The following is a 57671-nucleotide window of genomic DNA, read 5'->3' on the forward strand; positions in this document are numbered from 1 at the left end:
GTCAAACTGCAGGTGGAGTTCAATCCGGCGGTGGTCTCCGAGTATCGGCTCATCGGCTATAACAACCGCCAACTGGCGCACGCGGATTTTAATAACGACGCCAAAGATGCGGGCGATATTGGCGCCGGGCATACCGTCACGGCCTTGTATGAAATCACTCTCGCAGACAGCGAATATCGTTTTATTGATGAGCGGCGCTACGGCGATGCTCGCACGGTAGATAAAAACCAAAATGAACTGGCGCTGATCAAACTGCGCTACAAGTCACCTGAGGGGGGAGCCAGTGTGCGCAAGGATCACGTCGTCTATCGTCGGGATTTGCAGCATAGCGACGGTGTCAGTGCTGCGGTATTGGCGGCAGGTTTTGCGGAAAAGCTGCGACAGTCACCCTATCTGGCAGATTTCGACTGGGCACAACTACTGGCCATGACCAGTACGTTGAATTTACAGCAGGATGATCACACGGATCTGAAACGGATGGTGGAGTCGGCGGCGTTGTTGCAGCCGGTAAAGCTCGGAGGAATGTGAGAAATAGGGGGCGTTAAAGAAAGAACCCCTCTCCTGAAGGGAGAGGGGTTTGTTGAATCAGCCTTCCAGCTGAGCCGTCACTTTCTCATAGGCGTCGGCGTATTCAGACAACAGGCGCATCATCACACCGCGAGTAGATTCCACCGAGTTGATCTGACCAACCACCTGACCTACCGGGTTAAAGGCCACTTTCTGAGTGTCAGCTACACCGGCGTACTTGGCAGTACGGCGAATGCCGTCACTGGACACCAGACCCTGCAGCGGCATACCGAGCGGTTTCGGGTTTTCCGGTGCTTCCCAAGCCTCGGTCCAGTCGTTTTTCAGCATACGGCAGGGCTTGCCGGTCCAGGAGCGTGAACGCACGGTGTCTTCACTGCTGGCTTTCAGCAGGCTTTCTTTCTGGGCGGGCTCAGCGTGAGCTTCTTCAACGGTCAGCCACAGAGAACCAGTCCATACCCCGGCGCAGCCCAGAGCCATCGCAGCCAGCATCTGCTGACCGGTACCGATACCACCCGCCGCCAGTACCGGCGTGCCTTCGGCAGCGGCAACTGCCTGCGGCCAGAAGACGATGGAGCCGACGTCACCAGTGTGGCCGCCGCCTTCACCACCTTGGGCGACGATAAAGTCGAGGCCGGCTTCGACGTGAGATTTCACTTGTTTCACTTTGCCACACAGGGCGCCAACCAGACGGCCGCTGTCCTGAATCATTTTGACCTTGTCTGCGGGCGGCGTGCCCAGTGCGTTGGCGATCATCACGCACTTGTCGCGGGTCAGGGCTTCTTCCAGCAGGGGGGTTGCGGTGGCTTCGGTCCAGCCCAGCAGACCCATTGTCTTGGTGCCATCTTCCCACTCGGGTACACCGTGATCGGCCAGCAGCTTCTGGGCGAAGTCGATGTGTTCCTGGGGCACCATCGCGGTCAGCTGCTTCTCCAGCTCTTCCGGTGACATGTCACCCATGCCCTCGTACTTCTGGGGAATAACAATATCTACGCCGTAGGGCTTGTCGCCAATATGGGCGTCAATCCAGTCCAGTTCTTCCTTGAGCTGCTCGGGGGTAAAACCTACCGCGCCCAGCACGCCAATGCCGCCGGCCTTGCTCACCGCAACCACCACGTCGCGGCAGTGGGTGAAGGCAAAGATCGGGTGTTCAATACCCAGTTTGTCGCAGAGTTCGGAACGCATGATGGTGTCTCCCTGTTTTGTTTCCGCTAATACGGTTTCTGGTCATTCGGATCAGGGCACAGTATTGGTCAGGGCGTCGAGTCGGACAATGGCGCCATTTGCCATAATTTGGTGATTATTTAGATCAGTGCCGCTGCCAGCCCTTTTGTCGGCATCGCATTCGATTTACTATGGGCCGTTCAATCTTTAACCGCGCAAATAACCCGAGGCTTTTGAGTCTAGCCGATGATAGAAGAACTGGACCACAAGGAGATCCGTGCCCGATTGGCGGAATTGCGTGTTATGCACCGGGAGCTGGATCTGAAGATTGAAAGCCTGTCTGAACACCCGATCCACAACCAGCTGGAAATGCGGCGCCTGAAAAAAGAAAAGCTCTATATAAAAGACTGCATTGAACGCCTGCGCGCGCGCATCATTCCCGACCTCAACGCTTGATCGAAACGCGGCTTACTCATGCTGATTGACCTGCAAGACCTGTCACCCAACCGCATTTATTTCACGATGATTCAGACGCTGATCCCGCGGCCGGTGGCCTGGGTATTGTCTGACAATGGTGACGACAGCCTGAATCTGGCGCCATTTTCCTACTTCAGCGGAGTGTGTTCCAAGCCCCCGCTGGTCATGCTCTCTATCGGCAAAAAGCCGGATGGCGATATCAAGGATACGCGCTTGAATATCCTTGAGCGCAAGCACTTTGTGGTACACATCGCCCACCGCGAGATGATGGAGCAGGTCACCCAGAGCAGTATGGTCTTGCCCCACGGTGAATCCGAGCTGGCAGCCAGTGGCTTGCAGACGACTCCTTTTGGCGACTTTGCCCTGCCTCGAATCAGTGACTGCCGGGTGGCCTATGCCTGTGAGCTCTACGAACATCATGAGATTGGTGCCCAAGCCATCATCTATGGTCTGGTGAAACAGATTTATCTGAGTGACGACATTGCTCGCGAAACCGATGGGCGGCTGCAGGTGGATGCCAAGGCGCTGGACCCGATCGCTCGACTGGGTGGTGACGACTACAGCCTGATTGGCGATATCCGCACGATTCCCCGCCCCAAGCCTCCAGCAAAATAATGGCGGGCTGGCAACACGCTCCGTGTAAGAAATATCGTACAAATCGGCGGGAATATTTCCTATATTTCCCAAAATAGCGCCAAGTGATAATCATTCTCGGGCTAAGGAAGGCCCTCAGACTCGCAAGCCGGATAGGGCGACTCCTCAGGGATGGGGGCGCGTTGAAGGATTCGACGCGCTAAGGGTCGGTTCGGCACGGGTCAAAGTCGACAGCTCAAAACCGGGGAGCCCCCGGTTTTTTTTCGCCTGGGCTTTTTGCTTTTCGGGTATCCTGCGCCTTGTTTTACGGGAGGTCAGGGCAGAGCAGTTTATGACGGGTGATCACGTCTTCAGCGGACGGGCAGAACGCTTTCGGGAGCGGATTTACGGCTCGGCCAAGGGCGAGTTGCGACTGGAACTGGTCTGGCGAGATATGCTGGAGCAGTTGCCGCTGCAACAGGGAGCGTTAGATTGCTGGGATGCCGGGGGTGGCCTCGGTCAGATCAGCCAGCGACTGGCGAAGCTCGGTCATCGCATCGTTCTTTCTGAGCCTGCCGAAGACATGTTGGCACTGGCCCGCGCTGCGCTACCCGAGGCCGTGGATTGTCGCCAGGAAACCCTGCAGCAACATCTTTCACAAGCCCGCCAATACGACCTGATTGTCTGCCACGCCGTGTTGGAATGGCTTGCCGAGCCCCTGGAGGCCGTAGCCGCGATGGCATCGGCCCTGCAGCCGGGAGGCTATCTCTCGCTGCTGGTTTACAACGTACACGCCATCGCCATCAATAATATGATCAAGGGCAACCTGCGCAAGGTGGCTGCGGAAAAGTTTGCCGGGGAGTCAGGCAGTTTTACCCCGCCCTCGCCGCAGGAGCCAGCTCGATTGGTAACCGTCCTTGAACAGCTGGGATTGGAGGTCTGCAGTCGCCGCAGCATGCGTTTTGCACTGGATTTCATGCCCCGTGCAGTGCGCGCCGAGCGGTCGCTGGAGGATGTGATGGCGGTGGAATGGCAGTTCGGGAATCGTGAGCCCTACTGGCAACTCGGGCGCTACGTGCATCTGGTCTGCCGCTGCCCCGACTGAAATTTAAAGCCTTAACCCGCCGTGAAGACACGACTCCGAATGCGCCAGCCCGAAGCAGTTCTGACCACTTCATCGCGGTAGCGACCGAAACCCAGCAGGGTCTTTTCTTCCGCGTCCACAATACTGAGATAGGCATGGCATAGCGCCTCGCTGGCACCGCCCTCAATGTAGAGGTTGTCGATCAGGTGTCGGGCATGGGGCACCGCCGCCACCGTGTCTTTGAAAAAGTCGATAAGGGCATCCACGCCACTGATATTGACCTCGGGCTCGTCGGCCTGAAAACGGCAGTCGTCGGTCCAGATATCCCTCATGGCGGGGAGATTGTGGTAGTCGAGGGCGTGGGCATAGCGCGCCAGCAGTTCGCGAATTTCCAGTCTGTCTTCCAGCGTCAGCGCCATGTGTTTTTATCCCTCCTGTGGCATCGCCGTCCAAGTTTGCCCCGCGTTTCAGGGGAATTCAACGGCCCGCTGTCGCTTGAGCTAAACGCTTGTTCGTGCTGGGCGACAAACTTAACTAATTGAAATTAATGGTTTTTCTATGGAGTGTGAGTATTGCTGTCGGAGTTTGGTGACAGAAATGCGGGAATACATGACGGGTTGTTTCATAACTGATTGAAAAATAAGAATAAATAATTCTGGCACAGTCTTTGTAATAAGACGCTTGGAGAGGCAGCTCGGCAGTGCGCCGGGCTATCTCGCAAGACTATGAGTGAACAGGAGACTGTTATGAAAACCAAAACGGTAATTGCAACGATAGCCCCCTTTCTGCTGGTTGGAGCCATGGGCGCCACTGCCGGACTGTTCGACAAGGGCGAGGATGCGAAGAAAGACGAGTCGCAACAGCCTGCCGGTCAAAATGCGGGCATGTTTAACGCGCTGGATGCAAACCGAGACCAGCTGATCAGCCCTCAGGAAGCGGAGTCTAGTGCAGATGTGGCGATGTCTTTCGGTGAGCTCGACAAGAACACCGACGGTCACTTGAGCGCGGATGAATTCAACGAGTTTGAAACCATCCAGCGCTAGGGCACCTGTGATTAATTCGGCGATAACTCAGGCTATGCGTTGATTCGACTGGCAAGGCGCGGTCGCGCAGGAAGGCTGGCTGCCTTTCAAGTGATCGCAACGCGGCCAGGCGGATCAACGCAAAGCCCCGAAGGGCGGGCCTCTGGCGCAGCCTGGACGGCGTCGCAACACTCGTCAAGGAGAGCCACCCTTGACCTTCGCGCTGCTCATTGCCAGTGCGCGCCAGAGGCTCCGCTGAGCCATTGCCGAATTAATCAGAGGCGCCCTTGTGTTTCCAAGCGGTGGCGGCAAACCTCCGAGGCTATCCCCACACCTGCGCCGTCACCGCTTTTTTGCCTCGGAGGAGTAAACCTCAGGCTGGTTCCCTCGCCGGGGCCAGCCTTCCAAAATCAATCCCTCCTGCTCTCTGTTTAGAAAGATTGATTGAAAATACTGGCTGAGGTCTTCTGCCTGCAGGGCATTCACCGCACGTTGTACTTTGTCATTCCAGCCAGAGCCCGAGTACTCTACGGCGATGCGCTGGCGGGTGATCTCTGACCAATAGTGTTCTGCGAGTTTCTCTCCGCGCAATGCTGCGCTATCCAACTCAGTAAGAAGCTGGGACTTTACCTGGACAAGTTGCGCCTCAGGCAAAGTGTTTAGCCACTGGGGAAAATCCTTCAGAAACTGCTCCGTGGCCTGGTGCAGCGTATCGGGCGAGCTTGTGGCGGATTGGGCGATCAGCGCCAGGCCCTGATGCTGGTCGAGTTCAACCGGCACAACGGTGACGCCGTAGGCCAACTGTTGTTGTTCGCGCAGGCGGGCAAAGTATTGTCGTTTCAACAGTGGCAGCAGCAATTGGTAGCGAGCCTCATCACTGGCCGACTGACGCACAGCAGGGTGATAACGTAACAAGGCATTGGCGTCGCTGAATAGCTCCGTGCGTTGCAGGCCTTGGCTAGGAATAAGGCTTTCTGACGGGCTGCCGGGGCGTTCCTGTTCTATTGCCGTCGCCGCCAGCGGCAGTTCGAGACTCTGGCTTAACCGATGCGCGCTGTCGCGATCTGCGCCATAAACAAACAGTGTTGCTCGCAAGCCCGCGAGCGATTGCTGCTGCAATGTCAGCCAATCCGAGTGCACGCTGGTGTCGAGTGCTGCAATGCGATCAGTGCGACTATCGTGTTCTGGCTGCAAAGCAACGCGTAGTTGATCCACTAGCGCTTCAAACGCAAAGCGATAATCAGGTGTTTGCCGCCAGTCATCGATGAGTCGTGTTTTCAAGGATTCAAATTCCGCTTCGGTGAGCGCGGTCTGAAGGTCTTCGCTGATGCTGGCGAGCTGCTGTTGCAGGGTTGCGATGGAGCCGCGCAATTCGACTCGCATGCCGTTTGGGTGTCGCGTCCAGCGACGACCGGGAAAGTCCCGGGTGGTTATTTTCAGCGCGCTCAGCCAGAGTTCGGCCAGCGCTCTATCATTCTGACTTAGATTAAACTCCGGGATATCCAGTGACAGGTGCAGCATGATTTGCTCGTTAGGATGAGTAGAGGCCGCGTGCCAGATCTCCAGAGAGCCTTCGCTGAAAATTTTCTCCGGTCTGCTGACTGAAGATGAAAGTTGGGGCAGGGTGCGAGTTTCCTTCAGTTTTACCGGAGGCGTGAACGCGCTCAGCGGGAGTGGATTGGTCGTCGAAAGATCGGGCAGAGGCAGCAATTGCCACGGCACCGAAAACAAGGGGGAGCGATGAGAGCTGTCGAGTGTGGGCAGCAGTTCAATCAGTAGCCAGCGGCGTTTCTCGAGCAAGCTGAAAAATCTATCATCGGGTAGCGCCACGCTTGCTGTGCCATCGGCTTGGCTGATTTTTTGCAGCCACTGATACACGTGATCGCTTTCAATATAGTTTGGGCTTTGAGCCCCTTGTTCTTGCCGCCTAACCTTGAAGTGATCCGCAATGGCCGGGTTGCGCGCCTGCTTGGCTAGAGTGTACAGGGCTTGTAGCAGTGTATCGCGGGTAAGCTCAGGGCTGTTTAAGCCCTGAGCGCTGGGTACCCAGTGCAAACTCAGGGTGGCCTGATCGCCGGTTGCAATACCGCGGCTCAATGCCACCTGCCGGAACAGTCCGGTGTCCGCCAATTGCTGTTGCCAACTGCCGGCGCCGGTAGCCTGTGTCCAATAGCGCAGATAATCGATCAGGTTTTCCCCAGTTTTACGTGAAGCGCCCTGGAGTGGTAGCAGCAGTGTAAATTGCGGTGATGACACGGGTGCTTGAACCCGCAATCTGCGAGGTAGCGTATCGGGCGAGAAGATTTCAGGTTCCGCTGTGTTGCTGGCGGGTAGCGAGGGTAGCGAACCGAAACTCAGCGCAATGTGCTTGTTCTGGGTGGTGCGATTTTCCGGACTGACGTAGATCAGACTTAGATTGGCTGCTCGATAGTATCGGCTGAAAAATGCTTGCAGGGCGCTTTGTAGGTAGTCGAGTGAATAGGGTGAAAAACTTTCGCGATTGCCGGCGCCGTTGTGTCGAAAAGGGTGGCCGTCGACCGTTGCGGCTTTTAGCGCATCCTGCAATAGCCAGTGCGCCTTGGTTTTGAGAAAGCCAAACTCATCGTCGACGGCGCTGATTTCGGACGCGATGATCGCGGTACTGAATTGAGGTTGGCGTATCAATCGCGCCAAGGCACGTAATAAATGCGGTGCGGCACGGTGTTGGATCTCAAAAATAAAGTAGGTGGTGTTGTGGCCTGTCTTTGCGGTGACGCGCCCTCCGTTCAAGGCCAGATAATCTCGCAACTCCAAAATTTCGCGGCCTTCGTCGCGGATGGTTTGTCGAAGAAAGACATGCTCCGCAAGATGCGCCAGACCGGGGATGGTATTGCGAGAAGGAAGTGCGTCTTGAAAACTGCCGGCGTTGATCTGAATCCCGATCAGGGCATTGGCGCGATCCGGCCGCGACAGATTGAGACTGCGCAGACCGTTGTCGTGCTCGCGAATGTGACGATCGATATCAGCAGCGAAAGAAAAAGGCGCCAGCCCGAGTGAACAGGCCAGCGCCACTGTGCGTAGTCGATCCGCTGAGATCATCCCGACAAGAAAGCACCGAGGTTTTGACAAGCACTCGGTGTCTGGCTTCTTGCTATACGGCTCATTGAACGGCGGTAATTGCACTCGCCTGCTCGTCACCCTCCGGTGATTTTCTGGTCGACTCTCCGTTAAAGAATTCGCCGACCGCAGCGACGGCTTTCTCGATATCCTCGGCAAGAGACCAGCGCGGTACCCGGCCATAGATAGGCGTGCCCGAGTTCAGCGCATCGGGGAATTCACCGCCGTCAGCCGGCACCGCTTCGGCAACCAGAGATGCATTATCCGGCGCGTTCAACTCGCTGTAAGATTGAGCCGAGCGACTCTCCATGCGCGGATAAATTTTTTCTATCCGCAGTGGATAATCGACGCCGGCGGAGGTGTGCGCAGGCACCACCTGGCCGACTTTCAACTTGCCCTGCGCTGAGGGCGGGAAGAATAGAAAGGCGCGGGAATCATCCTGCTCCAGCATAATGACCGCAGGTTCACCGGCCTTGAGCACATCGCCGCGTGAAACGCGAACGTTAGCGACTACGCCATCTGAAGGCGCGCGCAGTTCCAGACTGTTAAGTTGATTCTGGATGCTCTCGCGCAATTTGGTCAGGGAGGCCAGTCGGTTTTCAGGCATGGCCTGCTGGGCAGGGTCGGATTGGGATTCGGCCAGTGCCGAGCTTTGCCGGTAGGCCGCCTCCAGCTCTGCTTTCACGCGCTGGTAATCAGACCAAGTTTCCGAGTGCTGCATTTCCAGTTCCTGCAGGCTGCCCCGGGATACGGCCCCTGCCGCTACCAGTCGACGCATGGCATTGATGCGTTCGATCTCGGTGCGCGACTTACTTTCCAGCGATTCCTGCTGGGCGCGCAGCGAGGTGATACGGGCGCGGAGTTCTTCGCGGTTCGACGAAATACGCGAGGTACTTTCCACCATATCGGCCTGCATGCGGGCAATTTCTGCTTCGTTGCGCGCCAGTGCCTGCACGAGTTCCGGTGAATTCAGTTTAACCAGCGGTTGACCGGCCTTCACTTCTTCGGACGGCGATATCAGTACTTCGTCTATCGTCACCGTTTGTGACGGGGAGACATTGTACTGGCGACCACTGATGGCACCCTGCGCGTTAAACCAGAACAGTCCGGTGTAAATTTCGCGCAGTACCAGACCGACGATGCAGCCGATAATCGCGAGGTAAATATAGCGACCCCACTGCGGTTTCTTGGGTTGCGCGACTTCCAGTGGCAGTGAGTCCGGCCCTTGAGCGCTGGAATACCATTGACGCCAGGGGTGGCTCGGCGCTCCTCCACCGGACGCGGGCTTCGGTGCAGGTTGCGAAGTGTGGTCGTGTTTTTGCAAAGCATTGTGTCGGTTTACCATGAGTCATACTTCCTTGATTGTTCCTGTACGTACTCGGGGACGTAGGTTTCCCAATACGAGCGTTTGAATACATACTCATCGGCGTAAGCGATCAGGCGCACGGTGCGCAAATAAACCCCGGTGAAGAATCCGTAGAGCGGCAGGTAGGGGAGCATCGGTATATCCAGGTGCGGCCGTTCGCTGACGGCTAGTGCGATCAGGTAGTGAAAGATATTCACAAAGACATAAAGCACGGTGACCAGAAAGGTTACCTGCCAGAGCATGTCGGCGTGGTTCATCAACATCCAGGCCACATAGATCGGCAGCGAGATGGCGAAGATGACTTCAAAAATCACTTCGTCCAACGCGCCGAGCAGGTTGCGAGTGTTGAAGGTGCGGCTAAACGGATTGAAGATGCCGCGGTATTTTCGAATCCGGAAGCGAACCACACTGCGGTTCCAGCGCAGCTGCTGACGGAAATACGCCCACCACATATCCGGCGCATCGGTCATGCACATGGCCTTGGGTGCAAAGCCAATTTTGCCACCGGCGAGACAGATCTTTGTGGTCAGGTCGCCGTCTTCGCCGGGGCCTGCTTCCCAGCCGCCAATCTGTCTGACGACTGAGCTGCGCAGCGCGCCAAAGGCGCCCGATACAATCGACAGTGTCCCTGCGGCTGCTGAGGCGCGGCGGCCGACACCGATGCCAAACAGATACTGGATCGCCTGGCAGCGCGTCAGCAGATTAGTGTTGGCGTTGCGCACGCGCAGATTACCGGCGACGGCCTGAACTTCCGGGTCATAGAATTCCACCAGCAGGTGCCACACGGAATCCCGGTCAAAGGTGGAGTCCGCATCGCAGATCACCATATATTCACCGCGGGCGGCATTGGCGGCAAAGTTTTCTGCTGACGACTTGCCACCGCGCTGGCGGTGTTCGAAGTAGCGTACCCAGCCGCGTCTCGCCAGCCGTCTGCCGATCTCGTCCATCCCGTCTGACGAACCGTCGTTTACGACGATGATTTCCAGATTGGGGTAGGATTGTTCACGCAGTGAAAGCACGGTGGTTTCCAGCGTTTCCGCCTCGTTGTAGCCGGGCAGAAGAATCGAAACCAGCGGTTGCTTGTGGGCCAGATACTGTCGGAAACGGACTTTCTCCGGCGGCTCGGGCCTGAAGATCATCGCCAGCACGATCAGCTCTGACAGCATGTAGCGTGGCACCGACAGGAATACAAAGGGCCACATAATCAGGGCCAGCTCCCACAAGGTGAGCGATTCCACCAGTGCCCAGCAACTTTGCCAGAACTGATTGAAGGTGATGGAGAGTTCGTTAAGCATGCTCTTCACCTTCAGGCGTAGCGATCGGCTTGATCAGCGACGATGGGGGCATCGTTATCCTCCACTTCACTGATCGACAGATCGATACCGGCTTCGCGCAAAACTGCTTTTTCCAGCTGCCGGCAGGTAGGCGTCCGGCGCTCCGGTGAATCGTGCAGCACGATCATTAATTCATCGTTGCGGCGCTCAACGCAGAGCAGGGATTCGCTGGCCACTTGCTGGATGACCATGCGCGCGGTTTGCAGTTCTTCGTCGGCATCCTCTCCCGGCGATGACAGGCACGCGCTGTAGATGGTGGTCGGGTTGTCATTGTCGTCAGCAACCTTGAGTACCACGCGCGCAATCGCATCCATGGCTTTGGAGCGCTTGCGGCCAGCAGGTCTTGGCTTCTTTGGTTTAGCCGGTGCGCTATCTTGCAAGGCCGCCTGCTGGGGATTCCAGGTGCCGGTTCGGGCGACCGTCATGGCATTCTGCGTCAGCGAGTAGCTGCTGATATTCACAGGTCGCAGGTCCGCCGGCGAGTGGTAGGTATTGCAGGCAGCACACCAGGCCTGCAGTACCGGTTCGGTCGCCCAGAAGTTGCAGTCGCCGCAGACGACAAATTGACCGGGCCGGTTGTACTCAACGCCGATATGCTGAACATCGCCATGACATTTCGGGCAGCGAGGGCGGCCGGTCACCATGAACTCCGCTTCCGGGGCGACATAGCCACAGCGAAAGTGGTGAATGGATTCCTGGGCTTCCAGGTTGGTGGAGTTGCATTCCGGGCACAGCTCCTTTGCGCATACCCGGTAACTACTGCAGTCAGGGCAGGTGAAAATGCGGTCTACATGTTTGACGCTGACCACCGTATGGCGTGCCATATCATCCATCAGTTCCCGCACATCACCGGCGCCACCGCCGAGGATGATTTCCGCGAGTGGGAAACTGTAGGCCTGATGCTCGTCGGGTGAGACCAGCGGCTCCAGTTTGCTACCCCGGGTGTAGAGATACTGCAGCAGCGTCAGCGGCCGGTCGTCCGCCGCCGGCTTAACCGCGCGCAACTGTCGATAGAGCATCGACAGAGTAAGGGACATTTCCTTCAGCTGCTCGCTATCGGGGCGCGGCGGTAGTATCCCGTCGGTGAGCTGCTCGAGTAAGGGATCTGACGCGTGATCCGCCAGGCCGATCACAGCAATAGGCCGCAAACAATTTTCCGGGTGGGCGCGGGTATCGCGCACCAGCTGGAGGATCTTGTGCTTGTCATAGCCGGTAATCACCAGCGGCAGTGTCCGTCGATCAATTGCTTTATCGAGCACCGGGGCACCGAAGATCGAGCGAACAGCGGAGGCTTCGTCGGTAACCCGGTCAAATTCCTTGAGCTCAATCAACTCGTAATTGAGGGTGTGGCTTTCGGCTAACGATGTGGTGTTGTTCCGCAGTACTGAAACCATGGTTTTCTCCTTAACATTCATACAGCGGAGCGCAAATTGCGTTCTCGCTTGCCAGATTGCTTTCGCGGAAATTGCCGGCCAGATAATCGGGCTCATTAACAGCCCAAGTCAGAACATTGGCCAGCCACTCGCCGCGTTCGCGCCAGGTATCGGCGACGCGCAGCCAGAAGCGGGCGGTTTCGACATCAATCTGCCAGGGGTGAGGTGCCCGGCCGGAGCCCGGTTGCGACGCGCGGGTTCGCATTTGCTCGAGAATTCGGCTTTGCTGACGCATCCGCTCAGTTGCGCGGCTCAGGGCGGCGACGGACTGACTCCACTGGTTGCGAAGGTCAATCAGTTCGCGTTGGCGTTCCAACAAAGCATCGGCCGCCTCGCGACGACGTGCTTCGGCTTGGTAACGCAGGGCTTTGCCTTCGTAGTAATCGCTGGCGCCCAGTGGAATGGTCAGCACGGCCCCCATCTGCGGGCCATCTTCCCGGTCACTGCCGTTGACGCCCCGGCTTTGAAATACCTGACCGGCGTAGAGATCGAGATTGATGCCATTGCCGCGATAGGATTCGGCATCTTCCTGCAGGGCTTCGGCTTCCAGCTCGAGAATTTTTGCCTGCGGCGCGTTATTCGCCAGGCGTACGATGTCATCACTACCGGGTGCGCGTTGGGGCAGTACGGTGTAGTCCATGGGAGGACGGGGCGCCGAGGGCTCAAAAGGTGAAAGACTGTCGAACGCGCTGGTAATTTCGTTGTGCAGGATAAGAGCCTCCGCCTCGTTCGCAAGTGTCGCCTCGGTAATTTCCGGCATCGACGCCTCGGCGGAGAGCTTCAGCTTTTTTTTGGCGGCCTGAATCGCATCCAGCGCCTGTGAAAGTGCGTGGTACTGATGTTTCTCGGCCCAGGCTATTGCGGATCCGCGCGCGAGCTCCGTTGCTGCTTGGCCATTCTGCTCCGACACGCGATATTCGGCCTGGCGCAGGCGAGCTTTCGCCGCATCGACGCGCGAACCCTTGCGCAGCAACTGGTCGAGTAGTCGATAGTTCAGTCGTACATCGGAGTACTGCTCAAGACTATCGTCGGTGCCTGTGCCGTTATTGATGTTGCCGCCGAGACCATCGGGGTATTCGGCGTAGCTGGCGGTCAGGTTTAGGCCGAGATCCCCGCGCTCGGATGCCAGCGCGGCTTCGCGAGCGCGCAGCTCAAGTTCTTCCGCATTGGTGCGGTAGGACTGCTGTGATAGATGGCGTAGTTGACTGATAAAGTTCAACCACTGCTGGGCGGGTTCTGACAGAGTCTGATTTTGAATGGCAGCGTCTGCGCTCGCGTCTGACACAGCTTCTTGAGCGAAAGCCGTCATCGGCGTCAGCGTGACGCTAAGTGCGGTGATCGCTGCGACTAGGCGCCGCTTGCGCGGTTGCGCTTTTGCCATTCCGGGTTGGGTCTTTTTCGGTTGTTTGCTGTTCACGTGTCTATCCCCACTCATTTGTTTCGCCTCCGAGGCGAAGGGTTGTACAAATGGCTAACCGCTTCTGCGGCTTTCCAATCCTTTTGCTTGGCTCTATGGCAAGAGCTGTGCCATCTGTAAAAAACCTCGTAAAAACAGGCCTCTTAGCAGGCCTGTCGAAGTTTGCTGAGTGACTGCGGTGACAAAGCGGGGGCAGGTTGTCGCAGGGTAGCAACAGCTCCTCAGGGGGCATTCGCTAAGTGCTTGCTGTGCAAGAAAAATAAAATGTTGCCTGACTGCGACAGGCCCCTGTGTCGTCGCCACAATCGACCTTCGGGGGGGCACTTTTCGGTGTTAAAAAATCTACAAACCAAGGACTGCGCCGCTGCGAAAAGGGCCCGGAATTTGCACTGGTAATTTCAATAGACTTAAAAAGTTCGCGTCGGCGGATAAATTCAATAGAGACTCAGGAGTGGGGAAAGAATGAAGGGTGGTTCGGGTGTTAAGGGTGCTTGCGGGAAAGAACATCATGCGCAAGTCTCTGTAGCACAATTGCGCACAGCACTGCACAGCGAAGCAGAGGCCATGAAGGAATTGCTGGCTGTCGTCGACGATCAGTCTGCAGCGCTAAAGCCCGTGCAACGTAATCCGCACAAGGATACCCGACGTCGAAAACTGGTGACGGCGTTAAGCCACGTTGGCGGTGAAGACCTGCAGCGAGCTCGCATGGAGGTGAGTCAATCTGCCGACCGACTCTACCAAGTTGCTGCGGAAGTCGATCGCCACAACGCAGAGATACAGGCCTTGCCTTTGTTGCGGGGCCTGTTCCGGCGTCGCGCGATGTTGCGCAGAGCTGAGGAGCTGGAAGCCAAGCGCCGCGCAGCGATGGCTGACTACGAGCAGGCCAGGCAGCGTGCTGATGCGTTGTTTCGTTCTCTGGCAACTCCGGAAAATATTTCCGAGGTCATTCGTGTGTCGCGCGAGATGCGCAGCCGTGTGCGTGTGGCAACGAATACCCGAAAACACTTGAGTATTAAAAAACGCCTCTTGCTCGACAACCTCAATTTGTGTGAGGAGATCGACAGCCTGTTGTGTCTTCTAAAGCCAGACGAAAAAATTGCTGTGCACGAAACCGATGTGCAGGAATTGATACACGATGACGAATTCAAGTCGTCATTAAGAGACAGAGTAAGTAGCGAACAGCGTCTCCAGAAATAAAGCCTTTTATCTGCGTCACAATTTTATTTCCGCTCAATGCCTAAACAGCTCCCTAAACCGCGTTAATAACGGTCGGGCTGTGAAATAGTAACAGCCCTCCGACATAAGCCGTGGGCTGGCACAGCCCTTGCAAAATCGCACTCCAGGAATCAACGCAAATCGCGATCGCCGTTCTTCATCAAAAGGGCGCGTCGCAATCACAACTGATATTGGAGAGAGTGTATGTGTGGATTAGTTGCAGCAATTGCCAAGCACGATGTAGTGCCTTCACTGTTGGAGGGGCTACGCCGTCTTGAATACCGAGGTTATGACTCCGCTGGCGTTGCGGCGCTCAATGGCGTCGGTCTAAAAAGCGCGCGTGCGCTGGGTAATGTGGAAGCTCTGACCCAGCGGCTCAGTGAGCAGCGGTTGTCAGGTAACCTGGGTATCGGGCATACCCGCTGGGCGACACACGGTGAGCCTTCGGAGCGCAATGCCCACCCGCATCTTTCGCGCGGTGAGATTGCTGTTGTACATAACGGCATCATTGAGAATCATGATGCCCTGCGCGATGAACTGATCGCTGCCGGTTATGAATTTGAATCTCAAACCGACACAGAAGTTGTCGCTCACCTGATTCATAGCTATCACCAGACTGAGCCGTCCTTGCAGCAGGCGGTATTGAAGGCAACGCGTCGTCTGGAAGGGACTTTTGCGCTGGCGGTGATAAGCGCGCACAACGATCACGAGCTGATTGCTGCACGTCGCGGCAGCCCGCTGTTGATTGGTGTCGCGGATGGTGAGGCTTATATTGCTTCCGACGTGACGGCACTGCTGCCGATAACCCGACACTATATTTCACTGGAAGACGGTGATGTGGCTGAAGTCAGTGCCGAGTCGGTGAATATTGTTGATGAGAACGGTGCGGTGGTTGTCCGAGAGCTCAGCCAGTCTCATCAGAGTCAGGTTGATGCCACCAAGGGCATCTATGACCACTTTATGCAAAAAGAAATTTTTGAACAGGACACCGTACTGGAGCGGACACTATTACCTGCGCTTAAAAACGGACTGGTCAATGAGGCTGCACTGGGTGATAACGCGGCTGAACTGTTAAAGGATATTGAACACGTTCACATCGTGGCCTGTGGGACGAGTTATCACGCCGGGATGGTAGCCAGCTATACGCTCGAATCGCTGTGCGGCGTCACCTGTAAGGTCGAGTTGGCCAGTGAATATCGCTACCGCAGAGTCGTGGTAAAACCGAAAACCCTCTTTGTTACGCTCTCGCAATCGGGAGAAACCGCCGATACGCTGGCTGCCCTGCGTTTTGCCAAACGTCAGCCCTATCAAGCGACGCTGGCTATCTGTAACGTGCCGGAGAGCTCGCTGGTGCGTGAATCCCAATTGGTATTCCTGACCCAGGCCGGGCCCGAAATTGGCGTGGCTTCCACCAAGGCCTTCACCACCCAGCTGATGAATATGTCGCTGCTGGCCGTATTGCTGGCGCGCTATCAAGGGCTCAGCCAGCACCGTGAATTGGCGTTGATTGATATGTTGCGCCGAGCGCCTGAGCAGGTGCGTCGTGTCTACAGCCTCGACAATCAGATCGCCGAATTGGCGGAGGGTATCGCTGAGCGGAACTATGCCTTGTTCCTGGGCCGCGGACAGATGTACCCGATTGCCATGGAGGGAGCGCTTAAGTTGAAAGAAATCACCTACATGAGTGCGGAGGCTTATGCGGCGGGTGAATTGAAGCACGGCCCGTTGGCGCTGGTCGATTCCCAGGTGCCGGTCGTGGCGCTGGCGCCCTACAACCCGTTGCTGGCAAAAATGAAATCTAATCTGGCAGAAGTGCGCGCGCGTGGCGGGCAACTGATTGTGATCGCTGATGAAGGCGCGGGCTATCGCGACGGCACCAGCGAACGGGTGCTGACCGTGCCAAAATCCGGTGGCCTGATTTCTCCTATCGTTTACACGCTGCCTCTCCAATTGCTGGCCTATCACGCCGCGCTGTATCGCGGTACCAACGTGGATCAACCGCGTAACCTGGCTAAATCCGTAACGGTGGAGTGAACGATGCGGCAGATTTCCTTCAATCTCCTGGCGGGTCGAATGGCCCGCTGTTTTACCGTGTTGTTCGCTGCCCAGCTTTGTGCGCCTGCGGCGGCAGGTGACCCTGTTGCAAATGAGCGTGCGGAAGCGCGCGCAGAGGAAAGTATTGTTCCGGAAGCGCACGCGGCTTGGGTCTACGACGTGACCAACCGTCCCGGTGAGCCCAGGCGCTATGATCCCGGCTACTTTGCGACGGGGCTGAACAACTACAACCGCAACGCGAAAGGCGGTCACAAGATTCGCCTGATTTATACCTATGCGGGCAGTCTGGAAATGTATTGCCCTGACCGGGACGCTACCCAGTGCCGGCTGGAGGACCTCATTGCGATTTATCCGCTGAATGCCGACAAGCGACTGCATGGCGCAGACGGTGAGGCAACCGTGCGCGCCTATGCTTCAAAAATCGAGGCTTCGCTGGCGGGTGGTCCGGTCATGGTGGTGCCGGTGATTGACGGCGCGATCACTGGTGAATACGAAGGCAGTATGAAGGGCTTCAATGAACTGCCAAGGGAGCTCGCCCGCGCCTTCGCCGACAAGGTGTCGCGAAAGGTCTGTGCCGATCCGAATGTGGCCGGCGTGCAATTTGATATTGAGCCTTTCAATGTCAGCCAGAAGAATGGCCAGTTCTATTTCTATCAGCGCATTGCCGAGAACTTTGCAGGCACCGTACCGGCGACCTTGAGGGAGGGGGCAGTAAACTGTAAAACCGACCAATTTCCCAGGGGGCGTTTTTTCTCGGTGTTTGCTTCATCAAATCAGCTAAACCCGGAAGGGCCTGCAGCAAGAAATATTCGTGAAATACTCACACAATTTAACAACGGCTATTTTATTGCACCGCTTTATGACTTGGGGTCAGGTCCCCCCGGCCATGCGCTCTCTGTGACGGAATACCAAAAACGGGCCGAGCGTCACGCGAAACAAATGGCAAAATGGTCTGCCAAATCAAACGTAATGTTTCAGCTCGGTGTACCCGCGTCAGCGACGGTTCACGAGCATGCCTACTGCCGTGGTGGGGCTTGTAGCAGAGCACCGGGTGGCGCTTCCGACGTCCCCACCCAAGACGCCTATTTGCGTGCAGCACTCGACGCCATCGATAAGAGTGGTGCTCGACAGAGCCCGTATTTCAGAGGGGTTTCTGTCTGGGGCTGGACCCGGGGTGTCGCTGTTCACGGCTTGGAATTCGAACCGCAGGTTCCGCCGTGGAATGCGCTTAGTTTACTAGGGGAACGACTTTAGACGTCCCGGTGTTGTTGCTAAGCCCATCGGTAGTGGGCACCAGTAAGGTGAATATTCACGACAACTGACAGCACACAACTGAACGAACAAGGGAAGGGTGAAGTGACGCACCCGCTTTTGAAATGGATAGCACACTGCCACAACACCACAATGGCGCAGAGCGGGCGCGGCCCCGGTTCAGCGCCGCCCGACGGCGTGGCCTTGCCCGGTTCTATCCGCGCAAGGTTATCCATTGGGTGGCCTTGGGGATCGCGTTGGTTTTATTGCCGCTTCTGCTCGCTGTTGGCAGCGCCGCGCACTATGTTCAGCAGCTGGCGGTTGATAGTCAGGATGCGGTGCTCGACGGTACACAGTCTGTCAAGCTGAGCCGGATGCTGGGCGATTATCTGCTGGGTATGGAGCGCAATGCCCGGGTCTACCAGGTAGTGGGTGATACCAAACTGCTGACGACCTACCAGCAGTTGCATACAGAATTCAGGCATTCCGCGAGCGAACTTATTGCAGTTGAAAGTGACGAGGCGGTGCTCGATAAAATCGAGCAGTTACTCGCGATCGAATCTGAACTGCACGACGTTCTTACGCAGGAGCCGCCCAACAGCAGTCTGGCGATCAATTCACTGCAGCGCTTTGCGGAAATGCGAGAAATCATTCGCTGGCTGGTTGACCGCAATGGCGAGGTAATTCGCGAGCGCATACAGCAGCTTCATAACTACGCGACTGAGGCGCAGCAGGTCTTATTATGGCAGTCCTTTATGGTGCTGCCCGTTGCCATAGGCTTGGGCTTGCTCATCATCTACCGGGTCAGCCGCCCGATGAAAGAACTCGATCGGAGTATTCGTCGCCTGGGCAGCAATGACGTTGACGAAGAGATTCGAGTTCATGGCCCTGACGATATTAGAGCACTCGGCTCAAGGCTGGAGTGGTTGCGTCAGCGGCTTCGTGAGTTGGCGGATCAAAAACGCCTCTTTTTGCAGCATATATCACACGAACTGAAAACACCGCTCGCGAGTATTCGCGAAGGTGCCAGCCTGCTTAACGGTGATGTGGTAGGGCAATTGAATGAGCAGCAAAAAGAGGTAGTCGATATTTTGGAAAGCAGCAGCCTGCAGTTGCAGCGGCGCATAGAAGATTTGCTGGCGTTCAGTGTCAATGACGAACCGCGTGCAGAGCTGGAACTCAAACGGTTGTCCGCAGAACGCCTAGTGCGATCCATTATTGACTGCCATCAACTGGTAATTCGCAGCAAAGGGCTGACAGTTGATCTGCGTTTTGATGACCGGAAAGTTTTTGCAGACAAGGAAAAACTCCACGCCATTGTCGACAACCTGATTTCCAATGCAGTGAAATTCTCGCCGGAAGGCGGCTGCATTCAGATTATTCAAACTGAGCAGAACGGCCGTTGGCAGCTCGATATTCATGATCAGGGGCCCGGTGTTCACCCGACAGAAGTTGAACAGATATTTCAACCTTTTTATCAAGGCAGTGCGCCCTCTAGCGGTCACCTAAAGGGGACGGGTTTGGGTTTAGCCATTGCCAGATTGTACGCACGACTACATCAGGGAGATCTTATTGTTTTGCCAAGCAGTCATGGGGCCCACTTGCAGTTAAGCCTGCCTGTAGCCAATAAATTCACGGCGAATACCAACGCAAATGGAGCTGAAACATGTACATAGGAACGTACGTTCGCATCCTCCTTATCACCTTGCTTGTCGCAGGATGCTCGACACAGGGTGGTGCTCGTCAGGGCGCTTTCGATAAGCCGCCGGACACGCTGATGGGCTTGATGGATTACAACACGCAAGTCTCGAAACTGGACGACGAGGCTTACCGGCGAGAGATGAATGCGGCGCGCTCATATTATGGTAGCGGTGGCAGTGCCAGCGCGCGCATGCGCCTCGCCATTCTGCTTATGAATGGCAGCGATGATCAGGCCATGAATCGCTTTCGAGAATCCGAATCCTTGTTGCGGGATTATCTCGATGATCGGGGTTTTGCTTTTTTTGAGCGTGACTATGTCGCATTTGCCCGCATGCTGCTGAGTATTAACCTGGAATGGCAGCGTCTGCAGAACCAATTGACCAATGCGAGGGTCCAAACCGCCGACGCCCGGAAGAAGCTCGAAGAACTGAAGTCTATCGAGCTTCATATGAACCACCCGGGGAACGGATACGAGTGACCGGCTGACGGCCGGTTACGGACACGGATTTGAATCAGATAGAGTAAAACAGGGTTACTATGAGTAAACGAGTACTGTTGATTGATGACGATAAAGACCTGCTGAAACTGGTCTCGATGCGCCTCAAGTCTGATGGCTTTGATGTGGCCAGTGCCGATGGTGGCCGGAAGGGGCTGGCCATGCTGGACAGCTTTCAGCCGCAGGTGGTGGTCACAGACCTGCGCATGGACGATATCGATGGCATGGCGGTATTCGAATACGTCAAAGCCAATCGTCCCAGTCTGCCGGTGATTATGTTGACTGCACACGGTTCTATTCCCCATGCGCTGGAGGCAACCCGTCGAGGGGCTTTTGCTTACCTGACCAAGCCCTTTGACAGTGCCGAGCTGATCAGCGAAATCAATAGCGCACTGCAGGCTCACGGCGATACCGACGAGGAAAGCTCTGATGGTTTCTGTGCGCGTATCGTAACTCGCAGCCCGCTGATGAAAGAAGTCCTCGCCCAGGCGCGCATGGTCGCGCGCAGCGATACCAGTGTGCTGATACAAAGCGAAAGCGGTACAGGTAAGGAATTGCTGGCGCGTTCGATTCACGATGCCAGTGAGCGCGCTGACAAACCCTTCCTTGCCATTAACTGCAGTGCTGTGCCGGAATCCTTGCTTGAATCCGAGCTGTTTGGTCACAGTAAGGGCGCCTTTACCGGGGCAACCAAAAACCACGACGGTCTGTTTCAGGCGGCTTACGGCGGTACACTCTTCCTTGATGAGGTGGGCGACATGCCGCTAGGCTTCCAGGCCAAATTGCTGCGTGTCTTGCAGGAGCGGGAAGTTCGCCCCGTGGGTTCAACGACCTCGGTGCCGATTGACGTACGTATTATCTCGGCTACTCACTTTGATCTGGAAAAGGAAGTCGAAGAGCAGAACTTCCGCAAGGATTTGTATTACCGGCTGAACGTGGTTCAGCTAACGCTACCGCCATTGCGCGAGCGTCGTGACGATATTCCTCTACTGGCGAATCATTTTCTGCGCGAACAGGCGCAGAGCAAAGGTCAGAATCCAAAACGTTTTTCAGCCGAAGCCCTTGAGATTCTTGTATCGGCTGCCTGGCCCGGTAACGTCCGCCAACTCCAGAATATTGTTGAGCAGACGACGGTGCTATCCAGCACGCAGGTGATACCCGCACAGTTGGTTCAAAATGCACTGAAAATGGATTCGGGTGAGATCCCGTCCTTTGCCGAAGCGCGTGACAATTTCGAGCGTGAGTATCTGGCGGAGCTGCTGAACATTACCCAAGGTAATGTTTCCAAAGCATCCAACCTCGCGAAGCGAAACCGCACGGAATTTTACCGCTTGTTGCATCGTCACCACTTGGATCCGAGTGAGTATCGCGGTCGTCGCCAAGCCTGATTAGGCATTCTTCGCGTGTTGCGACCGATCGTTATCGCCATCTCTGCCCATGGCTTCGGCCACCTCGGGCAGTGTGTACCTGTGGTGCGCGCTATTCAGCGTCGCTTTCCAGGCCGCCGTGTCGTTGTAATCAGCGAAATCATGCCCGATGTACTCCGGGATTTTCTCGGTGAAGAGGTCGAGCTATGCGACGCGCCGGCGCAGGTTAGTATCCTGATGAAGGATGCCCTGCGAGTGGACCTGGCGGCAACAAGGAAGGCTTTTCTTGATTGGCATTCGGACTACGATGAGCACCGCAAACGCTACGCCAGTATTCTGCGCGAAATTAATCCCGAGTTGCTGTTGAGTAATGTTGATCACACGCCGATAAGCGCAGCGCGATCACTGGGTATTCCCGCCTTCGCCATGTGCTCCCTGAATTGGGCAGACATTCTTGATGCGCTGTACTCTGATGAAACAGAAGATAGCGCCATGTCTGCCGTGTGCGAAGAAATTCGTGAGGTTTATAACAATGCCGAGGCATTTCTTCGCGTAACGCCCGGCATGGGAATGAAAAAACTCGACAACCTCCATCAGGTCGATGTGCTGGCGCGAGAAGGTGAACGCTTTGACTTGCACCGTAGATTAGGTGTGCCAGACGATCATCGTTTTGTGCTGCTGTCATTGGGCGGTATCACGCAAACGCTCGATCTCAACCGCTGGGTATTGCCCGAAAAAACGCATTGGGTTGTGCCGGATAGTGCAAAGATTACCGAGGGTGAAGCTAATATCACGCCCTTCGGACAGCTCAATATGAAGTTTATTGATGTGCTTGCCTCGGTTGATATATTGCTCACCAAACCCGGTTATGGCAGCTTTTGTGAGGCTTGGCGCAATCAGACGTCCGTGCTTTATGTTCGCCGTCCGCGTTGGGCGGAAGAAGCCGCGTTGATTGATTGGATTCAGCGACATACGCCGTCACAGGAAGTGTCGCTGGAAGATTTTGAGAATGGCAATATTAACGCTGCTATGTCGGCATTATTGCAGCGTCCTGCCACATTTTCCTCGCTTCCCTGCGGTGAAACCGAAGTTGTAAACCACCTTTCTACCTGCCTTGTTTAAAATCCAAGTTGTTTTGTTCTTAAATTTCTTCAGATTGTTTGCATTAATATTCTGACGTCGCTAATGAGTTACAGCGCCAGATTCCCAACTTTCAATAACTTATAAAAATCCGCCCAAGTCCTGTCGCAAAACGGCAACGAATTCGAAGGCTGGCTTTCGCTCTACATTCCTCAAAGCGCCTGAAACCCCATGTTTTTAAGTATCAGAATGTTTGGCACGCATGTTGCTCATCCACCATTACTCGATTTTTTTGAGTCGTCAATTTCGACGTACATCATCACGCAGCAGCCTAGGTTGGCATTGCAGATACACCTGAGCTGTTAACAATCAAACAGAGCTGGGAGGCATCTATGTCGCAGCCAAAAAAATCGCCCATCCTCGTGTTGGGAGCAGATGGTTATTTGGGATGGCCGTTAAGCCTGCGTTTAGCGAGGCAGAACCCTGATCGTCAGATCGTTATGGTAGACAACTTTTTGCGTCGACGACTGGTTCGAGATGTGGGTGGGGACAGCATTCTCCCCATCCTCGAAATGAAGCAGCGGCTGTGGGCCGCCAAGCGCGTTCACGGTATTCGGAACATGGATTTCATCCATATGGATGTGAATTCCGAAGCTCTGGAATTTCTGATTGAAGAACGACGCCCCGATGCTATTTACCATCTTGCCCAACAGTGCTCCGCGCCCTATTCGATGCGCGGTGTTGATGAGGCGCTGTTGACCTTACGTAACAATGAAGAGGGCAATATGCGTCTGCTATGGGCGGTGCGCGAATATGTGCCAGATTGCCATGTGATCAAACTTGGTACCTTTGGTGAGTACGCCAAGGGTGGGATCGATATCGCTGAAGGCTATTTCAAACCGGTATACCGAGGTCGCGCCGCGTCGACGGCGATTCCCTATCCCCGTAGGGCCGATGATTTTTATCACGCCTCAAAAATTAACGACACCAACTACATCGCGATTGCCTGCCAGCACTGGGGGCTTCGGGTTACCGACATCATGCAGTCCACCGTGTTCGGTACCTGGACTGAAGATATGGAAGGTCACCCGGAGCTATATACCCGTGTCGATTACGACGAGTGTTTTGGTACGGTGGCCAATCGCTTTATTGCCCAGGCGCTCTGCGGTGAGCCGCTCTCCGTTTACGGCACCGGTAACCAGCGTACCGGTCTCATGGCGCTGAACGATGCTATCACCTCGCTCGCGGCACTGTGGTCTGATGTGCCGGAAAAAGCGCAGCATCGCGTGATTAACCACGTCACCGAAAAAAGTTTTTCTGTTAACGAGCTGGCCGACGCTATCGTAGGCAGTGCGCGCCGTGAAGGTTTGAAGGTCACGGTACAGCGCGGTCGCTTTGACCCGCGTGCTGAACAGGTAGAGGCGAAGATGGCTTTCGAAATTGAAAGTGCCTATGTCGATAGCCATCTGAAACAGACCGATATGCGTGATGTGGTCCACCGCGCCTTTGTGATGCTTAGTCAGCACCGCGAGCGTATCGATCGTTCCCTGTTTGCACCGCGCAATTCCTGGCAAGGTGCCGGAAAGGGCGAGAGCAAAAAACGCCGCCAGAAGAAAGAGGACAATGTGGTTGTGGCCTTGCCGCAACAGAATGTGCGTCGCAAAAGAGCACCGGTACTGCAGACCGAAGACGATTGGGAAATCTTTCGACGCGAACAGTTTCCCTACGAGCACCTCAATCTGAATCCCGGCACGCTGGGTTCACCTTCAGAAGCGGTGTTGCAGGAAATTCGCAAGGCACAGTCGCCGGATCTGCTGGCGCAACCGCTTGATCAATACCGGCGCGGTCGCGAGGTTTATGAAGAAGCCCGCGCCGAAGCGTCGGCATTGTGGCCGAGTGACGACCATGAGTTGCAACTGGTGGGGAGTGCATCGCAAACCTCAAACCTTCTGGCTTTAGCCTTTGCCCGCTTGGGTGGCCAGATGAGCCGACCGCTGCGAGTGCTGACGACGATGAATGAACACGTGGGGGGTATTGGCGCCTTCGAGCGGATGCCGGAATTCCGTATCTGTTATCTGTCGGATAAGGAAATTCGCGACCCGAAAGCCTTCCGTGCTCTGGTCGCCGGATTCAAGCCGGATATCGCATTGTTCTCTCACGTGACCTACGATACCGGGCAGGCGCTGCCGGTAGCTCAGTGGATGAAAGACATCAGCGAGCTGCGGCCGGGTGCCAGTACGCTGCTGGATGTCTCGCAGTCACTGGGTGTGATTGCACCCGAGTTTGAGCACGCCGATGTGGTGTTCGGCAGCTGTCACAAATGGCTATTCGGTCCGCGCGGTACCGGGCTGTTATGGACCAACGAGCGTTTCCGTCGTCGTGTCGGTGCGTTGAACTGGTCGGGTGAGCCTTTGGCGAAAGGTGGCAAGGATTTCGGGTTTTCTCCGTCGGGCGGGCTCGACTTCTCTCTCTACGCTGGGCTGCTCGCCTGCTTCCGTCTCTACCGTCAGCTGGGTGCCGAGCGCCTGCGCGAGCGCAGCGCTGACCTTGCCCTGTATTTCCGGGTGCGCTTGAGCAATATGCTGCGCAGTCACGGCATCCGTTTCCGCTTGCTGGAACCGCACTTGGGTGTGCCCGGTGCCAACGGCATGTTCTCGCTGTCATTCGTGAATTTCGATCCCTATCCGCTTTACGATGCGATGAATGCGCACAAAGTGCACTGCAAATGCATCAAGGATAGAGGTCGTGACGGGCGAGAGCGTCAGCTGCTCCGTTTTGGTGTTCCTTACTACGAGACTCAGGAGCGGATGCAGAAGGCGCTGGCGACGATTGAAGATTGTTTGCGCGAGCAGTTGGCCAACAGTTCCGACCACTCGCTGCGCTACTTGCTGAAGAGTGGGGCAACCCCGTCGCCCCGAACCGAAGTGCTGGCTAGCTCAGCTCGGCCTGTATAAAAGCGCGGGTGTTGATGCGCCTGCCAAGGCGGGCGCCCATATCGAGGAGGCGCATTTGCCAGCCGTATTTTTTGACGAGCTGGCGGTGAGCCTCCTCGGCTTTTTCACCTTCTACCAGTGTCGCGGTTGCGGGCACAAAGTCGCCAAGCCGTTTGCCGCTAACCGTGCAGGGTGCGAGGCGAATCTCAGAGAAGTTGCGCAGGCGTTTTACTTTTCCGGCATCCCCTGCCGAGAACATGAAAACCTGATTGCCCTCTTTGGCAAACCAGACCGGCGTATCAACAAAGCTGCCGTCCCTTTTGCGCGTGCTGAGCAAAACGTAGTTATGTCGGTCTAAATCGCTCATGGTGGTCTCCCGGCAAATCGGGCACGAGCGTAGCATGGCCTTAAAAAAAAATCCCCCGCAGTGCGGGGGAAAACATCGATTGATCTGTGGGGATCAGACCAACAGCGCGATGCAGTAAATAAAACCGGTGACCAGGATGGAGAGCACGCTGAACTTGGCAGTGTTTTCAGCAATGTCTGAAGCGTAAGTGCTCGTTGTCGGGTTCATGGTTGGCTCCTGAGTAGTCCTGTTTTCGACACTGATAAGTCTACGGATCTGCCGGTTTATTTCGCTTACAGCGCGGTGTCCGGATATTGGTCCCAAGGGCCATTTATGTCCTGAAATTTATACGGTTTATGAATTTTTATTGCTTTTAAATCAATGGTATAGCAGTCGCATGTCAGGGCTGTTAGCTACGGTTAATCCATCGGTAATGATGTCTGGTGGGTTAAATCGTTGTAATACAGGCAGTTTTTTAATTTCTGGTTTTTACTTTTAGGGGCTAACGGCAGGTTTATGACAGCATTCAATGGCAAGACAACAGCCGAAGAAGTGGCGCAGGGCAAAAATCTCCGAGGCAAGGTAGCGTTGGTGACCGGCGCCTCTTCGGGGTTGGGTTTCGAAACGGCTCGTGTACTGGCGAGTATCGGCGCGCGGGTAATCATCACGGCGCGCAGTGAGGAAAAGGCAGCGGAGGCCTGCGAGGCCTTGCAAGAAGCGGTGCCGGGCGCCGAATTCGCCACATTGGTGCTGGAGCTCAGCGAGCTAGACCAGGTGCGCAGCGCCGCGGCTGAGCTGCTGGCACGCGAGGCGCAGATTGATCTGCTGATCAATAATGCCGGCATTATGGCCTGCCCGCTGGGGCGCACCCGGGAGGGCTGCGAGCTGCAATTTGGCACCAACCATATCGGTCACTTTCTATTTACCTGCCTGATTGCGCCGGCCCTGAAAAAATCGCCGTCACCGCGGGTGGTGAACCTGAGCTCAGCGGGGCATAAATATGCGCCGGTGGATTTTGACGACCCGCATTACAACCACCGCGACTATGACAAGTGGAATGCCTACGGACAGGCGAAAACCGCCAACATCTGGTTTTCGCTGGGCCTGACCCGGCGCGGTATCGCATCGAATGCCGTGCACCCTGGCGCCATCATGACCAACCTCGGCCGTCATATGACCGAAGCAGACTTTGAAAGCTTTGGTTCGCAGGCCCATGAAAGCGGGTTTGAGTTTAAATCAGTGGAGCAGGGCGCCGCGACCAGCGTATGGGCGGCAACCGCGCCGGAGCTGGAAGGTAAGGGTGGTTTGTACTTGGAGGACTGCCAGATCGGTGAACCCGTGAACGAGAGTACTCCGGCATCCGGTTACGCGGATTATGCGCTGGATGAGCAGGCCGCCGAGCGGCTCTGGAGCTTGTCGGAAGAGATTGTTGGCGAGCGCTTTACGCTGGCTTGATCGTTAAGCTGCGGGTATCGGCGACCGGCTCCCGCTCACCTAGCGTGGGCCGCAGCTTCTCCAGCGCTTTCTCACCGGTGAGGCGATAGCCGGTGAGTTTGCCGCCGTAAATTGCCAGCGTGCGCGCGGTTTTTTCTTTTGCCGTTTGTTCGTCGCCATGGTCTGCCGAGCCGTTTTCCAAAACGGCTCGTTCCAGATCGGTGACAAAGATGGTCTCGCGACTCCGCTTGTTGGTGGTGCTATCGCCCGTCGGCAAAACCCGAACCCCCGCAAAACTCTCCAATACCTCGGTGTTTTTACCCGGGAAGTGGTGAGCGAAACTGCGCTGAAGGTAGTCAATTTCGGCGGGGCTGGCGCTGATCTCATCCAGCGAGCCGGTGTGCTCGGCCTCGGTGGTGCCCACCAGAATATTGTCGCGCCAGGGCATGGCAAACAGGGGGCGGTTGTCGATGGGCGACTGCAGGTAGTAGATGCCTTTTACCAGCGTACCCGGAATCACGATATGGCTGCCGCGCACCAGTGTGATATCGGCCTGGGGCAGGGTGGAGTCGAGGCGTTCCTGAACCTCGTTGACCCACGGGCCAGCAGCGTTAACCACGGTTTTGGCATGGCAGTACACCGGTTTGCCTTTTATTTTCAGCAGCAGCTTATAACCGTCTTCCAGGGCCTCACCCTTGACCAGTTCTGCCGGGCAAAAGGCCTTGGCGCCGAGTTCCATTGCGGATTTAACCACCGCGCGGGTCAGCAGCCGGTCGTCGGTCTGGGCATCCCAGTATTGAAACACCGCGCGCAGGTCATTGATCTGAAGTGAATCCAGATAGCGCCAGGCGCGGGGATCAAGGCGGTGAAATTCCGAGGTGCGGGTAAAGCGTGCCAGCAAACGGTAGAGCAGCAAACCGATCTGAATCTGCCAGGCCGGGCGGGTGCTATTTTTGTAAACCGGAATATAAAACGGCGTCGGTTTTACCAGCTCGGGAGCGTTGCGCAGCAACAGCTCTCGCTCGGCCAGATTTTCGTAGACGAGTTTGATGTCGCCGGATTCGAGATAACGCAGACCGCCGTGAATCAGCTTGCTGGAACTGCTGGAGGTGGCAGCGCCCCAGCCCGATTTTTCGAACAGCATGACCTCGTAACCTGCAGCCGCGGCTGCCTGGGCAACTCCCGCGCCCTGTATACCGCCGCCGATGACAGCAACTTCCGTTGTCAGCATTCCTTACTGCTCCCAGAACTTCAGCCTGTTGTGACCTCTGATGCCAGCATTTCTCCGATGGCAAAGGTTTCTATTTTTGTGGCGCCTTTTCCCAGCCAGTCTCGAGCCAGCTGCGGCTCGTCTATTTCATAGAGTACACAGGGAAAAGGCGCGTCGTGCAACGTGGTACCGGGTGGAACAATTTTGTAATCGAGAAATACACAGCTCGAGTTTGCCGGCATCAGCGCCGCATCGTGGAGATCCTGCCACTGTTCCAGTACCGGCCCGACGCGCCAGCCCAGTGCGGCAGCCTCGTGGAGTATACCGTAGTCAAAGCTGATCAGAATGATCTGGTCAAAACAGCAGGCCAGCGAGCGTTCCAGCTCGTCGAGCACGGTGGTGTTGGCAAAGTGCTCGAGGATCTCCTTTTTGATTTCGACGTAGAGCGTTACCTCTGGATAATCGCTGACCAGCAGGGCCACATCTTCCAGACTGCTGATAACGGTATCGGTCTCGTTGCTGCCGAGGCGATCGGCGGCAGAGATTTTCACGGTGATCAACTCGTTCAGTGTGAGTGAATACACTTCGCGCGGATCACCACATTTACGAAACAGATCCGGGTCGTGAAAGACCACCGCGCGACCGTCGCCACTGAATTGCACATCGATTTCCACATGCCGCGCGCCGGCGCCAATGGCTTTGTCGACCGCCAGCAGGGTGTTCTCGGGGTAGCGCCGCTGCCAGCCGCGGTGGGCGACCAGATTGTCTGCGCAGAGGGTAACGCTGTTTGGCATGTTAGCGAGCGTCCAGCCGGGCTTTCAGCGCGAGAATAATCTGCTCGACGCTATAGGGAAAGAGTTTGCGGTCGGGCGTTACGTGGGGCAGGATCTCCTTAAAAATCGCCTGCTGCTCGGCACTGATGGCACCCAGTGCGGCATTCAATTGTTTTTGCATGTTGATGCTTTTGGGGCGCGCCATGGTCATGACCAGCGCGCTTAACAACTGGTGGGCAACCCATTGCGAGGCCTGTGCTAATGCGGCATCGCGGAAGCCGGCGCGGTGCAGGCATTCAATCAGCGGCGCGTGCACCCGCAGCCAGCTCGGGGGAATACGATTGCCCTCGGGCAGCAGCGGTACCACCTGCGGGTAGCCGGACAGGTGCTTGTGGCAGCGATTCAGCCACTCGCGAACGCCGTCTTCCCACGGCGCTGTCGGATCGAGCTCGAGATCGATCTGCCCCATAACCTTTTCGGCAATGCCATCCATCAGGTCGTCGCGGTGTTTGACGTGGGTATACAGGCTCATGGGGGCCGTACCCAAAGCCTTGGCCACGCCGGTCATGGTGATTTTCTGACCGGGTGAGCGTTCAATCAGCTTCAGCGCACAGTCGAGAATCTGGTCGCGAGACAGCTTGGCGGGGCGACCGCGGCTGCGTGCAGCAGGGGTTTTGGGCATGGAGCTTTTGACTTCCCTTATTTATCGTATATATTACGTTAATTATCTGGCGTCATGACAATAATCGATAGAGAGCGCTAATTTACCATGACTTTGCATACAAACGGCGGCTTGCCACCGGCGACCGCCTACCACCGCCTTCCCATCCGCGTGCTGAATCGACTGTGGCGTGCAGCGAACGCCTGTGGGCTGGGCCGCGTCAGCCTCGACGCTGATGAAATGCTCGATACCATTCGCCGTGAGACTGGGCTGTCAGACTTTGGTGATTCGCGCTTTCTCGAGCCCTACAAGCTGCTGTGCCGCTGCCTGAACGAAGAGGCGAACCTTAATCCGGCTGGCCGAATGCTAACGCGAATCTCCATCCTGAGAATTCTCAGGCACCGGGTATGGGCGGAGGCGCTGATCAAGAAGCACCCGGAGATTCTGGAGCGAGAGATCAAGGCGCCGGTGGTGGTGGTTGGTCTGGCCCGCTCAGGGACGACTCGACTGCATCGCTTGCTGGCCTCTGATCCGGGCTTTTTGCACCTTACCTCCTGGGAAACCGTTAACCCGGTGCCCTGGCCGGATTCCTGGGATGCCGAGCGCGATCCGCGCATTACCTCCATTGAAAAGGGGCTGAAGGCGGTGCTCTACATGAGCCCGCAAATGGCGACGGTTCACCCCTTGGGTGCTCATGAAGTGGAAGAGGAGGTGGGGCTGATTCAGCACGCCTTCTCCAGTCAGCTGTTTGAAGTGATGACCTATGTGCCGAGCTTTGCCGATTGGCTGATGCAGCACGATCAGACCTACGCCTACGAGTACATGGTGCGGCTGATGAAAATCGTCAGCTGGTGGCGCAAGGACGACGATCGCCCCTGGGTGCTGAAAACGCCGCAGCATATGCAGGATCTGGACGCGCTGATGAAGGTATTCCCCGACGCCAGACTAATCTGTTCACACCGCGATCCGATCAAGGCGGTGGGTTCGGCCTGCTCCATGACCTGGAATGCCATCGTGCGCGATACCGATCAGGTCGATCCGCATTGGGTGGGTCGCGAATGGTTGGGCAAGACGGATTCTATGTTGCGCAAAACCCTGAAGGTGCGCGAAACCGTGCCCGCTGAACAGCAGACCGATGTGCTGTATGCAGATATCAATCGCGACTGGCGCTCAGCCATTGGCGGGATTTACGATTTTCTGAAGATTCCGCTGACGGAGACTGCGCTCACCAATATGCAGAACTGGCTGGACAGCAATGCTCAGCACAAGCACGGCGCGCACAATTATCGCTTGGAAGATTTTGGCCTGAACGAAGCCGCGGTAGACGACAAGCTAATGTACTACCGCGAGCGGTTTGGCATTCCTTACGAGGGGAAAGCCCGGCCCAGGTGAGGGGCTGTAGTCAAGCTTGAGCCTTATGCCAGCTTAAAGAACAAGCGATGGCGACCATCGTCGATCTTGTCGATAGTGACCTGCACGTCCTGATCCAGCTGGAACAGTTTGTCGTCGTTAAACAGGCGCAGACTTACCGGATCAAAACTCAGCTTGCCTTCAATGGTGCGCACGTCCACAAAACCTTCTATACCGGTCTCATCAAGGCGCACGGTAAAGCCGCCACCGGCCACCTGCACAATGCGGGCGGCGAAGGTTTCGTTTTTGCGGTCTGCCATGTATTGGCACTTCAACATCTGCTCGACCTGATGCACCGCCTGCCGGTTGCGTTGCAGCAACTCCTGCTGGTGCTCGGTCCACTCACTGTCGATGGTTGGCAGTGGCTGGCCGGAAAGCTTGGCATGCAGGCAACGCTGCACCATAAAGTCCATGCTCTTGCGCAGGGGTGAGGTGCAGTTGGTGTAGCAGGAGAAACCGAGACCGTGGTGGGGCTTGGCGTCGACGCTCCACTCGCCGCGCTCCAGCATACGGCTGATGATGCTGCGCAGGGGGCGGTCGCTGTCGCGATTCGCCAATTGGTGTTGCAGCTCGATAAAGGCTTTCAGTTCTGTGAACGGCAGATCTTTCAGTTCCGGGGCGAATTCGCCGAGCAGAGTCTGAATGTTTTCCACCCGATCTTCGCGCACGCCGCGGTGCGCCATAAACAGGGCGGGCTGCTCGCGCAGGGTTTCGGCGGCGCAGCGGTTGGTGACCAGCATGCACTCTTCTACCAGACGGTGAGCATCGTTGCGCTCGACTTTGCGAATCTGTTCGATCTTGCCGGCGTCGTTGAGAATCAGGCGGTAATCCGGACGATCGTCCATCACCAGATGTTTTTCACGGCGCCGACTGAGCAGAGTGTCCAGCACTTGTTTCAGCGGGTTCAGTGCCGCGTGCTCCAGTTGCTGGTCGCCGCGCAGGTGGGCGGCTACTTCCGCGTAATTCAGCTTGGCGGAAGAGCGCACCGTCGCTTTAATAAATTCAAAGCGGCTGATTTCGCCCTGCGAATCGGTTTCGATATCGCACACGATGGCGGGGCGGGTTTCGCCGGCCAGCAGGGAGCAGCGCTCCTGTGTGATCACTTCCGGCAGCATCGGCAATACTTTGCCCGGCATGTAGACCGAGCTGTTGCGCGACAGGGCCGCCTTCTCCAGCGGGCTTCCCGGCGCAATCAAGGCGCAGGGGTCAGCAATGGCTACCATCAGCCGCCAGCCGGCGTTGGTGCACTCTGCGAAAAGGGCGTCGTCCAGATCGCGGGATTCCGGCGAGTCGATGGTAACGAAGGGAATATGGGTCAGATCCTTGCGCTCGTCGGCGTACTGATCGTCTACCAAGCCTTCAATATCCGCCTCCTGCCACTCACTGGGCAGACCAAACTTGCGCAGGGTCAGCGCGGCTTCAATGCCGGGCGCATCGGCGCTGCCAATGGTATCGGTGATTTCGACCAGCGACTTGCCGTCGCGAATCGGATGGCGTTTGACTCGACACTGAATATAGTCGCCGGGTTGCGCTTTTTTGCGCTCAGACGGCGGAATAAACAACAGTCGATTGAAATAGAGAATATCAGGCTCAACAAAGTGCGCCTTGCCGCGCACCACATAGCGGCCGATAAAGGTATCCAGCGGGCTCTCTACCAGCTTCTCGATCTCGCCGGCCTGCTTGCCATCTTTCTGCTGGTGAATGGCAATGCGCACCCGGTCGCCGGGAAACACCTTTTGCATCTCCGGTGGGGGCAGGAAGACATCGCGCTTGTCTTCCAGACGCACAAAGCCAAAACGGCCCTGGCTGCCGCGAACTACGCCTTCTACACGCTCGACAGAATCGTGAATTTCCTTCTTGAGTTGTTTGAGTTGCTGCAGGGAATCCTGATTGAGCATGTGATACCAAAAAGCTGTTGCGAAAGGAGCGATAGACTAGCGGATATGGCGGGGGAAGTCAGGTGGAATTTGGCGCATTGCCAAACTCCACCGGGGGTGTTTAGAAGCCTTCGACTTGGTGTACCTGCTTCCAGATCAGGCCCGGCGCGAAGCGACGCATCAGGTAGCCGATACGAGAGTCGCGGTTGGGGAATATCCAGAATTTGCCCTTTTCTAGGCCCTTGTCTATCGCATCGAGCACGTCTTGCGGATCCAGCAGGGTGCCTTGATCCAGCATCTTGGGCCACGCGGTTTCCTTGCCCTGATTCAGCAGCGGCGTATTGGTGGTGGGCGGACACACGCAGGCAAAGCGCACGCCGCTGTTGATGTTCTCGTGGTAGAGAATTTCGGTGAACATGGCCACTGCCGCCTTGGTAGCGGAATAACCACCGGTCAGCATGGTGGGCAAAAGGCCGGCCATTGAGGCGAAACTGATAAAGTCGCCTTTACCGCGAGCGACCATGCCGGGCAGCACTGCCTGAGTGATATGAATCAGGCCGTTGTAGTTGATTTCCATCATTTTTTTCATCACGCCGGCGTCGTGCTCCAGAATTTTGCCGAAGGGCATGATGGCGGCGCAGTTGTATAGCCGGTCGATGGGGCCGAGCTTTTCTTCCACTTCCTTCACCGCCTGGTGCACGGCGTTCTCATCGGTGATATCCACCACCCAGTGGTGAATGCCGGTGTGCCCGGTGGCGGTTTCCGCCAGCCCTTCCGGGTTCACGTCAAAAATGGCGACGTCTTTACCGGCCGCCGCCAGATTGCGGGCCGCCAGTCGGCCCATGCCGCTGCCGCCGCCGGTGATGAGCACGGTTTTGCCTTCAAAAGCCATGGGATTCTCCCTTCCAGTCAGTGTGTTATTTGTGTTTGTTGTTAAGACACTTCTATTCCAAAGCGCGGTCATTGCGAGGAGCGACGCGGCAAACTCATGATGCCACCGCCATAGCCTGCAGATTGCTTCACTGCGCTCGCAATGACGTATGGGCTTGAATTCTAGGGTCGTCGCCGTTGATTGAACAATGGCATTTGCTGCCCATACAACGGTCATTTTGTGACCAAGACGGGAACAGTCTGCGCTCAGCGAAAGAACATTTGACAGAAGGCGCTCCGGGTTTTAATAATCGAGGCATGGCAGAAATGGATGTGACATTTGTTAGTAGTTGATTCGCCATACCCAAGCACGGGCCTTCGCGCTCGCCCCTCACTTCAGTTTGATCCTGTATCTCCTCCGTTTGCGCTAATTAAAGCGCGTGTATTCATGGCCCCGCTGCCGCATCAGGCCCGCCGGCCCACCATGAGAGTGCCTTATGGAAAAACTGTTTGTACTGGATACCAACGTGCTCCTTCACGACCCGATGGCTCTGAACGCGTTTCACGAGCATCGAGTCATCATTCCCATGACCGTTCTGGAAGAACTGGATGCCATCAAGGATCGGCGTGACAAAGACGTCAGTCGCGAAGCGCGGATTGCCATACAGGCCATCGACAAAATTCTGTTTAATGCCTCGCCATCAGCGATTCAGGCGGGGGTAGAGATTCCCTCCAGTCGTCCGGATGGTCGCAACGGCACGCTGGCCATTTTTGCCGACCAGCTGATCAGTCACGATAGCGACGCGCCCTATCTGGATGGTTCGGTGCACCAGACCAATGACAACCGCATCATCAACGTCGCCATGCACCTGCAGGCCACCCGGCCCGATGACTATGTGTGTCTGGTGACGAAAGACATCAACATGCGGCTCAAGGCCAAGGGCTCCGGGCTGACCAATGTTGAGGACTACCGCCGCGACCGGGTGCTTGAAGACATCGAGTACATGGCCAAAGGCTATGAACATATTGAAGGGGATTTCTGGCAGCGCATTGAAAGCGTCGAAACCAGTCGCGATGGTGCACTGACCTTGCATCAAATAGATCGCGCCCATGTGCCCCATGCTCATGTGAACCAGTTTCTGCTCGATGACAAAGACTTTGTCGGTCATGTGCGCAGCGTAAGCGAGAACATCATTGAGTTGGTTGATCTCAGTCGCGATCAGTTGATGCATCAGCGCATCTGGGGCTTGAAGCCGCGCAACATGGAACAGGCCATGGCCTTTTACCTGATCCAGCAACAGAACATCGATATGACGGTGCTAACGGGGCCGGCTGGTTCGGGTAAAACTCTGATCGCGCTGGCCTATGGCCTGCACGCCATTCTGGAAGAGCGCCGTTACGACAAACTGATTGTGGCGCGTTCGACCCCGCCCATCGCCGAAGATATCGGTTTTCTACCCGGCACCGAGGAAGAAAAAATGGCGCCGTGGCTGGCGGCCTTCGACGATAACCTGGAAGTGCTTCACGGCAACGACGAGTCGCCTTTCAGCAGCATTGAGTACGTGAAAGACAAGGCCAATATTCAGTTCAAGTCACTGAACTTTATGCGCGGTCGTTCGTTCAACAATGCCTATATCGTTATCGATGAAGCGCAGGGTCTGACTCAGTTTCAGTTGAAGTCGATTATTACGCGGGTGGGGGGTAACTCTAAGATTATTGTGTTGGGTAACCTTGCGCAGATCGACAACAAATACATCTCTCCGCTCACCTCGGGCCTGACCTATCTGGTCGAAAAGAGCAAACACTTCGCTCATGCCGGTATTATGCACGTAAACGGTATTGAGCGGTCGCGTCTGGCCGCGTTTGCAGAGGAAAATCTGTAAGCTGGCTAGCCTTTACGGGGCTCACTTTTGAGCCCCCCGTTTCTGACCTGGACTATCGAAACTGGAGTATTCACCGTGAGCAGCGAAACACCGCAGCTTGAAATCTGTAACCTGTCGATGGATCACTACCCTCAGATCAAGGATCTGATGGATCGCGTTTACCACGACATCGGCGGCGCCTGGGAAAAGACCACCATCGCCAAACTGATCAAGGATTTTCCCGAAGGGCAGATCGGTATTGTCGACGGCGACAAGCTGGTGGGCATGGCCCTCACAGTACAGGTGGACTACGAGCAGTTCAGTAACCCCCATACCTACGATGATCTGATTGGCCATCGCAACCAGATCCTCAACAACGCCAAGGGCGATGCCATGTACGGGCTCGATGTATTGATCGACCCGGACTATCGCGGCTTTCGCCTTGGGCGCCGTTTGTATGACGCGCGCAAGGAATTGTGTCGCCAGTACAACCTGCGCGCCATTCTGGCGGGCGGGCGCATCCCGAATTACCACAAGCATCAGGATGAAATGTCGCCGGCCGAATATATTGAAAAGGTCGACCACAAACAGATTTACGATCCCATCCTGACCTTCCAGCTGTCGAACGATTTTCAGGTTACCCGCTTACTGCACAAGTACCTGCCGGAAGACGAACAGTCGGTGGGTTACGCGACCTTGCTGGAGTGGAGCAATATTTTCTTCACCCCGGAAGAAGCGGTACTGAAAACCCCGCGCACCACCGTGCGGGTGGGCGCGGTGCAATGGCAGATGCGGAGCGTGAGTTCAGCCGAAGAACTGTTGTCGCAGGTAGAATACTTTGTCGATACGGTCTCTGATTACCAGAGCGACTTTATTCTGTTTCCGGAGTTTTTTAATGCGCCGCTGATGGGCCTCGCCGACGATGACCGTCAGGTGGAAGCCATTCGCTATCTGGCCAAGTTCACCGAACTCTTTCGCGACAAGATGTCGCACATGGCGGTGTCCTATAACACCAATATCATTACCGGTTCGATGCCGCTGCTGGAAGACGACAAAATCTACAACGTCTCCTACCTCTGTCGCCGCGATGGCACCGTGGGCGAGCAGCGCAAATTGCACATGACTCCCCACGAGCGCTGGGACTGGGTAATGGTTGGCGGTGACAAATTGAAAGTGTTTGATACCGATGCGGGCCGGATCGCCATCCTGATTTGTTACGACTGTGAATTCCCCGAACTCGGCCGCCTGCTGGCGGAGCAGGATGTGGAAATTCTGTTTGTACCCTTCTGGACCGATACCAAAAACGGTTACCTGCGAGTACGCCACTGCTCTCAGGCCCGCGCGATTGAAAACGAATGCTATGTGGTGATTGCGGGTAGCGTTGGCAACCTGCCTCAGGTCGACAGCCTCGACGTGCAATACGCCCAGTCGGCGGTGCTGACCCCCTCAGACTTCGCCTTCCCCCACGATGCGGTGTTGAACGAAGCCACCCCCAATACCGAGATGCTGCTGTTCTCGGACCTCGACCTGGACAAACTCAAAGTGCTGCATAACGAAGGCACGGTGATGAACCTCAAGGATCGCCGTCTGGATCTCTATCAGGTGCATATGCCGGGAATGGCGGTGGAGCTTGATACCCCGCGCTAGGCCCTGTCAGTTTGTATCTCAGCCCCGCGCGCCGGGGCTGCATCCTTTTCTTTTTGCTTGATACCCAGATCAAGCAAGCCCCTTGTAATCCTGCTAAAATCGCCCGCAGCCAGACCTAACCCCCACACGTGGTATTGAAAGAGCGGTAAAGTGAAAGCGACGACTAGAAAGCTGTTTTTTGCCTGTTTGACGTTTTGCCTTGGCACCCTGGCACAGGCCAGTGTGCGCTCGCCCTTTAAAGACGAAGAGGGAGAGACCAACTGGCAGTACGTGGCAAACTTTTCCAGCGGCGTGTTGATTATTACCCTGCTGATCATCTCCGGCTTTCTGTTCTTTGCTCACCGCCGTGCCGCCCGCTCCAATCGCGAGCTGACCGAAATCAAGGCCACTCTGGAAGATCGGGTGGCGCGTCGTACCGCGAGTCTTGAAGCGACGACGGCCCAGCTCGCGCACAGCGAAGCCTATGTCACGAGCATTGTCGATTCCATGCCCATTATGCTGATCGGCTTGAACAGCAAACTAGAGGTAACGCAATGGAACCACTTTGCTGAAAAAATTACCGGCCGCCCGGCCGATACCGTCATGGGGCTCAATCTGTGGGAAGCCTACCCGACGATTACGGTGAGTCAGGCACAGGTCGACAAGGTGCTGCAAACCAAACAGACCATGACCATCAAGCACAGTCAGCGCGGGCAGTATTATTTCGATATCACCCTTTACGCACTGGCCGATGGCGCTGACACTGGCCTTGTGATTCTGGTAGATGATATTACCAAGCAGATAAAAGCTGAAAACCAGCTGGTCGAGCGCAACAAAATGTCGGCCATGGGCGAACTCGCGTCCGCCATGGCGCACGATATTAATATCCCGCTGAAAAGCATCAGCAGCGCGGTAAACAATATCAGCGACCAATTAAACGATCTGGAGCAGGCTCAGCGTCAGGCGCTCACGCCGGTTGTGAAAAAAGCGCAGCAAAGCGGCGAGCAGGCCACAGCGATTGTTCACAACCTGCTGGATTTTGCCGCGAGCCATCGCGGTAACAAGGCGCCGGCAAATATTGCCGAGCTGCTCGATCACAGCCTGACCTTGGCGGGTACCTTGTATGCAACACCTAACGGCCTGCGGTTTACCGATATTGCGGTGCGTCGCAATTACGGCAAAGATGTGCCGATGATTCCCTGCTACGCCAGTGAAATGCAGCAGGTCTTTTTGCGGCTGCTGCGCCACGCTTACTACGCCATCAGCCAAAAGGCACAACAGACCTCCGGTTATGTGCCGGCGATTAATGTGGAGGTTGGTAAGTTCTACGAAGCGGTGTGGGTCAAGATTCAGCACAACGGGATCGGCCTGTCGCCGGAAGAGCAGCAGGATATCTTTGAGCCCTTCTTCTCGAACACCTCAGATCGGCCGGCGAGCCCGGTAGAGCATCGCCTGTCGTACTCGCACTTTATCGTGACCGAGCACCACAAAGGTCACATTGCAGTGACCTCAGGCGTCGATGTCGGCACCACCTTTCATATGCAGTTGCCGTTGCGTTAATTGAGCGCTATCAAGCGCTCAGCAGCGATTCACCCGCACAGGAATATTCGACATCTGCGGTATGCCGGTAAGCGGGTCGTAGCGTTTTTCCACTGACACCAGTCGCCCGGTGTTGCTGCCCACTTCGCGAACCTTGTCGTCGTCCGTTCCCGGATTGCCGCCAAAAGCGTGGGGCATGGAAACCAGGCCTCTGCGCAAGGACCCATCCGCCTCGACGATACCGCGAATGCGGTTATGCGGTGAGGAAATGTTGATCTCATCCCCATCCTGCAGGCCCAACGCTTCCATATCTGCAGGATGCATGAACGCAGGATTGTAGTTTTTGGTAGAGCCTTTCACGATTTCCCGGCCGCCGGAGTTAATCACCGTATTCAAGCGTCGGCAAATTAATTTGAACGGGTAGTCCTGCTCTGCGCTTTCTGTTTCGCGATACACCTCATCAAGCTCGGCCATCATCATGTCATTGCCGACACAGAGCTTGCCTTCAAAGCCGGGGTCCTTGGGCTGCACGGTTTCCTGTACGTCGTAGATTTTGCCACCGCGATGTTTCTTTACCTCAGCGAGCGGAACGCGCGCGTTACTGGTGAGAATCTCGTGCAGATCGTCGGTGGTGGGTTTGTTCTCCATGTCCAGCAGTCCAAAGGCCGGATCGCTTTCCTGAAACTTGTCCCAGCCGCTTTGCGAGGCCACGAACAAGGTCAGGCCCATGCGCTGTGCAAGGCCGTAGAAGAATGCCCATTCTTCTACCACGTCTGAGCCTTCCGGCGGTTCGACAATCGCGGGTGCATAGCTGGCGTAGGGCTGATCAAAACCCAAGCCATAGCCGTAGTGTTTGTTGGATTCACACAACTGCGTGGTGGCGGGTGTTTCCAGTGAAAGTTTCGGTGGAATCACATAATGCGCCAGCTCGGCGGTGGCCGTCATGTGGTGGTCCAGCACCACAAGCAAATCGAGATTTTGAAGTGCCTTGTAGGTTTTGGCTTGGTCAGGCCAAGCCATCATTGGGTTGCCGGCAAGGCAAATAAGGGCGCGTACCTGCCCTTCGCCCTCCAGCAGCATTTCATCGGCCAGCGCGGCGGTGGGCATGCCGCTCGCGGTTTTCGACAAGTTCCGCACGCGCATTTTCTCGGGGTAATCCCAGCCCTTGTAGGGTGGTCGGGCTTGGGCTTTTGCCACATAGGCCGGCGTTAGTACATTGGGTTTGGTAACCGTGTCTCCCTCTCGCGGCCAGTAACCGCACACCGACATCAAGCAGTAGCCCAAATATTCACTCAGGCTGCCGTGCAAGGACATATTGGGGCCGGTGCCTAAGGTGACAGCGCCACCGCGCCCTTGCTTGCCGACTGCCGCAGCATAGACGCGCGCGGCTTCAATCAATTGCTCGGCAGAAATATCGGCTCGCTCGGCAACATAGTCCGGGTTGTAGGGCTGAACGTGCTCTTTCAGCGCAGCAAAGCCTTCAACGTCTTCCGCAACAAAGGCCTTGTCGTGGAGTTCTTCGTTGATGATCACGTGCAGGAGGCCCGCCAGCACCGCAGGATCTTCGCCGGGTTTAGCCTGCAAGTGAATGTGGGCGCGCTTGGCAGTTTCTGTTTGGCGGGGGTCGATCACAATCAACGCCATGCCGCGCTGCTGGGCATCTTTCAGGCGTTTGGCGGGGTTGTTGCCCGGTGCGCCACTGGCTTTGGAAATAACGGGGTTCGCCCCCACCACGATCCAGCTGTCTGCGCTGTCAAAACTGACCTCACCGGCATTCCATAAACCGTGGGCTGCCATCGCGATATGCTTGCCCGGTTGGTCGATAGTGCTGGAAGTGAAGTGCATCGGTGAGCCGATACCCATCAGAAAGGAAACCGCTACCGATGGCGCGACTGGTGATGAAACCTGTCCAGTGCCGCCATACACGGCAACCGCCCGAGGGCCGTGCTGTTCGATAATCGCCTGAAGTTTGCTGGCGACTTCATCCATTGCCGTTTCGCTGGCTATCGTGTCAAAGCCGCCATCCGTATTGCGAACTTTACAGTGCAGTAGCCGGTTCGGATTGTTGTGCTGCTCGGGCAGCGCTCGCCCTTTGGGGCAGGTATAACCCTGAAAGTAAGGGTCATCCTTGTCGCCGGTCACTTTGGTTAACTTGCCGTCTTCCACATGGGCAATGATCTGACAGTAAGCGGGGCAAATGCGGCAAATGGCGGAGTGTGTTTCAGTCAACGGAGTCACCTTGAGATTTCAGGGTTAATCATAAATCTGGCAGTCAGGCAGCGCAGAGCTGCCGAACCTGAGCTGCGTGCAAACCAAGAATCGGCTGTTGTAGAGGCCGCGGCACGCTAGATCGATAACTATACGCAATGGTCCTGATCAGGGCATCAACCAGTTGGGTGGGGCCTGAGGTCTCGTCAGAGTCACCCATACAGTGTCGATGCGTTGCGCTAGACGATTTTCCCCATTGCGCCACTTCGGCATGTACTTATGCCGCAATCTCCAATCAGTGACTAAGTTACTTAGCGTGCAGTAGCGGCAGTAGTAACCAATTAACCAATTCTGATAAAGGAATACGCAAATCAATGAATAAACAGAAATTATTGTGTTTTTTCTTGAGCCTGTGCCTGTCTAGCCCGCTGTGGGCCGGAAAAGGGAAGTCGTCTGGCGATAACCTGCCACAAGGCAGACCATTTCAAATTATTCAGGAGGAAATTACTCAGCTGACACAGCGCATGGAAGGGGTTGAAAGCGCTATTACTCAGATAAACAGCGATATCGCTGGGCTCAGTTCTCGAGTATCCGATAACACAGATGCTATTGAAGAATTAATCAACAGCGACGCAGCATTACGGGCAGATCTGGATGGCTTGGCACAGCAGTATCAAGCCGATTATGACGATGTTCAGGCGCGTATTGCTGCACTGCAATCAGACGTGGATGGGTTGAGATCTGATCTCGCTGCAGCCCGATTCGATCTGGAAGCGCAGATCGAAAATGGCGATGCTGGTTTGCTTGCTCTGATCACGACTTTGGAAAGTGAGCTGGATAACGCGATGAGTTCAATGCAGACTCTCGAGGGTCTGCAGAATGATCTCGCTGCACAGATTGCTGGTTTGCGCTTGCAGGCTGATGCACTATCGGGCCGCGTGGATACGCTCGAAGGCTATCACGTAACTTACCCGACCGCTTGCGACACGGGTACTGATCCGGGAACAAACTCGCCTTGGGTGGTGTGTGAAGCCGACGAGAATCGTGCGTGGATTTCAGCAGATAACGGTGGCCGCTATCATGCTGAACTTATCTGCCTGGAGCTGGGCTATCGCACTGTTGGGGTGTGGGGTGGAACCTGTGGCAGCGTATGTGGCTTCTGTCAGGGGCCAACCAGCTGCGAAAATACCGGTTTGACGCCGGAGCAGCGCGACACAAGGAGTTGGAATAACTACAACGGCGGCACAGATGCGTTAGGTCCGATGATTCATCGCACTGTGCAATGGACCTGCGTCCAGTAACTGGGCGCATCTCAGGGCCTAATCTTTACTAAGTTAACTCGGTAATGATCAGGCCCTGAATTTACTTTAGCGTGCTGTTTAAATCTGAAGCTTTGTCTTTAGTCCATCGCCGGATAACGATCAAAGGTCGGCAGCTCGTGTGCCCTTTCCATCCAGTTCAAACGCTCAGCAACCTGAATATGAATGCGAGCCGGAATGCTCTCCGGATCGTCATAAGTTGAACTCTGAATATCAATCAAGCCCGGCAGCGTCTGCTCATTGGCGTAAAACAGCCCCGTGCCACAATCCCCGCAGAACTGGCGGCGACCATTTTCGGAAGACTCATAAATTTTCGGCGTGCCCTTGGTAACTTTCAGAGCATCTTGTGGGTACATCGTCCAGCTTACCATCGGTGCACCAGCATGGCGGCGGCAGTCGGAACAATGGCAAAGCGCATGGGTCAGGGATTCTCCTGAAACTTCATAGCGGATCGCTCCGCAGTGACAACCGCCGGTATGGGTCATTGGATTAACTCCTTTGTTAGAGTGCTTTTTTGTAGAGATCGCTTTTGCTAGAAGCCGCTCTTTCCAGGAACCCTATGACACTGCACTAACGTCCCTGAAATATAGCAGCGTATTAAGGAGGTCTCTAACTTTCTAAAATTGGCGCCCATTAAAATTTCTTAGTATGGTCCCCATTGGAGTCGTACCTTTCTGTTTCCGCTGATTATTATTTTTCGTTGCCTGTCATACTACCCAGATAGACTGGTCTAGCCCAAGGCGTTTATCCTCAAGCTATCAGAGAGTTTGAAAGTGTAATTTTGCAGTAAAAGCTTGGCAGGCAGTGACCGAGCTTAAGCCCCTGCCGCCTGAAGCCCTTCTTCATCAAATACCGCCACAGCGCGATCCACATCAATGCGGGTGGAAGAAAGATAAATATGCCTCACACCGGCACCGCGGGCCGCTGACCGAAAGGCATCCTTTTCCAGCGGGGTATAGCCGCCTTCATTGCAGCCTTCGAGGCACAGAATTACGTCGGGTTTTACCCAGCTGTAGCTGAATACATCTGAGAACAGGTGAGTGAGATCCTGTTGTAGTGGGGCAACGGCTTCAACTAGGCTGCGGGGGTGGCTGTGATTACGGGCGCGGGTGACTTCGCGGCGACTGCGCAGGTGAATGGCGCGCAGCTGCTGGGTGGTGATATAGACGATGGCCTGCTGGCGCCGCCAGGGCAGGTTGGACAGTACATCTTTGAGCATGGCGGTTGGCGATCCCTCAACAACGGTGTGGGTTACAGGATTGTAACGGCGCTAATTATGCCTGTTATTTGATCAATGTCACAGTGCTGCGGCTTGTCGAGACTTAGTGCCGGCCCGGACATGTGATGCCGTGGTATGGACGTTGGCTTCGTCGCACTATAGGGCAGCAAAATAACAAAGCTCATTTATCAGGGAGGCCGCTATGCCCGTACTCAATCCTACTCGTGCCCAATTTGAAGCCATGCTCGCCATGCCCGCAGACCAGCCGGTGTATATGCTGAACTTGCTGCGTTTTCGTGAGCAGGCGGATTATGGTGAGCGCACGGATCAAAACGCCTGCAGCGGGCGCGCGGCCTATGCCCGCTACGGCGCGGGTATCGCCGAGATTCTGAAAGGAGTTGGCGGTCGCCCGGTGTGGCAGGGCGATGGGCAGCTGACCTTTATTGCGCCTGAGGGCGAGAGTTGGGACGAGTGCTTGCTGGTGCGCTACCCGGATATGGCGGCCTTTCAGGCGATGCTGACCAACCCGGATTATCAGGCTCAAACCTTTCACCGGGACGCCGCATTGCTGGATGCGCGGTTGGTGATTACCCACACCGCGCTGGTGGATTTCCCTGCCGCTGACTGAGTGGGTCAACGGCTACTACGTTCAATTGCTTGTCACGATGGCATCCGGCAGGCGCAACTCGTAGGTCTCGCCCACGCCGTTGCGGCGCTGGGAGCTGAAATACAGGCGCGAGCCGTCAGGCGAGAAGGCCGGGCCGCAGATTTCCGAGCCGGAGTGGAACACTTCCACCAGCGGAATGGCCTGACGATTCGGCTGAACCACCATAATGCGTGAGCTGGGCGAGGACGGTGGGTCTTCGGCCACCAGCACATCACCCCAGGGGCTGACGGTCAGGTTGTCCACATCGCCAAAGTCCGGTTCGATCTGGCTGTTATCAAAGATTAGCTCGGCCAGCTGGTTTTCAATATCCAGTGCCCAGACGCGGTTATCGCCTTTAGTGGTGAAGAACACCACGCCGCGGGTATCCACGCTGCCGCCCTCGGGGGTGCTGACGCCGGGTGAGGCGGGGGCGGGCAGTTCGTAGTACCAAAGCCCTTCGCCGCCATCAAACACGGTGCCGGGTGCCTTGCCGCCGGTCAGTTCAATATCGCTGCGCACGGTGGCTTGGGCGTCTTCCGGGCGGATGGCATCTTTCCAGGTAACCGGTCGCAGGGTGGTCAAAGCGCTGTCGTCGGTTTCGTAACCGCCATCTTCAAGGCCGGCGATATTCATCACCTGCAGACGGCCGTTTTCCATGGCCATTCGGCCATTGCTATCGATGTCACTGGCATCGGCAATCCAGCGATAAAAGCGACCGTCGCCGGTATCTTCGGTTAGGTAAATCACCTTGTTTACCGGATCGACCGCGATGGCCTCATGGGGGAATTTGCCGAGCGAGGGTTTGGCGACGCCTTCACTCGCCTGAAAGGGATCGCACTCGTAGCACAGGCCGTCGCTGACTTCTTCGCAGGATACCCAGGTATTCCATGGCGTTTTGCCGCCGGCGCAGTTCTGGCGGGTGCCGGTGAGGATGGGGTAGGCGTCGTCGACTTCGCCATTGGCGTTAAAGGCAATGGCGCCGCAGCCACCAAGCGGCATGGCGGGTACTTCCGAGTTGGAGGTGTAGATCCAGCCTCCGTCCGGGCGGCTGTAGCAAGCGCCGCCATCGGGGAAGCGGTGCCAGTTGTAACTACTAAAGGGGGTTAGTGCCCCCGGCGTTTGTACAGGCAGTTGTGAGGTGGCGACAGCGCGAATTGAAAAACCGGCTGGAATCGCGATCTGGGTGTCTGCATCCGGTGCTCCCAGTGCGCTGATATTCGCCAAAGGCCCTAGGGGTATATTCAGCTCACTTAAATTGGCGGGTACAAGAGGTGCGGCGCTCGGGGCGGATGAGCTTGAGCTGCTATTGCAGGCCGCAAACAGGGGCGCAAGGCTGGCACCGGCGGAGGCATAAAATGCCTTCTGTAACAGGGCGCGGCGGCTGGTTTTGCGTTGGGAGATCATAAAACATCCTCGGTACTGCATGGGTAGTGGTCTGTGAACGTGGGTGATTATCGGCAATCAAGATGACAGCCCTGTTACGGTTTGGTGACTTGCGCCTGACGCTGCGCTTGCTAAGCTCGCCCCATGTCTGATTTGCAAACAATGTTGAATTCACTGGTGGGCTTTCTCTGGGGGCCGCCTTTGGTGGCCCTGCTTGGCGGCGGTGGCCTGTTCTTTCTTCTCTACTCCCGCTTTCTGCCCTATCGGCATTTGGGGCAGAGCGTGCGCCTTTTGCTGCGCAAGGCCGATGACGATGATCCCGGTCAGCTGTCTCACTTTCAGGCCCTGAGCACCGCCCTTTCCGGCACGCTGGGTATGGGCAATGTGGCAGGCGTGGCGCTGGCCATTGCCATGGGTGGGCCGGGCGCAATTTTCTGGATGTGGATGAGTGCGCTGCTCGGTATTGCCACCAAGTTCTACACCTGTACGCTGGCGGTGATGTATCGCGGTAAAGACAGTGCCGGCGAGTGGCAGGGCGGCCCGATGTATGTGATTCGCGAAGGGCTCGGCGAGAAGTGGAAGCCGCTGGCGATATTCTTCGCCATTGCCGGACTGTTAGGCACCATGCCGATCTTTCAGGTAAATCAATTGGTACAGGTGGTGCGCGATACGCTCGCGGTGCCAATGGGCTTAGCCAATGAACAGTTTTTTCTGTTTGAGTTGGGTTTTGGTCTGGTATTGGCTGCGCTGGTGATTGTGGTTGCGCTGGGGCAGTTGCCGCGACTCGGCAAGGTTACTGCCGTGTTGGTGCCGAGCATGGTTATCGGCTATCTCTTGCTGACCCTGATTGTGCTGCTTATGCATGCGAACGAGGTACCTGCCGCCTTTGCCTTGATCATAACGGACGCGTTTAGTGGTCAGGCCGCAGCGGGCGGAGTGCTGGGCGCGGTAATCATTACCGGCTTTCGGCGTGCGGCTTTTTCAAACGAAGCGGGCATTGGTACCGAGGCTATGGCCCACGGGGCTGCGCGAACCCGTGAGCCGATACGTGAAGGGCTGGTAGCAATGCTTGGCCCAGTGATTGATACCCTGATTGTCTGCACCTGTACCGCACTGGTGATACTGATTAGCGGCGTATGGCAAAGCGCGGATGCCAATGGCGTCACGCTGACGGCGCTCGCCTTTCAGAAACTGTTCCCCATTGGTGGTGCCTGGATATTGGCCTTGCTGGTGAGTGTGCTCAGCATGAGCACGGTGTTTACCTTCTGGTACTACGGCAGCAAGTGTCTGGGCTTTCTGATTGGTGCGCAGCACCAGCGCCACTATGTGTGGATCTATGCGGTGCTGGTGGTGTGCGGTGCGGTGATTTCACTGAAGCTGGTGGTGAGTCTGATCGACTCCATGTACGCGCTGATGGCGATTCCGACCATGACTTCGGCGCTATTGCTGGCGCCGAAGGTCAATGCTGCTGCGCGCCGCTATTTTGCAGCGCGCGAAGCGCTTACCAGCGATAGCTCAGGGTCGTAAACAATTCGCGCCCCGGGTTCTGGCTGGGGTTGTAGGTGCCGGGGAACAGGGCAGTATCAATTACCTGATTCAGCTCGCGCTCGTCGGTCAGGTTCTTGCCGCCGACTGTTAATGCCCAGCCACCGTCCAGACTCTTGATCGAGATATGCGCGGAGTAGGTGACCGTATCAGGGATCTCGGTGTTCGGGTCCAGATCCGTGTCGGTAAAGTGACTGCTCTGGAAGTTTACGTTCACCGCCGTTTTTAGCATGAAATTGCCAATCGGGTATTCCAGCGTCGGGCTCAGCGTGCCATTCCAGTCTGGCGCAAAGGCCAGTGTCTTGCCGCCGAGATCCTGCGTCGCGCCCTGGCCTTCGGAAATCGGTGCAGGTGCTGAGGGGTACTTGTCGTATTCCGCTTCGAGGTAACCCACCGAACCGTTGATGGTGAGCGGCGCGTAAGGCGTCAGCCACTGCACGTCCAGTTCCATCCCCTGTGAAAAGGCTGACGCGGCGTTGGTCACGTCAAAGAACAAGCCGTTGAAGGCCAGTACCTGCAGGTCGTCAAACTCCATGCGGTAAAGCGTGGCGTTCAGCTTCAAGGTGTTTTCCAGAATCTGACTGCGCAGACCAATTTCAAAACTCTGGGCTTTTTCCGGTTCGTATTCCAGATCTTCGCCGGTAAAGGAAATGGAGTTTACGCCACCACTCTTAAAGCCCTTCGACCAGGAGCCGTACATCGACACATCGTTATTGAAGAAGTAGGTCAGTGCGACTTTGGGTGAAACGTTGGTTTCCGTGCGCTTGATCTCGCCCGGCGCATAATCGTTAGCGCCAATCACGGTTGAGGTAATGCAGGGGGTCACGTCTTTATTGGTGCACACGCTGGTGCCCGTCGGCGTGGATTTTTTCACTTCACGGTTAAAGCGAATACCCGGCGTGAGGGTCCAGTTGTCGGTGAGGTCCCATACAATCTGGCCGAACAGTGCGGTCGCTTCCGTATCCTGAAAGTAATCAAAGCGATAGTAATCGGTTTCGTTGATAGAGCCTGTCAGCGGCGGCAGAGTACCGCCGATAGCGCCCCCAAAGGGGTTGCCTGGCGTAGAGCTGCTGCCGGAAAGCAATTGCTGAGCATCGTCGGTGGTAGCGTAGGAGCCGATATCCTGACCGATAATTACGTCAGCAATAATATTGAAGTCAGACTGAAAGTAATACGCACCAGCAATAAACTCAACGCGATTGCCCAGCCCGAACAGGCTTTCTGCATTACCACTAAAGCGCCATTCCACCGATTCCTGGCGATAGTCGTCGACTTCATCCAGATTCAGCAGGTCGGCGGGAGAGACATCGAGATCCTGAAACTGTTCTACGTCTAGCCAGGACACGCCAACGATAAAAGTGGTGGCGAGTTCATTTAAGCCCCATATTTCGCCAAAGGAGTAATTCACATTGGTGAGTACGGTGTCGGAGCCTTTGAACATTTCACCGGGGTTGTTAAAGCTGGTCTGAAAGTTGGTCGGGTCATCTTCAATCTGCGGATCGAACTGAACCAGATAGTTGCGCGTATCTTCGTCGATATTCATCAACTGGCGCGGCCAGAAGTTGAGTGTGGTATCTGAAGTTTGCGCGACCAGATCGACGGCGAGCATATCGGAGGGGTTCCATTCCAGTTTCAGGCGGAAGGCGTCCTGATCGCGGGTGTCTTCCTTGCGATCGAGTTTGGTATTGTCCATGCGACCATCGCGATCTGACACCAAGGCAGAGGCGCGCAAACTCAAGCTGGGTGAAAAGCGGTAACCAAATCCGCCTTCGAGTCGCGTGTCACCAAAATCACCGTGCTTATACGACAGGTTGCCTTCGGTCCCTTCTTCGGCGGGGCCACCTTTGGAGCTGACGTTAAACACACCGGCAATCGTGTTCTTGCCGAACAGGGTGCCCTGCGGGCCGCGCAACACTTCCACGCGCTCCAGGTCGAACATGGACTCGGTAAAGTAGGTTCCGCGCCCGAAGAAAATTTCATCCTGAACAAGACCGACCGCAGGCTCAAAACTTGGGTTGAAGGTGTTGGTGCCGAAACCGCGAATAAACACCTGCGGTGAGGAGGGGCTGGTAAATTCCACACGAACGTTGGGCACATAAGTTGAGACTTCCACCAGATCACCAATGGCATTGTCCTGCATAAACTCGCCGGACAGGGCGCTGACAGAAATCGGAACATCCTGCAGGCTTTGTTGGGTCTTCTGGGCCGTGACTACGACTTCCTCAATGACACGTGCCTGTGCCTGAACCTGCGTTGATACACTGGCTGTGAGAATGGCGCCTGCCAGTGCGCTGCGTTGTAGGTTAGTTGGCATCTTGTCTCTCCCCTTGTTTTTAAAATGCGTCGGGTTCGGTTTTTAAAGGTCAGCCTTGCTGAATCATCTGTGAAAAACTCGCCGCAAACAATGCAATGCCTGTCAGCAAGAGTAACAGGAATACAGCAAACCTGAAGCGTTGTTCACTGATGCGGTGGTGCAGCCATTCACCCACAATCACGCCGACAAATACCACGGGCAGAAAGGCGGCAAGACGCGGTAGAGCCGGAACGAGGCTGCCATCAAACAGAAAGATCAGCGTTAACAGTGAATTCAAGCTGAACCAGACGCTGATCAGCGTGGCGCGAAACCGGGCTTTGTCCAGTGATACGCCGGTGAGTGAATACACCAGCAAGGGCCCGCCGGATGCGAATAAGCCGTGGGTAACACCAGCCAGCAGCATCCAGCTGCGTGTCCACCAGCTGCCGTGGTTGGGTCGGCTGTGTTTGGTTGCGGGAGGTGTGCTAGTGCGGGCTTGCGCATACAACTCTCGACCGGCAAACCAGATAATCAGCGTGGCAAACAATATCTGCAGACTGACATCGCCCAGCCACGGTCGCAAACCGTAACCGAGCAGGGTGCCGAGGCCCATAATCGGCAAAATCAAACGCAGTAAGGTTGGCCAATGAATATGCTGGCGGTGACGCAATGCCAAATAACCGGTCATGCAGATATTCAGAGGCACCAGTACTGGCAGCATTTCCGGAATTGGCAATAACAGGGCGCCAAGCGACAACGCGATGACAATGCTGCCAAAGCCGGTGACGGCTTCGATGGTATAAGCCACAAATACAAACAGGGCTAACCATAGCCAGGGGTTTTGCAGGACCTCCATCAACGTTGCTCCAACTCAACCGCAAAGCGCTTGCGTGTCATGCGCTGGAAAAAGCCCGGCGCAATACGCCATAGAATACTCGCAAACAGGGTAAAGCGATTGGGGAAGAGGCGCGGCTTGCGCTGGTCGAGGGCTTTTACGATGTTGCGCGCCAGTTCGCCGGCATCGTCAATGCGGCCAACCGTTGAGCGGGCATGCTTCGCCGGCTGACCGTCGCCGCCCAACGCATTTTTCTCAATGGGGGTATCGAGGAAGGAGGGGTACACCATCAGCACGTGAATGCCGTTGTCCGCTTCTTCCATGCGCAGCACTTCAAAAAACTGGGCGAGAGCCGATTTGGCTGCGCAGTAGCCAGCGCGACCGGGTACTGGCATCCAGCCGGCCATGGAGCCGATATTAATAATGGCGCCCCGGGTTTTGTAGAGCGCAGGCAGTAAGGCCAAGGCGAGTTCCATTGGTGCCTGCCAGTCGACCGCCATGACTTTTTTCATCACCGCCGGGTTGGTTTTTGCGGCCAGAGAGCGCTGGGTAATGCCCGCGTTATTCACCAGTACATCCAGTGAGCCGAGAGCGTCTACCTGTTGGCTGATCTGTTCAATGGCGTTGGCATCGGTCAGATCGCAGGCCAGTGTGCTCACCCGTTCCTTCAGTTCCGTCGCGCGAGCAGTTAAGCCGTCAGCATCCCGGTCTATCAGCAACAAGTGATCGCCGCGTTGATGAAAAACCTTGGCTATTTCCCAGCCGAGTCCGCTGGCGGCGCCGGTGATCAGAACGGTTTTCATGGGCTTGATCCTTCGTTTTTCTGGCGGTTTTCGACGAACAGTTCAAAGACCTCGCGCGAGGTTAACTGGGGTGTGTAGCCGAACTCCGACTTAAGGCGCCGATTGCTGAGCACCGGACGGTAGCGAAGGAAATTAATCTGTTGTGGCGAGTATCGGCTCAAGCGCAAGGGCTTGGCGATACTCAGCGCGAGTTTTAACAATCCTGCGGGTAGTGAAAGCACCGGTTTATTCAAACGGCGGGCAATTTCAAAAATGCTCATGGCGCCGTCGCCGGCCAGATTATAGCGGCCGACCTTGGATTCGCGAATGCCCATCTCAATGATGTCGAGCACATCTTCATCCCAGATAAACACAAAGGGTGAGTCAGAGCCGCTAATTGCCAGAATGCGGTTTTTATCGAACAGGTTGGTGATCTGGTTGCGGGTTTCGCGACCGAGCACGGTGCCGGGGCGAAGAATCAGCTGTTGCAGTTCCGGGTGGCTTTTGCGCACCTCGGCCAGATAGTTCTCCACCAGTTTTTTGTGTTTGGAGTAGGCAAATTCTTCATTGCCCCGCAGCGGATCGTCTTCATCAATCCACGTAGGGTTGTCGGCATGATAACCATAAGCCGCGCCGGAACTGGTGACGGTCAAGTGTCTAACGCCCGAGCTGAGGCAGGCTTCAACCACGTTGCGAGTGCCGTTTACATCGATGTCGTAGTCGCGGGCTTCGTCGCCGGAGCTTTCCAGTACCGAGGCTAGGTGCACGACGTGAGTGATCTGGTGTTGGCTGACAATATCCGCAAGGCGCTTGTCGCGAATATCGCAGACTTCAAAATTTGCCTGAGGCGTGGCGGGCTCGCGAATGTCGACGCCTACTACCGTCAGGTTTTTCGCCAGCCGTTCAGCCAGTCGTGATCCGATGTAGCCGGCTGCGCCAGTAATTAAAACCTTGTCTTCAGACATGTTGTCCCTCACCTGTATTTGACGACTGTCGCGACCAGATCAGGGCCAGTGTCAGGCCGGCGATCAGGTGCCAGAAACTCCAGAGGCCGGCAATCAGCATCATGCCGCCCGCCTCCGGGAAAAACGTGAAAATAATGGAAAGACCGAGCGCCGTATTCTGAATGCCGACTTCCAGGGTGACCGCACGGCGCTCGTCGGTCGCCAATTTCAGCAATCGCCCGGCGAGGTTGCCGAGTGCCAGTGCTGTGAAATTGTGCACCACCACCAACAGGAGAATACGGGCGGCGTATTCCTTAATGTTGTCGAGGTTCTGGGCGAAGGCAATCACTACGAACAAGAGAAAGACCAACAGGGTGACAATGCGCATGGGCTTGTCGGCACGTTCGGCTAGCACCGGGTGGCGTTTACCAATAGCCATGCCCAGCAGCAGCGGGGCAACTAACACCAGACCGACGAGCAGCAGCAGGCTTGCCGGATCAAGCGAGATTTCCCGCAGTAGCGGCCGCGTCATTGGATTCAGATAACCGTAGAGGGTGAAGTTAAACGGTGTCATCACAATCGCCGCGAGGCTGGACACGGCTGTCATGCTAACCGATACCGGCACGCTGGCTTTGCCCAGCCAGGTCATGACATTGGAGAAGCTGCCGCCGGGGCAGGACGCCACTAGAATCATGCCCAGTGCCAGTTGCGGTTCAACACCCGCCAGCGCGGTGCCGAGGCAGGTAATGGCGGGCAGCAAAATAAACTGGGCCAGCAGCCCCGCCGCTGGCGCACGCGGCTGACGGATCACGCGCACAAAATCATCGGTGGTCAGCTTCAGCGACACCCCGAAAATCATGCCTGCGAGAATGGCGTTCAGCACCAGCAGATTGCCCTGGCTGAAGGCCACCTCAACCTGCGAAAACTCACTCATGCAGGTTGCTCGCTGGCGGGCAGATCGCGCTTGAGTTCGCGAATATGATCGGAAATGGCTTTTTTGTAGGTGTCTTTATGCACGTAGTAAGCCATGCGCTCCAGCTCGAGGTAGTTGTAACCGCCGTCGAGGCGCTCGCCGCCAAAGTGGTGGATTTTTTCCTGCATGGCCAGACCGGAGGCGCGCTGGGCTTCGCGCTGCTTGATGTAGAGAGCCACCATCTCGGCTTGTTCATTGCGGCCTTCCCAGCCAAGACCGGCGGCCTCGATCATGCCCATCACAAACAGGGAATCCTGTTTCGGGTTAAAGATGTTGAGGTAGAGCGAGGGCGCGCCGCCCTGATCCCAGTTCAGATACTGTTTGTCGATAAAGGGGTAGTGCAGGTGATAGCCGGTGGCCATCAGAATGAGGTCGTAGTCGGCGCTGTCGCCAGTGGTGAAGGTGACCGTGTGACCGTCGACGGCTTTGATATCCCGGCGCGGCGCAATGTCGCCGTGACCGATGTGGTGTAGCACCAGCGAGTTGATGACCGGATGGGATTCATACATTTTGTAGTCCGGCTCCGGCAGGCCGTAATCAGAAGGCTTGCCCACCACCATTTTGATCAGGGTGGCATCGAGTCGCTGCTTTAGTGGGCGCGGCAATTTGACGGCGCCACCCAGCGTGTCGGTGGGGCGACCGCCGATAAACTTGGGCAAAAAGTAGTAGCCGCGCCGCACTGAAAGATCAACGCTTTTGGCCCGGTGCACCGCGTCTACCGCAATGTCGCAGGCCGAGTTACCGCAGCCAACGATCAGCACCCGCTTGCCCTCGAAAACCTCCGGACTGCGGTACTGGGAGGAATGCATCACTTCGCCCGCAAACTCGCCCGGCAGTTCCGGCATATTGGGGTGGTGCAAGGTGCCATTGGCGATCAGCACACCCTGAAAGTGGTCGGTAGTTTCCTTGCCGTCGCACTCACTGGTCAGGTTCCAGCCGCCCTTGCCGTCGGGTTCCAGCGCCGTGACGCGGGTGTTGAGGCGGTAGTGATCGTAGAGTTTGAAGTGAGCCGCATAGTCGCGAAAATACTGGCGCAGCTCTGAGTGATGGGGGTAGGGTGCGCCGCCCTTGGCCATCGGGAACTCGGCAAACTCGGTCATATGCCGCGACGAAATCAGGTGGGCGGATTCGTACATGGTGCTGTGGGGGTTGTCGATGTCCCACAGACCGCCGACGTCGCTGTTGAGTTCAAAACCGACGAAGGGAATGCCGTATTTCTGCAGGTTGCGAGCCGTAGCCAGACCCATTGGGCCAGCACCGATAACAGCGTACATATTTCGAACCTCTGTGGTGTTATGCTTATTGAATAATCATAAAGGAGGCCCGAGCCGGCGTGATGGCTATTTCGGGACGAAGTCAGGTTAATTAGGGACGCCATGCGCTCGCAACCCAGTGTCACGCAACAATTTACGCAGGGGATTCTGCAGGGAGCCCAGCGCGCGGGCATTGTCTTGCCGCAAACGCTTTTGGATCGCCTGCCTGCCGATGGCCGCACTCCGCTGGCTTTGCAGGATGAAGTCTGGGATGCCTATTGCGTAGCCAGTGACGATCCATTGGTGGGGTTAAAGCTGGGCCTCTCGCTGCATGTGGGCCATCTGGATCTGGTGGGCATGCTACTGATGAGCTGCGAGACCCTCGGCGAAGCCCTCGATATGCTGGTGGAATACCATCCCATTGTCGGCGAAGGCGGCGATTTCAGCCTCGAATTCCACGGCAGGCAATGCCATCTGGTCTATCAGCCCCATTATATTCAGCGCCGCCGCGAGCGGGTCGAGGCAGTGATGGCCTGCGTGCTGAATATGGCGCGCTGGGTTTCGGGCGGCAGCTTTGAGGGTTGTCACCTGCAGTTTGCTGGGCCGCCGGCAGCCTCCGTTGAGGATTACCAAAAGCTGCTGACGGTGGATGTGGAATTTGACGCCGCCAGTGACGCCCTCTGTTTTAGTGAATCCCTCCAGGCCATGCCGCTCATTCAAGCCAATGCGGCCATGCGCGATCATCTTCGGACCTTGGCCGACAATATTCTGGCCGGCCTCGACAGCTCGAGTCTGAGTGCGCAGGTGCAGCAGCTGCTGCGCCAGCACCCGCGTTGGGGCAAGGAGCGAGTGGCTGAGCAGCTGGGTATCAGCGGGCGGCATCTGGTGCGCAAGCTGCAGGAGGAAGGGCGCAGTTTTCGCCTGCTGCGGGCCACGGTCCTGCAGCAATTGGCGGAGCAATCCCTGCGCAGTGGCGAGACCGTCAGCGCTACCGCCGAGATACTGGGTTTTTCCGACGAAAGCGCCTTTGTTAAGGCTTTTAAGCGCTGGGCCGGGACGACGCCGGCCCAGTATCGGCAGAATCACGATAATCTAAGCACCAGCGGCTGACATTCGCCGGTTTCGGCATCCGTCTGGCGCTGTATTGCGTAGACAACCTCAGATTAATTCAGGGAACGAGCATGCTGGTCGACGCCGAACAGATCGCCAATTGGGAATCGCGCTACCGCGCGGCCTTCGTCAATTCACTCACCGGTTACAAATCGGCCAATCTGGTGGGGACCCGAAGTCTGGAGGGTCAGGAGAATCTGGCCATTATGAGCTCTGCGGTGCACCTCGGCTCTCACCCGCCGCTGATCATGTTGATCGTGCGTCCCGATGAATCACCCCGGCATACGCTGGAAAACATTATCGCCAGTGAGGTCTACACCCTCAACCACGTCACGCCGGACATGGTGCCGCTTGCCCATCAGACAGCGGCGCGTTATCCGCGCGAAACCTCCGAGTTTTCTGCCTGTGGGCTCACACCGGGGTACCAGCCGGGCTTTGCCGCGCCCCATGTTCGGGAGGCCAATATCAGCATTGGGCTTTATTTACGAGAGCATCAGGAGCTCAAGATCAATCGCACCCACATGGTGATCGGTGAGGTTGTCTGGGTGTGGTTGCCGGAGGCGGCGGTGCGAGAGGACGGTTCCCTTGAGCTGGAGGCGGCGCAGACGGTTGCTCTGTCGGGGCTGGATACCTACCACGATACCCGCACCCTGAAGCGAATGGCCTATGCCAAGCCGGATCAGCCGCCGCGCGAAATTGAAGCCGGATAATCGAGGTTGCTGTATGCGATTCCTGTTGTTGCTCTTGCTGACCCTGCCGTTTTTTGCCCAGGCAGACGTATGTTCCCCGTTGCTGGACTATCGCCACACGGCCCTGCGCAGCAGTGAAACCGTCGATTTCTGCGAGCGTTTCCGTGGCAAGGTGCTGTTGGTGGTGAATACCGCCAGTCAGTGCGGTTTTACCCCGCAGTTTGAAGGGCTGGAACGGCTTTATCAGGACTACCGGGAGCGCGGGCTGGAAATTGTTGGCTTCCCGTCTAACGATTTCCGTCAGGAGTACAGCGAGGCGGCGGAAACCGCCAAGGTCTGCTACGTTAATTATGGGGTGACCTTTACCATGCTGGAAGCCAGCAGCGTGCGCGGCAGTGCAGCCAATGCGCTTTTTGCCCGGCTGGAAGAGAGCGGCGCCGGGCAACCGCGTTGGAACTTCTACAAGTATTTGATAGACCGGGACGGGCGTGTGGTAACGAGTTTCCCGTCGCGGGTCGAGCCCGAGTCACCGGCCATGCGTACTGCCATCGAGGGCCTGCTCGGTAATTAATCCGCTTTTAGGTCCAGTTCGTAATAGGTCCATCTGCCACGGGGAACCTGAATATGACCGCAACACTTCAAGATCGGGCCGATCGTCTGCTCGATAATGTAAACGCTTTATTGCCGCGAATCAGTGAGCGCACGGCTCAGTGCAAGGCCGACCGCCGTGTGCCGACGGAGTCAGTGGCCGAATTGCAGGACGCCGGGTTTTTTCTGGCGTTGCAGCCTGCACGCTATGGTGGTCTCGAATTGATGCCCCAGCACTTTTTCCGTGCCCAGATGGCCATTGCCGAAGCGTGCATGTCGACGGCCTGGGCTTGTGGCATTGTGGCGGTTCACGCCTACCAGCTCGCGTTGATGGATGATCGCGCCCAGCAAGATGTCTGGGGCGATTCCATTCATACTCGCGTTTCCTCTAGTTATGCGCCCATGGGCAAGGTGGAAAAGATCGACGGCGGCTTTCGCTTTAGTGGGCGCTGGGGCTGGTCCAGCGGCTGCGACCATTGCAGCTGGGTATTGCTCGGTGGCATTGTGCCAGAGGAAGGCTATAGAACCTTTCTGATTCCTCGTTCGGATTATGAAATAGTCGATACCTGGCAGGTTATGGGCCTGCAGGGTACTGGCAGTAATGACATTGTGGTGAAGGACGCCTTTGTGCCGGACTACCGCACCCACAAGCAGATGGACGGTTTTCTCGGCACTAATCCCGGTAAA

General features: G+C 56.3%; 48 protein-coding genes (2 of these 48 running past the window's edge). 25 read left to right on the forward strand and 23 right to left on the reverse strand.

The features are described 5' to 3' along the window. Window positions 1–528 carry the 3' end of a vWA domain-containing protein gene (locus tag FHR99_RS08995; protein WP_183410322.1) on the forward strand. It extends 1137 nt beyond the left edge of the window, so the window shows 528 of its 1665 coding nt (coding positions 1138–1665); the start codon falls outside the window, past its left edge; the stop codon is at window positions 526–528. A gap of 57 nt (window positions 529–585) precedes the next feature. Here FHR99_RS08995 and FHR99_RS09000 read toward each other — a convergent pair whose 3' ends face one another. After that, on the reverse strand, window positions 586–1710 hold the full coding sequence (locus tag FHR99_RS09000; protein WP_183410323.1) for a nitronate monooxygenase: 1125 nt from the start codon (window positions 1708–1710) through the stop codon (window positions 586–588). A 225-nt stretch (window positions 1711–1935) separates the two neighbouring features. Between FHR99_RS09000 and FHR99_RS09005 the strand changes: the two genes are divergently transcribed. The 3 genes from FHR99_RS09005 to FHR99_RS09015 all read left to right on the forward strand — a co-directional run bounded on the left by FHR99_RS09005 (window position 1936) and on the right by FHR99_RS09015 (window position 3844). Beyond that, complete coding sequence (locus tag FHR99_RS09005; RefSeq protein ID WP_183410324.1) at window positions 1936–2145, forward strand: YdcH family protein; 210 nt, start codon at window positions 1936–1938, stop codon at window positions 2143–2145. Window positions 2146–2163: 18 nt separating this feature from the next. After that, window positions 2164–2781: a flavin reductase family protein gene (locus tag FHR99_RS09010; protein WP_183410325.1), complete on the forward strand. Its 618-nt coding sequence runs from the start codon at window positions 2164–2166 to the stop codon at window positions 2779–2781. A gap of 310 nt (window positions 2782–3091) precedes the next feature. Further along, complete coding sequence (locus tag FHR99_RS09015; RefSeq protein ID WP_183410326.1) at window positions 3092–3844, forward strand: methyltransferase domain-containing protein; 753 nt, start codon at window positions 3092–3094, stop codon at window positions 3842–3844. 11 nt (window positions 3845–3855) lie between these two features. Here FHR99_RS09015 and FHR99_RS09020 read toward each other — a convergent pair whose 3' ends face one another. Next, window positions 3856–4242, reverse strand: a complete 387-nt coding sequence (locus FHR99_RS09020; protein ID WP_183410327.1) for a nuclear transport factor 2 family protein — start codon at window positions 4240–4242, stop codon at window positions 3856–3858. A 327-nt stretch (window positions 4243–4569) separates the two neighbouring features. Here FHR99_RS09020 and FHR99_RS09025 point away from each other — a divergent pair, with 327 nt between their 5' ends. Then, complete coding sequence (locus FHR99_RS09025) at window positions 4570–4866, forward strand: EF-hand domain-containing protein (RefSeq protein WP_183410328.1); 297 nt, start codon at window positions 4570–4572, stop codon at window positions 4864–4866. A 321-nt stretch (window positions 4867–5187) separates the two neighbouring features. Here FHR99_RS09025 and FHR99_RS09030 read toward each other — a convergent pair whose 3' ends face one another. From FHR99_RS09030 to FHR99_RS09050, 5 genes are all read right to left on the reverse strand, one after another. After that, a complete protein-coding gene (locus FHR99_RS09030; RefSeq protein ID WP_183410329.1) occupies window positions 5188–7923 on the reverse strand; it encodes an insulinase family protein in 2736 nt (911 codons plus the stop codon). 61 nt (window positions 7924–7984) lie between these two features. Beyond that, entirely contained in the window at window positions 7985–9286 is a 1302-nt protein-coding gene (locus FHR99_RS09035; RefSeq protein WP_183410330.1) for an HlyD family secretion protein, read from the reverse strand. Beyond that, a complete protein-coding gene (locus tag FHR99_RS09040) occupies window positions 9280–10602 on the reverse strand; it encodes a glycosyltransferase family 2 protein (protein ID WP_183410331.1) in 1323 nt (440 codons plus the stop codon). The genes FHR99_RS09035 and FHR99_RS09040 overlap by 7 nt, the downstream gene beginning before the upstream one ends. Before the next feature lie 11 nt (window positions 10603–10613). Further along, window positions 10614–12035, reverse strand: a complete 1422-nt coding sequence (locus FHR99_RS09045) for a TackOD1 domain-containing metal-binding protein (protein ID WP_183410332.1) — start codon at window positions 12033–12035, stop codon at window positions 10614–10616. A gap of 10 nt (window positions 12036–12045) precedes the next feature. Further along, window positions 12046–13491, reverse strand: coding sequence for a TolC family protein (locus FHR99_RS09050; protein ID WP_183410333.1), 1446 nt, complete (start codon window positions 13489–13491; stop codon window positions 12046–12048). A 462-nt stretch (window positions 13492–13953) separates the two neighbouring features. Here FHR99_RS09050 and FHR99_RS09055 point away from each other — a divergent pair, with 462 nt between their 5' ends. From FHR99_RS09055 to FHR99_RS09090, 8 genes are all read left to right on the forward strand, one after another. After that, the gene (locus FHR99_RS09055; protein WP_183410334.1) at window positions 13954–14688 is read left to right on the forward strand and encodes a hypothetical protein; all 735 of its coding nucleotides are present in this window, start codon (window positions 13954–13956) and stop codon (window positions 14686–14688) included. A gap of 222 nt (window positions 14689–14910) precedes the next feature. Continuing rightward, window positions 14911–16740 carry a glutamine--fructose-6-phosphate transaminase (isomerizing) gene (glmS, locus tag FHR99_RS09060; RefSeq protein WP_183410335.1) on the forward strand — a complete coding sequence of 610 codons (1830 nt, stop codon included), beginning with the start codon at window positions 14911–14913 and terminating at the stop codon, window positions 16738–16740. A gap of 3 nt (window positions 16741–16743) precedes the next feature. Further along, window positions 16744–18015 carry a hypothetical protein gene (locus FHR99_RS09065; RefSeq protein WP_183410336.1) on the forward strand — a complete coding sequence of 424 codons (1272 nt, stop codon included), beginning with the start codon at window positions 16744–16746 and terminating at the stop codon, window positions 18013–18015. A 122-nt stretch (window positions 18016–18137) separates the two neighbouring features. Next, window positions 18138–19688: a sensor histidine kinase gene (locus FHR99_RS09070; RefSeq protein WP_183410337.1), complete on the forward strand. Its 1551-nt coding sequence runs from the start codon at window positions 18138–18140 to the stop codon at window positions 19686–19688. Further along, window positions 19679–20191, forward strand: a complete 513-nt coding sequence (locus tag FHR99_RS09075) for a hypothetical protein (RefSeq protein ID WP_183410338.1) — start codon at window positions 19679–19681, stop codon at window positions 20189–20191. The genes FHR99_RS09070 and FHR99_RS09075 overlap by 10 nt, the downstream gene beginning before the upstream one ends. A gap of 59 nt (window positions 20192–20250) precedes the next feature. Next, on the forward strand, window positions 20251–21597 hold the full coding sequence (locus tag FHR99_RS09080; protein ID WP_183410339.1) for a sigma 54-interacting transcriptional regulator: 1347 nt from the start codon (window positions 20251–20253) through the stop codon (window positions 21595–21597). Window positions 21598–21612: 15 nt separating this feature from the next. Beyond that, window positions 21613–22698, forward strand: coding sequence for a hypothetical protein (locus FHR99_RS09085; RefSeq protein WP_183410340.1), 1086 nt, complete (start codon window positions 21613–21615; stop codon window positions 22696–22698). 350 nt (window positions 22699–23048) lie between these two features. Further along, window positions 23049–25610, forward strand: coding sequence for an aminotransferase class V-fold PLP-dependent enzyme (locus tag FHR99_RS09090; RefSeq protein ID WP_183410341.1), 2562 nt, complete (start codon window positions 23049–23051; stop codon window positions 25608–25610). Here FHR99_RS09090 and FHR99_RS09095 read toward each other — a convergent pair. Next, window positions 25588–25956, reverse strand: a complete 369-nt coding sequence (locus FHR99_RS09095; protein WP_183410342.1) for a PPOX class F420-dependent oxidoreductase — start codon at window positions 25954–25956, stop codon at window positions 25588–25590. The two genes, FHR99_RS09090 and FHR99_RS09095, sit on opposite strands and share 23 nt — an antisense overlap. 495 nt (window positions 25957–26451) lie before the next feature. Here FHR99_RS09095 and FHR99_RS09100 point away from each other — a divergent pair, with 495 nt between their 5' ends. Next, a complete protein-coding gene (locus FHR99_RS09100; RefSeq protein ID WP_183410343.1) occupies window positions 26452–27390 on the forward strand; it encodes an SDR family NAD(P)-dependent oxidoreductase in 939 nt (312 codons plus the stop codon). Here FHR99_RS09100 and FHR99_RS09105 read toward each other — a convergent pair. From FHR99_RS09105 to FHR99_RS09115, 3 genes are read right to left on the reverse strand one after another with little or no spacing between them, the layout of a single operon-like run. Then, entirely contained in the window at window positions 27377–28600 is a 1224-nt protein-coding gene (locus tag FHR99_RS09105; RefSeq protein ID WP_183410344.1) for a glycerol-3-phosphate dehydrogenase/oxidase, read from the reverse strand. The genes FHR99_RS09100 and FHR99_RS09105 overlap by 14 nt on opposite strands. A 20-nt stretch (window positions 28601–28620) precedes the next feature. Next, window positions 28621–29373, reverse strand: coding sequence for a glycerophosphodiester phosphodiesterase family protein (locus FHR99_RS09110; RefSeq protein WP_183410345.1), 753 nt, complete (start codon window positions 29371–29373; stop codon window positions 28621–28623). 1 nt (window position 29374) lies between these two features. Then, window positions 29375–30034 carry a TetR/AcrR family transcriptional regulator gene (locus FHR99_RS09115; protein ID WP_183410346.1) on the reverse strand — a complete coding sequence of 220 codons (660 nt, stop codon included), beginning with the start codon at window positions 30032–30034 and terminating at the stop codon, window positions 29375–29377. 87 nt (window positions 30035–30121) lie between these two features. Here FHR99_RS09115 and FHR99_RS09120 point away from each other — a divergent pair, with 87 nt between their 5' ends. After that, complete coding sequence (locus FHR99_RS09120) at window positions 30122–31405, forward strand: sulfotransferase family protein (RefSeq protein WP_183410347.1); 1284 nt, start codon at window positions 30122–30124, stop codon at window positions 31403–31405. 23 nt (window positions 31406–31428) lie between these two features. Here FHR99_RS09120 and FHR99_RS09125 read toward each other — a convergent pair whose 3' ends face one another. Continuing rightward, entirely contained in the window at window positions 31429–33321 is a 1893-nt protein-coding gene (locus tag FHR99_RS09125; protein WP_183410348.1) for a VacB/RNase II family 3'-5' exoribonuclease, read from the reverse strand. Window positions 33322–33421: 100 nt separating this feature from the next. Further along, window positions 33422–34192 (reverse strand): SDR family NAD(P)-dependent oxidoreductase, encoded by a 771-nt coding sequence (locus tag FHR99_RS09130; RefSeq protein ID WP_183410349.1) that lies wholly within the window; start codon window positions 34190–34192, stop codon window positions 33422–33424. Window positions 34193–34667: 475 nt separating this feature from the next. Here FHR99_RS09130 and FHR99_RS09135 point away from each other — a divergent pair, with 475 nt between their 5' ends. From FHR99_RS09135 to FHR99_RS09145, 3 genes are all read left to right on the forward strand, one after another. After that, window positions 34668–36053, forward strand: a complete 1386-nt coding sequence (locus FHR99_RS09135; RefSeq protein WP_183410350.1) for a PhoH family protein — start codon at window positions 34668–34670, stop codon at window positions 36051–36053. 117 nt (window positions 36054–36170) lie between these two features. Then, window positions 36171–37679, forward strand: a complete 1509-nt coding sequence (locus tag FHR99_RS09140) for a carbon-nitrogen hydrolase family protein (protein ID WP_221200475.1) — start codon at window positions 36171–36173, stop codon at window positions 37677–37679. Between the two features lie 150 nt (window positions 37680–37829). After that, entirely contained in the window at window positions 37830–39218 is a 1389-nt protein-coding gene (locus FHR99_RS09145) for a two-component system sensor histidine kinase NtrB (RefSeq protein ID WP_343067492.1), read from the forward strand. An 18-nt stretch (window positions 39219–39236) separates the two neighbouring features. Here FHR99_RS09145 and FHR99_RS09150 read toward each other — a convergent pair whose 3' ends face one another. Further along, window positions 39237–41435, reverse strand: a complete 2199-nt coding sequence (locus FHR99_RS09150; RefSeq protein WP_183410352.1) for a molybdopterin-dependent oxidoreductase — start codon at window positions 41433–41435, stop codon at window positions 39237–39239. Window positions 41436–41779: 344 nt separating this feature from the next. Between FHR99_RS09150 and FHR99_RS09155 the strand changes: the two genes are divergently transcribed. After that, entirely contained in the window at window positions 41780–42706 is a 927-nt protein-coding gene (locus tag FHR99_RS09155) for a hypothetical protein (protein WP_183410353.1), read from the forward strand. 98 nt (window positions 42707–42804) lie between these two features. Here FHR99_RS09155 and FHR99_RS09160 read toward each other — a convergent pair whose 3' ends face one another. Both FHR99_RS09160 and FHR99_RS09165 read right to left on the reverse strand, forming a co-directional pair. Beyond that, window positions 42805–43209, reverse strand: coding sequence for a GFA family protein (locus FHR99_RS09160; RefSeq protein ID WP_183410354.1), 405 nt, complete (start codon window positions 43207–43209; stop codon window positions 42805–42807). Between the two features lie 329 nt (window positions 43210–43538). Next, window positions 43539–43943 (reverse strand): hypothetical protein, encoded by a 405-nt coding sequence (locus FHR99_RS09165; protein ID WP_183410355.1) that lies wholly within the window; start codon window positions 43941–43943, stop codon window positions 43539–43541. 202 nt (window positions 43944–44145) lie between these two features. Here FHR99_RS09165 and FHR99_RS09170 point away from each other — a divergent pair, with 202 nt between their 5' ends. Then, window positions 44146–44571: a DUF1330 domain-containing protein gene (locus FHR99_RS09170; protein WP_183410356.1), complete on the forward strand. Its 426-nt coding sequence runs from the start codon at window positions 44146–44148 to the stop codon at window positions 44569–44571. A 21-nt stretch (window positions 44572–44592) separates the two neighbouring features. On the opposite strand, the gene FHR99_RS09175 is transcribed toward FHR99_RS09170, so the two are convergent. Further along, window positions 44593–45993: an alkaline phosphatase PhoX gene (locus tag FHR99_RS09175; protein WP_183410357.1), complete on the reverse strand. Its 1401-nt coding sequence runs from the start codon at window positions 45991–45993 to the stop codon at window positions 44593–44595. Window positions 45994–46116: 123 nt separating this feature from the next. Here FHR99_RS09175 and FHR99_RS09180 point away from each other — a divergent pair, with 123 nt between their 5' ends. Next, entirely contained in the window at window positions 46117–47499 is a 1383-nt protein-coding gene (locus tag FHR99_RS09180) for an alanine/glycine:cation symporter family protein (RefSeq protein ID WP_183410358.1), read from the forward strand. Here FHR99_RS09180 and FHR99_RS09185 read toward each other — a convergent pair. Genes FHR99_RS09185 through FHR99_RS09210 form a run of 6 tightly spaced genes read right to left on the reverse strand, consistent with a single transcriptional unit; the run spans window position 47474 to window position 54618 of the window. Further along, window positions 47474–49831 (reverse strand): TonB-dependent receptor, encoded by a 2358-nt coding sequence (locus FHR99_RS09185; protein ID WP_183410359.1) that lies wholly within the window; start codon window positions 49829–49831, stop codon window positions 47474–47476. The genes FHR99_RS09180 and FHR99_RS09185 overlap by 26 nt on opposite strands. A 49-nt stretch (window positions 49832–49880) precedes the next feature. Next, window positions 49881–50666 (reverse strand): sulfite exporter TauE/SafE family protein, encoded by a 786-nt coding sequence (locus FHR99_RS09190; protein WP_183410360.1) that lies wholly within the window; start codon window positions 50664–50666, stop codon window positions 49881–49883. Next, on the reverse strand, window positions 50666–51448 hold the full coding sequence (locus FHR99_RS09195; protein ID WP_183410361.1) for an SDR family NAD(P)-dependent oxidoreductase: 783 nt from the start codon (window positions 51446–51448) through the stop codon (window positions 50666–50668). Before FHR99_RS09195 ends, FHR99_RS09190 begins: the two co-directional genes overlap by 1 nt. Then, entirely contained in the window at window positions 51445–52392 is a 948-nt protein-coding gene (locus FHR99_RS09200) for an SDR family oxidoreductase (protein ID WP_183410362.1), read from the reverse strand. Before FHR99_RS09200 ends, FHR99_RS09195 begins: the two co-directional genes overlap by 4 nt. Continuing rightward, entirely contained in the window at window positions 52385–53305 is a 921-nt protein-coding gene (locus FHR99_RS09205) for a bile acid:sodium symporter family protein (protein ID WP_183410363.1), read from the reverse strand. The genes FHR99_RS09200 and FHR99_RS09205 overlap by 8 nt, the downstream gene beginning before the upstream one ends. Continuing rightward, the gene (locus tag FHR99_RS09210; protein ID WP_183410364.1) at window positions 53302–54618 is read right to left on the reverse strand and encodes a flavin-containing monooxygenase; all 1317 of its coding nucleotides are present in this window, start codon (window positions 54616–54618) and stop codon (window positions 53302–53304) included. The genes FHR99_RS09205 and FHR99_RS09210 overlap by 4 nt, the downstream gene beginning before the upstream one ends. Before the next feature lie 102 nt (window positions 54619–54720). Here FHR99_RS09210 and FHR99_RS09215 point away from each other — a divergent pair, with 102 nt between their 5' ends. The 4 genes from FHR99_RS09215 to FHR99_RS09230 form a co-directional block, all read left to right on the forward strand. After that, the gene (locus FHR99_RS09215; RefSeq protein ID WP_183410365.1) at window positions 54721–55707 is read left to right on the forward strand and encodes an AraC family transcriptional regulator; all 987 of its coding nucleotides are present in this window, start codon (window positions 54721–54723) and stop codon (window positions 55705–55707) included. Window positions 55708–55778: 71 nt separating this feature from the next. After that, on the forward strand, window positions 55779–56417 hold the full coding sequence (locus tag FHR99_RS09220; protein ID WP_183410366.1) for a flavin reductase family protein: 639 nt from the start codon (window positions 55779–55781) through the stop codon (window positions 56415–56417). A gap of 13 nt (window positions 56418–56430) precedes the next feature. Continuing rightward, entirely contained in the window at window positions 56431–56967 is a 537-nt protein-coding gene (locus FHR99_RS09225; protein WP_183410367.1) for a glutathione peroxidase, read from the forward strand. Window positions 56968–57020: 53 nt separating this feature from the next. Further along, window positions 57021–57671, forward strand: partial view of an acyl-CoA dehydrogenase family protein gene (locus tag FHR99_RS09230; protein ID WP_183410368.1) — the 5' portion only. 516 nt of this gene lie beyond the right edge of the window; 651 of the gene's 1167 nt are visible here — the first part of the coding sequence; it begins with the start codon at window positions 57021–57023; its stop codon lies beyond the right edge, outside the window.

Source organism: Litorivivens lipolytica (genome assembly GCF_014191715.1).
Classification (GTDB): Bacteria; Pseudomonadota; Gammaproteobacteria; order Pseudomonadales; family Spongiibacteraceae; genus Litorivivens; species Litorivivens lipolytica.

What these genes read in the sequence shown, in the direction of transcription:
- FHR99_RS09000 (WP_183410323.1), bottom strand. Translation starts at nt 1,710, where the DNA reads ATGCGTTCCGAACTCTGCGACAAACTGGGTATTGAACACCCGATCTTT.
- FHR99_RS09005 (WP_183410324.1), top strand. Translation starts at nt 1,936, where the DNA reads ATGATAGAAGAACTGGACCACAAGGAGATCCGTGCCCGATTGGCGGAA.
- FHR99_RS09010 (WP_183410325.1), top strand. Translation starts at nt 2,164, where the DNA reads ATGCTGATTGACCTGCAAGACCTGTCACCCAACCGCATTTATTTCACG.
- FHR99_RS09015 (WP_183410326.1), top strand. Translation starts at nt 3,092, where the DNA reads ATGACGGGTGATCACGTCTTCAGCGGACGGGCAGAACGCTTTCGGGAG.
- FHR99_RS09020 (WP_183410327.1), bottom strand. Translation starts at nt 4,242, where the DNA reads ATGGCGCTGACGCTGGAAGACAGACTGGAAATTCGCGAACTGCTGGCG.
- FHR99_RS09025 (WP_183410328.1), top strand. Translation starts at nt 4,570, where the DNA reads ATGAAAACCAAAACGGTAATTGCAACGATAGCCCCCTTTCTGCTGGTT.
- FHR99_RS09030 (WP_183410329.1), bottom strand. Translation starts at nt 7,923, where the DNA reads ATGATCTCAGCGGATCGACTACGCACAGTGGCGCTGGCCTGTTCACTC.
- FHR99_RS09035 (WP_183410330.1), bottom strand. Translation starts at nt 9,286, where the DNA reads ATGGTAAACCGACACAATGCTTTGCAAAAACACGACCACACTTCGCAA.
- FHR99_RS09040 (WP_183410331.1), bottom strand. Translation starts at nt 10,602, where the DNA reads ATGCTTAACGAACTCTCCATCACCTTCAATCAGTTCTGGCAAAGTTGC.
- FHR99_RS09045 (WP_183410332.1), bottom strand. Translation starts at nt 12,035, where the DNA reads ATGGTTTCAGTACTGCGGAACAACACCACATCGTTAGCCGAAAGCCAC.
- FHR99_RS09055 (WP_183410334.1), top strand. Translation starts at nt 13,954, where the DNA reads ATGAAGGGTGGTTCGGGTGTTAAGGGTGCTTGCGGGAAAGAACATCAT.
- glmS (WP_183410335.1), top strand. Translation starts at nt 14,911, where the DNA reads ATGTGTGGATTAGTTGCAGCAATTGCCAAGCACGATGTAGTGCCTTCA.
- FHR99_RS09065 (WP_183410336.1), top strand. Translation starts at nt 16,744, where the DNA reads ATGCGGCAGATTTCCTTCAATCTCCTGGCGGGTCGAATGGCCCGCTGT.
- FHR99_RS09070 (WP_183410337.1), top strand. Translation starts at nt 18,138, where the DNA reads ATGGATAGCACACTGCCACAACACCACAATGGCGCAGAGCGGGCGCGG.
- FHR99_RS09075 (WP_183410338.1), top strand. Translation starts at nt 19,679, where the DNA reads ATGTACATAGGAACGTACGTTCGCATCCTCCTTATCACCTTGCTTGTC.
- FHR99_RS09080 (WP_183410339.1), top strand. Translation starts at nt 20,251, where the DNA reads ATGAGTAAACGAGTACTGTTGATTGATGACGATAAAGACCTGCTGAAA.
- FHR99_RS09090 (WP_183410341.1), top strand. Translation starts at nt 23,049, where the DNA reads ATGTCGCAGCCAAAAAAATCGCCCATCCTCGTGTTGGGAGCAGATGGT.
- FHR99_RS09095 (WP_183410342.1), bottom strand. Translation starts at nt 25,956, where the DNA reads ATGAGCGATTTAGACCGACATAACTACGTTTTGCTCAGCACGCGCAAA.
- FHR99_RS09100 (WP_183410343.1), top strand. Translation starts at nt 26,452, where the DNA reads ATGACAGCATTCAATGGCAAGACAACAGCCGAAGAAGTGGCGCAGGGC.
- FHR99_RS09105 (WP_183410344.1), bottom strand. Translation starts at nt 28,600, where the DNA reads ATGCTGACAACGGAAGTTGCTGTCATCGGCGGCGGTATACAGGGCGCG.
- FHR99_RS09110 (WP_183410345.1), bottom strand. Translation starts at nt 29,373, where the DNA reads ATGCCAAACAGCGTTACCCTCTGCGCAGACAATCTGGTCGCCCACCGC.
- FHR99_RS09115 (WP_183410346.1), bottom strand. Translation starts at nt 30,034, where the DNA reads ATGCCCAAAACCCCTGCTGCACGCAGCCGCGGTCGCCCCGCCAAGCTG.
- FHR99_RS09120 (WP_183410347.1), top strand. Translation starts at nt 30,122, where the DNA reads ATGACTTTGCATACAAACGGCGGCTTGCCACCGGCGACCGCCTACCAC.
- FHR99_RS09125 (WP_183410348.1), bottom strand. Translation starts at nt 33,321, where the DNA reads ATGCTCAATCAGGATTCCCTGCAGCAACTCAAACAACTCAAGAAGGAA.
- FHR99_RS09130 (WP_183410349.1), bottom strand. Translation starts at nt 34,192, where the DNA reads ATGGCTTTTGAAGGCAAAACCGTGCTCATCACCGGCGGCGGCAGCGGC.
- FHR99_RS09135 (WP_183410350.1), top strand. Translation starts at nt 34,668, where the DNA reads ATGGAAAAACTGTTTGTACTGGATACCAACGTGCTCCTTCACGACCCG.
- FHR99_RS09140 (WP_221200475.1), top strand. Translation starts at nt 36,171, where the DNA reads ATGGATCACTACCCTCAGATCAAGGATCTGATGGATCGCGTTTACCAC.
- FHR99_RS09155 (WP_183410353.1), top strand. Translation starts at nt 41,780, where the DNA reads ATGAATAAACAGAAATTATTGTGTTTTTTCTTGAGCCTGTGCCTGTCT.
- FHR99_RS09160 (WP_183410354.1), bottom strand. Translation starts at nt 43,209, where the DNA reads ATGACCCATACCGGCGGTTGTCACTGCGGAGCGATCCGCTATGAAGTT.
- FHR99_RS09165 (WP_183410355.1), bottom strand. Translation starts at nt 43,943, where the DNA reads ATGCTCAAAGATGTACTGTCCAACCTGCCCTGGCGGCGCCAGCAGGCC.
- FHR99_RS09170 (WP_183410356.1), top strand. Translation starts at nt 44,146, where the DNA reads ATGCCCGTACTCAATCCTACTCGTGCCCAATTTGAAGCCATGCTCGCC.
- FHR99_RS09175 (WP_183410357.1), bottom strand. Translation starts at nt 45,993, where the DNA reads ATGATCTCCCAACGCAAAACCAGCCGCCGCGCCCTGTTACAGAAGGCA.
- FHR99_RS09180 (WP_183410358.1), top strand. Translation starts at nt 46,117, where the DNA reads ATGTCTGATTTGCAAACAATGTTGAATTCACTGGTGGGCTTTCTCTGG.
- FHR99_RS09185 (WP_183410359.1), bottom strand. Translation starts at nt 49,831, where the DNA reads ATGCCAACTAACCTACAACGCAGCGCACTGGCAGGCGCCATTCTCACA.
- FHR99_RS09190 (WP_183410360.1), bottom strand. Translation starts at nt 50,666, where the DNA reads ATGGAGGTCCTGCAAAACCCCTGGCTATGGTTAGCCCTGTTTGTATTT.
- FHR99_RS09195 (WP_183410361.1), bottom strand. Translation starts at nt 51,448, where the DNA reads ATGAAAACCGTTCTGATCACCGGCGCCGCCAGCGGACTCGGCTGGGAA.
- FHR99_RS09200 (WP_183410362.1), bottom strand. Translation starts at nt 52,392, where the DNA reads ATGTCTGAAGACAAGGTTTTAATTACTGGCGCAGCCGGCTACATCGGA.
- FHR99_RS09205 (WP_183410363.1), bottom strand. Translation starts at nt 53,305, where the DNA reads ATGAGTGAGTTTTCGCAGGTTGAGGTGGCCTTCAGCCAGGGCAATCTG.
- FHR99_RS09210 (WP_183410364.1), bottom strand. Translation starts at nt 54,618, where the DNA reads ATGTACGCTGTTATCGGTGCTGGCCCAATGGGTCTGGCTACGGCTCGC.
- FHR99_RS09215 (WP_183410365.1), top strand. Translation starts at nt 54,721, where the DNA reads ATGCGCTCGCAACCCAGTGTCACGCAACAATTTACGCAGGGGATTCTG.
- FHR99_RS09220 (WP_183410366.1), top strand. Translation starts at nt 55,779, where the DNA reads ATGCTGGTCGACGCCGAACAGATCGCCAATTGGGAATCGCGCTACCGC.
- FHR99_RS09225 (WP_183410367.1), top strand. Translation starts at nt 56,431, where the DNA reads ATGCGATTCCTGTTGTTGCTCTTGCTGACCCTGCCGTTTTTTGCCCAG.